The organism is Methylorubrum aminovorans (assembly GCF_022179725.1).
In the GTDB taxonomy this organism is placed as follows: Bacteria; Pseudomonadota; Alphaproteobacteria; order Rhizobiales; family Beijerinckiaceae; genus Methylobacterium; species Methylobacterium aminovorans.
Map to the genome: position 1 here is coordinate 1 of NZ_BPRC01000034.1, position 42,548 is coordinate 42,548.

41 protein-coding genes and 1 pseudogene are annotated in these 42,548 nt (G+C 65.2%); 13 read left to right on the plus strand and 29 right to left on the minus strand.

Translation table 11 applies throughout. The annotated features are described in order from the left end of the window. Positions 1-102: 102 nt before the first annotated feature. Together MFF24_RS25015 and MFF24_RS25020 are read left to right on the plus strand one after the other, a co-directional pair. Positions 103-873 (plus strand): cation efflux transmembrane domain-containing protein, encoded by a 771-nt coding sequence (locus MFF24_RS25015; protein ID WP_231347174.1) that lies wholly within the window; start codon positions 103-105, stop codon positions 871-873. A gap of 45 nt (positions 874-918) precedes the next feature. Continuing rightward, on the plus strand, positions 919-1,119 hold the full coding sequence (locus MFF24_RS25020; protein WP_231347175.1) for a hypothetical protein: 201 nt from the start codon (positions 919-921) through the stop codon (positions 1,117-1,119). A 100-nt stretch (positions 1,120-1,219) separates the two neighbouring features. Here the strand turns inward: MFF24_RS25020 and MFF24_RS25025 are convergent. From MFF24_RS25025 to MFF24_RS25105, 17 genes and pseudogenes are all read right to left on the minus strand, one after another. Next, positions 1,220-1,606 (minus strand): annotated as a pseudogene (locus MFF24_RS25025) (GNAT family N-acetyltransferase); the annotation flags it as partial. After that, positions 1,607-2,092, minus strand: coding sequence for a DUF411 domain-containing protein (locus tag MFF24_RS25030; RefSeq protein ID WP_238228715.1), 486 nt, complete (start codon positions 2,090-2,092; stop codon positions 1,607-1,609). Between the two features lie 71 nt (positions 2,093-2,163). Beyond that, a complete protein-coding gene (locus MFF24_RS25035; RefSeq protein ID WP_026105230.1) occupies positions 2,164-2,361 on the minus strand; it encodes a hypothetical protein in 198 nt (65 codons plus the stop codon). 114 nt (positions 2,362-2,475) lie between these two features. Next, a complete protein-coding gene (locus tag MFF24_RS25040; RefSeq protein WP_238228716.1) occupies positions 2,476-2,991 on the minus strand; it encodes a DUF305 domain-containing protein in 516 nt (171 codons plus the stop codon). A gap of 22 nt (positions 2,992-3,013) precedes the next feature. Next, positions 3,014-5,401 carry a heavy metal translocating P-type ATPase gene (locus MFF24_RS25045; RefSeq protein ID WP_274382953.1) on the minus strand — a complete coding sequence of 796 codons (2,388 nt, stop codon included), beginning with the start codon at positions 5,399-5,401 and terminating at the stop codon, positions 3,014-3,016. Positions 5,402-5,524: 123 nt separating this feature from the next. Beyond that, positions 5,525-5,758, minus strand: coding sequence for a hypothetical protein (locus MFF24_RS25050; protein ID WP_152277749.1), 234 nt, complete (start codon positions 5,756-5,758; stop codon positions 5,525-5,527). Positions 5,759-5,838: 80 nt separating this feature from the next. Beyond that, entirely contained in the window at positions 5,839-6,324 is a 486-nt protein-coding gene (locus MFF24_RS25055; RefSeq protein ID WP_017482520.1) for a DUF305 domain-containing protein, read from the minus strand. Positions 6,325-6,388: 64 nt separating this feature from the next. Continuing rightward, positions 6,389-6,721 carry a four-helix bundle copper-binding protein gene (locus tag MFF24_RS25060; RefSeq protein WP_017482519.1) on the minus strand — a complete coding sequence of 111 codons (333 nt, stop codon included), beginning with the start codon at positions 6,719-6,721 and terminating at the stop codon, positions 6,389-6,391. Positions 6,722-6,898: 177 nt separating this feature from the next. Next, a complete protein-coding gene (gene copM / locus MFF24_RS25065) occupies positions 6,899-7,288 on the minus strand; it encodes a CopM family metallochaperone (protein WP_238228717.1) in 390 nt (129 codons plus the stop codon). A 27-nt stretch (positions 7,289-7,315) separates the two neighbouring features. Then, the gene (locus MFF24_RS25070; protein ID WP_238228718.1) at positions 7,316-7,684 is read right to left on the minus strand and encodes a hypothetical protein; all 369 of its coding nucleotides are present in this window, start codon (positions 7,682-7,684) and stop codon (positions 7,316-7,318) included. Between the two features lie 42 nt (positions 7,685-7,726). Next, positions 7,727-10,873: an efflux RND transporter permease subunit gene (locus MFF24_RS25075; RefSeq protein ID WP_238228719.1), complete on the minus strand. Its 3,147-nt coding sequence runs from the start codon at positions 10,871-10,873 to the stop codon at positions 7,727-7,729. Between the two features lie 13 nt (positions 10,874-10,886). Next, positions 10,887-12,647, minus strand: a complete 1,761-nt coding sequence (locus tag MFF24_RS25080) for an efflux RND transporter periplasmic adaptor subunit (RefSeq protein WP_231347180.1) — start codon at positions 12,645-12,647, stop codon at positions 10,887-10,889. An 88-nt stretch (positions 12,648-12,735) separates the two neighbouring features. Further along, entirely contained in the window at positions 12,736-13,191 is a 456-nt protein-coding gene (locus MFF24_RS25085) for a hypothetical protein (protein ID WP_231347181.1), read from the minus strand. 188 nt (positions 13,192-13,379) lie between these two features. Beyond that, entirely contained in the window at positions 13,380-13,844 is a 465-nt protein-coding gene (locus tag MFF24_RS25090) for a DUF4411 family protein (protein ID WP_017482511.1), read from the minus strand. A 6-nt stretch (positions 13,845-13,850) separates the two neighbouring features. Continuing rightward, positions 13,851-15,020 carry an ImmA/IrrE family metallo-endopeptidase gene (locus tag MFF24_RS25095; protein WP_238228720.1) on the minus strand — a complete coding sequence of 390 codons (1,170 nt, stop codon included), beginning with the start codon at positions 15,018-15,020 and terminating at the stop codon, positions 13,851-13,853. 249 nt (positions 15,021-15,269) lie between these two features. Beyond that, positions 15,270-15,638 carry a hypothetical protein gene (locus MFF24_RS25100; RefSeq protein ID WP_238228721.1) on the minus strand — a complete coding sequence of 123 codons (369 nt, stop codon included), beginning with the start codon at positions 15,636-15,638 and terminating at the stop codon, positions 15,270-15,272. 58 nt (positions 15,639-15,696) lie between these two features. Beyond that, positions 15,697-16,215 (minus strand): hypothetical protein, encoded by a 519-nt coding sequence (locus MFF24_RS25105; RefSeq protein WP_238228722.1) that lies wholly within the window; start codon positions 16,213-16,215, stop codon positions 15,697-15,699. Positions 16,216-16,292: 77 nt separating this feature from the next. Between MFF24_RS25105 and MFF24_RS25110 the strand changes: the two genes are divergently transcribed. Continuing rightward, positions 16,293-17,063: a zincin-like metallopeptidase domain-containing protein gene (locus MFF24_RS25110; RefSeq protein ID WP_238228723.1), complete on the plus strand. Its 771-nt coding sequence runs from the start codon at positions 16,293-16,295 to the stop codon at positions 17,061-17,063. After that, a complete protein-coding gene (locus MFF24_RS25115) occupies positions 17,060-17,254 on the plus strand; it encodes a hypothetical protein (RefSeq protein WP_238228724.1) in 195 nt (64 codons plus the stop codon). Before MFF24_RS25110 ends, MFF24_RS25115 begins: the two co-directional genes overlap by 4 nt. A gap of 87 nt (positions 17,255-17,341) precedes the next feature. Here MFF24_RS25115 and MFF24_RS25120 read toward each other — a convergent pair whose 3' ends face one another. Further along, complete coding sequence (locus tag MFF24_RS25120; RefSeq protein WP_238228725.1) at positions 17,342-17,671, minus strand: DUF3768 domain-containing protein; 330 nt, start codon at positions 17,669-17,671, stop codon at positions 17,342-17,344. Between the two features lie 297 nt (positions 17,672-17,968). On the opposite strand from MFF24_RS25120, the gene MFF24_RS25125 reads away from it, so the two are divergent. The 3 genes from MFF24_RS25125 to MFF24_RS25135 all read left to right on the plus strand — a co-directional run bounded on the left by MFF24_RS25125 (position 17,969) and on the right by MFF24_RS25135 (position 20,633). Further along, on the plus strand, positions 17,969-18,220 hold the full coding sequence (locus tag MFF24_RS25125; protein ID WP_238228726.1) for a transcriptional regulator: 252 nt from the start codon (positions 17,969-17,971) through the stop codon (positions 18,218-18,220). 1,202 nt (positions 18,221-19,422) lie between these two features. Next, positions 19,423-20,310 carry a phage integrase N-terminal domain-containing protein gene (locus MFF24_RS25130; RefSeq protein ID WP_238228727.1) on the plus strand — a complete coding sequence of 296 codons (888 nt, stop codon included), beginning with the start codon at positions 19,423-19,425 and terminating at the stop codon, positions 20,308-20,310. Next, entirely contained in the window at positions 20,307-20,633 is a 327-nt protein-coding gene (locus tag MFF24_RS25135; protein ID WP_238228728.1) for a hypothetical protein, read from the plus strand. Before MFF24_RS25130 ends, MFF24_RS25135 begins: the two co-directional genes overlap by 4 nt. Positions 20,634-20,883: 250 nt before the next feature. On the opposite strand, the gene MFF24_RS25140 is transcribed toward MFF24_RS25135, so the two are convergent. Then, positions 20,884-21,777 carry a hypothetical protein gene (locus tag MFF24_RS25140; protein WP_238228729.1) on the minus strand — a complete coding sequence of 298 codons (894 nt, stop codon included), beginning with the start codon at positions 21,775-21,777 and terminating at the stop codon, positions 20,884-20,886. Positions 21,778-21,819: 42 nt separating this feature from the next. Between MFF24_RS25140 and MFF24_RS25145 the strand changes: the two genes are divergently transcribed. Together MFF24_RS25145 and MFF24_RS25150 are read left to right on the plus strand one after the other, a co-directional pair. Continuing rightward, entirely contained in the window at positions 21,820-24,201 is a 2,382-nt protein-coding gene (locus MFF24_RS25145; RefSeq protein ID WP_238228730.1) for a type IV secretory system conjugative DNA transfer family protein, read from the plus strand. A gap of 9 nt (positions 24,202-24,210) precedes the next feature. After that, positions 24,211-25,110, plus strand: coding sequence for a hypothetical protein (locus MFF24_RS25150; protein ID WP_137831821.1), 900 nt, complete (start codon positions 24,211-24,213; stop codon positions 25,108-25,110). A gap of 1,105 nt (positions 25,111-26,215) precedes the next feature. Here MFF24_RS25150 and MFF24_RS25155 read toward each other — a convergent pair. From MFF24_RS25155 to MFF24_RS25195, 9 genes are all read right to left on the minus strand, one after another. Beyond that, on the minus strand, positions 26,216-27,265 hold the full coding sequence (locus MFF24_RS25155; RefSeq protein ID WP_238228731.1) for a hypothetical protein: 1,050 nt from the start codon (positions 27,263-27,265) through the stop codon (positions 26,216-26,218). Positions 27,266-27,438: 173 nt separating this feature from the next. Continuing rightward, on the minus strand, positions 27,439-27,744 hold the full coding sequence (locus tag MFF24_RS25160) for a hypothetical protein (protein ID WP_137830740.1): 306 nt from the start codon (positions 27,742-27,744) through the stop codon (positions 27,439-27,441). After that, positions 27,741-28,418 carry a ParA family protein gene (locus MFF24_RS25165; protein ID WP_137830741.1) on the minus strand — a complete coding sequence of 226 codons (678 nt, stop codon included), beginning with the start codon at positions 28,416-28,418 and terminating at the stop codon, positions 27,741-27,743. The genes MFF24_RS25160 and MFF24_RS25165 overlap by 4 nt, the downstream gene beginning before the upstream one ends. A 267-nt stretch (positions 28,419-28,685) precedes the next feature. Next, positions 28,686-29,342, minus strand: coding sequence for a hypothetical protein (locus tag MFF24_RS25170; protein ID WP_238228732.1), 657 nt, complete (start codon positions 29,340-29,342; stop codon positions 28,686-28,688). A gap of 423 nt (positions 29,343-29,765) precedes the next feature. Then, positions 29,766-32,048 (minus strand): anti-phage 6A-MBL system cap2_3 protein, encoded by a 2,283-nt coding sequence (gene cap2-3 / locus MFF24_RS25175; protein ID WP_238228733.1) that lies wholly within the window; start codon positions 32,046-32,048, stop codon positions 29,766-29,768. A gap of 1 nt (position 32,049) precedes the next feature. Then, a complete protein-coding gene (mblB, locus tag MFF24_RS25180) occupies positions 32,050-33,276 on the minus strand; it encodes an anti-phage 6A-MBL system MBL-fold protein (RefSeq protein ID WP_238228734.1) in 1,227 nt (408 codons plus the stop codon). Continuing rightward, the gene (locus MFF24_RS25185; protein ID WP_238228735.1) at positions 33,257-34,441 is read right to left on the minus strand and encodes a patatin-like phospholipase family protein; all 1,185 of its coding nucleotides are present in this window, start codon (positions 34,439-34,441) and stop codon (positions 33,257-33,259) included. The genes mblB and MFF24_RS25185 overlap by 20 nt, the downstream gene beginning before the upstream one ends. Positions 34,442-34,531: 90 nt before the next feature. After that, positions 34,532-34,972: a hypothetical protein gene (locus MFF24_RS25190; protein ID WP_238228736.1), complete on the minus strand. Its 441-nt coding sequence runs from the start codon at positions 34,970-34,972 to the stop codon at positions 34,532-34,534. A gap of 4 nt (positions 34,973-34,976) precedes the next feature. Further along, positions 34,977-35,561 carry a recombinase family protein gene (locus MFF24_RS25195; protein WP_238228737.1) on the minus strand — a complete coding sequence of 195 codons (585 nt, stop codon included), beginning with the start codon at positions 35,559-35,561 and terminating at the stop codon, positions 34,977-34,979. A 295-nt stretch (positions 35,562-35,856) separates the two neighbouring features. Between MFF24_RS25195 and MFF24_RS25200 the strand changes: the two genes are divergently transcribed. Beyond that, on the plus strand, positions 35,857-36,276 hold the full coding sequence (locus MFF24_RS25200; RefSeq protein ID WP_137830747.1) for a hypothetical protein: 420 nt from the start codon (positions 35,857-35,859) through the stop codon (positions 36,274-36,276). 583 nt (positions 36,277-36,859) lie between these two features. On the opposite strand, the gene MFF24_RS25205 is transcribed toward MFF24_RS25200, so the two are convergent. Continuing rightward, positions 36,860-37,309, minus strand: coding sequence for a MerR family transcriptional regulator (locus tag MFF24_RS25205; protein WP_231347170.1), 450 nt, complete (start codon positions 37,307-37,309; stop codon positions 36,860-36,862). Between the two features lie 66 nt (positions 37,310-37,375). Here MFF24_RS25205 and MFF24_RS25210 point away from each other — a divergent pair, with 66 nt between their 5' ends. The 3 genes from MFF24_RS25210 to MFF24_RS25220 all read left to right on the plus strand — a co-directional run bounded on the left by MFF24_RS25210 (position 37,376) and on the right by MFF24_RS25220 (position 42,464). Then, entirely contained in the window at positions 37,376-37,732 is a 357-nt protein-coding gene (locus tag MFF24_RS25210) for a hypothetical protein (RefSeq protein WP_238228738.1), read from the plus strand. A 146-nt stretch (positions 37,733-37,878) separates the two neighbouring features. Continuing rightward, entirely contained in the window at positions 37,879-39,198 is a 1,320-nt protein-coding gene (locus tag MFF24_RS25215) for an efflux RND transporter periplasmic adaptor subunit (protein WP_238228739.1), read from the plus strand. Positions 39,199-39,209: 11 nt separating this feature from the next. Next, positions 39,210-42,464 carry an efflux RND transporter permease subunit gene (locus tag MFF24_RS25220; protein ID WP_238228740.1) on the plus strand — a complete coding sequence of 1,085 codons (3,255 nt, stop codon included), beginning with the start codon at positions 39,210-39,212 and terminating at the stop codon, positions 42,462-42,464. Positions 42,465-42,548: the final 84 nt, after the last annotated feature.

Sequence of the window (42,548 nt, forward strand, 5' to 3'; positions counted from 1 at the left end):
GTGCCCCTGCGACAGGCCGCCGAGTGAGGGGCTGCGGATTTTGCTTGAACCTGTAGCGACTACAGGTCGTAGGCTGCCGGTCAACTGACGAAAGGAGACACCATGGCGGACGCCTGCTGCGGCTCAAGCGCCGCTTCTCAAGCAAACTCCTGCTGCGGCACGCCCGCAGCTTTGACCCCCGTGCCGGAAGTCCCAAAGGCCGTACCGGCCGCCAGCTGCGGCACGGGCGCAGACAGCGCCTGCGGCTGCTCCGGCGGTGTGCCGGTCTTCGACGGCGTGGACCCGCGCTATAAGCGGGTGCTGTGGACCGTGATCGCCCTCAACGGGATCATGTTCGCGGTCGAGATGGTCATGGGCCACCTCGCCGGGTCACAAGCCCTGCAGGCGGACGCCCTGGATTTTCTGGGGGATACGGTCACCTACGGGCTGAGCCTGGCGGTGATCGGTGCCAGCCTGCGGGCGCGGGCCACGGCGGCCCTGTTCAAGGGCCTGTCGCTGTCGCTGATGGCGGTGTGGGTGCTGGGCTCGACGGTCTACCAGACCCTGATCCTGGGCGTGCCCCAGGCCGAGCTGATGGGCGGGATCGGCCTCCTGGCGCTGGCCACCAACCTGACCAGCGTGATCTTGCTGATGCGCTACAAGGACGGCGACGCCAACGTGCGCTCGGTCTGGCTGTGCTCGCGCAACGACGCGATCGGCAACGTGGTCGTGATGATCGCCGCGCTGGGTGTCTGGGGCACGGCGACGGCCTGGCCCGATCTGGCGGTGGCCGCGATCATGGCCGCGATCTTCCTCACGTCCTCGGTGCAGATCCTGCGGCAGGCGTGGGCGGAGTACCGCGAAGGCACCGCCCAGCCGGCGCCGGCCGAATAACGCAGGGAAGGGGGGCCGTGAGGCCCCCTTTTCGTGGAGGGGACTATGCGCGCGACTGAAAGCGTCTGGCATCGCGAGCCCGGGCGGCGGCGGAAGGTCCGGCCGCACATCCGCGCGGCGGCGCAGAAAACGATGCTGTGGGCGCTGCTCGGGGTGCTCCTGCTCGGCAGCTGCGCCGGCCTTTGCCTTACCACACTGGGACACCAGGCGGCTCTGGTCCCCTACGCGGCGCAATCCGCGCGCTGACCCAGCATCAGGCACAAGAGGCTACGCAGATGCCGGTACAGCGGCGTGCCACCTTGATTATGGTCGAACGGGTGCGTTCGACGCAGACCTGTTGTGAGCTTCAGCGCCGTCCGAGCCGCCGCCGGAGTTCGGCCCGGGCGCGCAGTTCAAGAGGAGCGAGGCGCACACGGCCCGTCACGGGAAGCAGGCGGCGGCTGGGCGGTACGGCCAGAACGTCGGCGATCGTTTCACGGTCGGGGTAGAGACTTTCCAGGGCCGAGCCGGGCAGGGTCGCCGCATCGAGCCGGTCGGCGAACGCGGTGGCGTGCAGGGCCTGCACGATTTCATCTTCAAGGATCAGGCCGGGCGCACAGCCCCGCAGGGTTTCGTCGTAGGCGGTTTTGAGCAGAGACGCTGTCCGGCCGGCAACCAGCGCGAGGCTGGCGGCGATGGCCCGCCCGTGGAGCCGAAGCACGTCGGCCCGGGCGGTCCCCGGTCCGGGGGCCGGTTACAGCGGCGTGCCGCCCTGATAGCGGGCGAACGGCCGCTGCAGCTCGGGACCGAACAGGATCACGTCGTAAGTGTCCGGCGGTACGCCGTCAGCCTCCATGCCCGGCGAGCCCACTGGCATGCCCGGAACGGCCAACCCAGTGCCCGGGGGCTTTTCTGCGAGCAGGCGCAGGATCGCCCCGGCGGGCACGTGCCCTTCGATCACGTAACCGCCAACCTGGGCGGTATGGCAGGACGCCAGGCTGCGCGGGACCCCAAGGCGGGCTTTGACGGGATTGACCGGCGCCTCAGTCACCTGGACTGGAAAGCCGGCCGCGCGGATGTGGGTGACCCAGGCTTCGCAGCAGCCGCAGCTGGGGTCCTTGGTTACCTGGATCTCCGGGAGCGGTTCGGCGGCGCGCAGGGGGGCGGCGAGCAGCAGGCCGCCCAGACCACTCAGGCCAGCCAGCACGCCACGGCGGCTCGGCAGCAGGTCCGCGTCCATCAGGGTCTCCTCAGATCAGCGTAGAGATGTGCGGTGCCCGGGCTGGCGGGTAGCCAGCCCGGGTAGGGGGCTCAGGCGCGGTGGCTCATGCGGCCGCCCATCTTGTCGCAGCAGCACCCGCCCTTCTTGCCCTTCATGTTCATCGCCATGGCGCCGCTCTTGGCGCACATGCCGGCCTTGCCCTTCCCACCACCGCAGCAGCTCATCGCCATGGCCGGCGCGGCGCTGAGCAGCATCACGGCACTGGCTGCAAGAACGAGACGCTTCATTGTTTCCTCCCATGAAAAGCCAGGCCGTGAGGCCCCGGCGGTACTCCGGCCGACAGGCCGAATGACAGGGCTGTCCCAGGCCTCTTGGGAGGCCTGCGGACGTCGGGCGCGTGACTACTGCAGCGGCGGCGGCGGGGCGCCGCGCTTGCGGTAGGACTGCAGGTCCGGGGCGTTGTCGGCTGGCGGCTTTGCCTCCAGGTCGGTGATCAGGGCTTTCATTTCGCCGATCTCTTTGACCTGCGCCTCAATGATCTTGTCGGCTAGCTCACGCACGCGGGGGTCTTTGATGTGCGCCCGCTCGCTGGTCATGATGGCGATCGAGTGGTGCGGGATCATCGCTTTCATGTAAGCCACGTCACCGACGGTTTCCTGGCTGCGGACCAGCCACAGCGCCCCGGCAAAGACCACGACGCTGCCGGCGAGGATCGCGATGTTGGCGGCCCGCACCTTGTACATCGCCCACATGAAGCCGAGCATGATGACCGCCATCGTCGCGCCCATGACGAGCGCCATCCACATGCGGGTCTGGCTGAAGAACACGTGCTCCAGCGCGTAGGTGTTCAGGTACATCAGGCCGAACATCACCACCGTGGAGGTGGCGATCATCGCGGCGAAGCGTGCGTAGCTCATGGGTCGGTCTCTTTAATGCGGGTCAGAGCGTGGTCGTGCGCAGGCGCAGCGCGTTGCCGATCACACTGACTGAGGAGAGGGCCATCGCCGCCGCTGCGATGACCGGCGAGAGCAGGATGCCGAGGAACGGGTAGAGCACCCCGGCCGCCACCGGCACGCCGGCGGCGTTGTAGATGAACGCGAAAAACAGGTTCTGGCGGATGTTGCCCATCGTGGCGCGCGACAGCCGCCGGGCACGCACGATCCCCATCAGGTCGCCCTTGAGCAGGGTCACGCCGGCGCTTTCGATCGCCACGTCGGTCCCGCTGCCCATGGCGATCCCGACGTCGGCGGCTGCCAGGGCCGGGGCGTCGTTGACCCCGTCACCGGCCATCGCCACCACCTGCCCGGCGGCTTGGTGGGCTTTGACAACGGCGCTCTTCTGATCGGGCAGCACCTCGGCCTCGACCTCATCGATGCCGAGCTTGCGAGCCACGGCCTGGGCCGTGGTGCGGTTGTCGCCGGTCAGCATGACCACGCGGATGCCCTCGGTGCGCAAGGCCTGCAGGGCCTCAGGCGTGGTGGCCTTAATCGGATCGGCGATCGCAATCACGCCGGCCACGCGGTCGTCCATGCTCATGAAAATCGCGGTGGCGCCGTCCTGGCGCAGCGCCTCCGCCGCCGGATCGAGCGCCGCGGTATCGATCCCGGCCTCGGCCAGGAATTTGGCGTTGCCGAGCCGCACGCGCCGCCCGTCCACGGTGCCCTCGGCCCCGCGGCCAGTCGGGCTGTCGAAGTCGCTGACCGGGGCCAGGGCAAGGCCCTGAGCCTCGGCTGCCGCCACAATCGCCAGGGCCAGGGGGTGCTCGCTGGCGCGCTCGACGCTGGCCGCCAGGCGCAGGAGTTCGGCCTCGTTGAACCCGTCCGCCGGCCGGATCGCGGTCACGGCCGGCTTGCCCTCGGTCAGGGTGCCGGTTTTATCGACCACCAGCGTGGAGACCTTTTCCAGCCGCTCCAGCGCCTCGGCGTTCTTGATCAGCACACCGGCCTGGGCGCCGCGACCGACGCCAACCATGATCGACATCGGCGTGGCCAGCCCCAGGGCACACGGGCAGGCGATGATCAGCACCGCCACCGCCGCCAGCAGGCCGTAGGTCAGCCGCGGTTCCGGGCCGACCGCGAACCAGGCCACGAACGCGAGCACGGCCACCGCGATCACCGCCGGCACAAACCAGCCGGCGACCTGGTCGGCCAGGCGCTGGATCGGCGCGCGGCTGCGCTGGGCATCGGCGACCAGCTGAACGATGCGCGCCAGCATGGTGTCGCGGCCGACCTTTTGCGCCTCGATCACCAGCGCTCCGCTCTGGTTGAGGCTGCCGCCGATCACGGCGGCGCCGACGTCCTTGCGCACCGGCATCGCCTCGCCGGTGACCAGGGCCTCATCGATCGAAGAACGGCCGTCGACCACGACGCCGTCGACCGGGACCTTTTCGCCGGGGCGCACGCGCAGGCGGTCACCGACCTGCACGGCATCGAGCTGGATTTCCTCGTCAGTGCCGTCGGCGCGCAGGCGGCGGGCGGTTTTCGGGGCAAGGTCCAGGAGCGCGCGCAGGGCGCCGCTGGTGCTCTCGCGGGCGCGCAGCTCCAGCACCTGGCCGAGGAGCACCAGCACGGTGATCACCGCGGCCGCCTCGAAATACGCCGGCACGGCACCGTCATGGCCGCGCAGCGCCGCCGGGAACACCCCCGGCAGGACGGTGGCGACCACGCTGTAAAGCCAGGCCACCCCGGTGCCCATGGCGACCAGGGTGAACATATTGAGGTTGCGGCTGGTCACGGAGTGCCAGGCGCGCACGAAGAACGGCGCACCGGCCCACAGCACCACGGGCGTGGCCAGCACCAGCTGCAGCCAGTTGCTGTTCTGCTGGCCGAGCCGTTCGGTCAGGCCGGTCAGGTGGCCGCCCATTTCCAGCACGAACACGGGCAGGGTCAGGACCAGGCCAACCCAGAACCGGCGGGTCATGTCGACCAGCTCGTCGCTTGGTCCGGTGTCGGCGCCGATCACCGCGGGCTCCAGCCCCATGCCGCAGATCGGGCAGGCGCCCGGGCCGACCTGGCGCACCTCCGGATGCATCGGGCAGGTGTAGATCGTCCCCTCCGGCACCGCCTCGGCCTTGGCCGCGGCGCTGGCCGGATCGAGGTAGCGGGCCGGGTCGGCCTCGAACTTGGTGCGGCAGCCGTTCGAGCAGAAATAATACGGGTGGCCGTTGTGCTCGGCCCGGTGCTTGGCGGTGTGCGGATCGACGCTCATCCCGCAGACCGGGTCCTTGACTGTCTGCGCGTCACCCCCGGCCTCCGCGGTGCCGTGGCTGCAGCCGCCGTGCGCCCCATGGGCATGGCCGTGGTGGTGGTCGTGCTCGGCGTTGCTCATGGGCGACCCCTCCTGTGTGTCGCGCCCGGCACCCTGCACCTTCCCATCATGGGAGGGTCAACAGGGTGCCGACCCGGGCCTGGAGGCACGGTGGCATCCCGGCCCGGGCGGTGATCCCGGGGCTTAGTGCTTGCTGCCATCCGAGTGCTGGTGCGGCTTGGCGCTGTGGCCCGACGCGGTGCTCTCGGGAGCGTTCTTGGCGTGATCGGCGCCGTGCGAGGGGCCGCCGGCGGTGTTGCCGCGGCTGGGCGTCGGCTGGGTTTGCTGCTCGGCGTTGGCGTTGCCCTGGTCGTCCGCCAGGGCGGGCAGGGCAGCAAAGGTCAGCAGGGCCGCAGCCGTCAGGGCCTTGAGGGTCATGATCGTAAATCCTGTGTGTTGGAGAGCGGTCAACCCGCCATCGTGCGGCAGGTTTTGAGACAGCGGCGGCAGCGGACGGCCTACTGCTGGCCTTCCTTCTTGGCGTTCTTATCGAGCCAGGCAGTGAGCTCCTTGATGCTCTGCTCCTGCTCCTTGATGGTCTTCTCGGCCAGGCGCTTGCTCTCGGGATTATCGGCGCCCTTGAGGCCGGCGCGGGCCATGTCGATCGCCCCTTGGTGGTGCGGAATCATCGCGCAGATCCAGGCCACATCCGGATCGCCAGCCATCATGCCCTGCATCATCGGGCCGTTCATGCTCATCATGGCCTGCTGCAGACCCTTCTGGGTCTCGGACATCTGACCGCTGCCCATGCTCTGCATGGCCTGAGACATGTGGCTCTGCATGTCCTTCATCCCACCGTCCTTGCCGCTGACGGCAGCCTTGCAGGCCTCCGGCAGCTTGACGGCCGAGCCGGCCATGCTGCCGTGGTCGTGATCGCCAGCCAGGGCGGTTCCGGTCAGGCCGAGGGCCAGCGGCAGGGCGAGAGCGAGAGTTCTCAAGGTCATCGGGTTTTCCTCCTTCGGTTCAGCAAAAGGGCGGACCGTGAGGACCACGGTCTGCCCTGGGGTCTCAGCCGGCCATCTTGCGGCAGGTCTCGGCACAGCGGCGGCACTGGTCGACACAGTCCTGCATGTCGCCGACCTGCTCACAGCTCTTGGCGCAGGCCTCACACACCTCGGCGCAGGCGCGGCAGGTGTGTTTGTGCGCAGGGGTGCCGAGCAGCATGAAATGCGCGCTGGTCCGGCAGATTTCGGCACAGGCCAGCATCAGCCGGAAGTGCTCCGGCTCGGTGTGCTTGCCGCCGGCTGGCAGGCAGTGGTTGGACGCCATGCCCAGGCAGGTCTGGTAGCAGCGCAGGCACTCATCGATGCAGCTCTGCATCTCAGCGGACATCTGGTGCATAGAATTTCTCCTGTTTTGTTCAGGTTCTTCGGACGCAGCTGGAGAACAGATGCAGTGTATACCGCAACTGACCCGACATCGCCTCAATCATCAACGGGCTGATCCCGGCCCGGTTCAGATTTTTTTACTCAAGAACCCGTTATAAAGAGCAGGATCGCGCTGCCCAGACCAAGCCAATTACTTGGCCGCGCCCTTGCCCTTGAGGAACGCCTGCATCTGGCTGATCTCGACCTCCTGGGCCTTGATGATTTCCTCGGCGAGCTTGCGGATCTCGGGATCCTTCGAGTGCTGCAGGGCCACCTTGGCCATGCCGATCGCGCCCTGATGGTGAGGGATCATGCCGCGCACGAAATCGACGTCGACGTCGTTCGTGTAGCGAATGTCCATGTCGCGGTGCATGTCGGCGTTGACGTCCCGAAACGCCTTGGTCGCCGGGCTGTCCGTCTTGGCGGTCGCGCTCGCGGCGCCATGACCGGCATGGTCGTTGTGGTTCATGTCATGGGCCTGGGCCACGGCGGTGCCGCTGAGCAGGAGGGCCAGCGCGCAGGCGGAGAAGGTGAGTTTCATAGGATTTTTCCCTTTTATTGCTTATGGTTAGTTGAACTTCCCGCTGGCGGTCGCGCCATCGGGAGCTGTCAGCTGCACGGCGCCCTTGGGCGCGGCGTTCAGCGGAACCGGGGCCTGGCCGGTCAGGCGGTTGGCGTCGGCCGGCGCCAAGGCGACGCGTGCGGGCTTGCCGTCGACCACGAGGATCGCGGTGGCCTTGAACCCGGCGGCGGGCACCGGCTTCTCGCTGCCGTCGAGCAGGTAGACGTCGACGGTCTGGCCCTTGGTGACGAGTTCGACGTGGTAGGGGCCGGCGTCGCTAACGCGGCCGCCGTACTTGCCGGCGGTTTCGTGGGCGCACACGGGCGCGGCCAGCAGCATCAGGCTGCTGAACAGGGCGGCGCGGAATGGGATCATCGGGGTCTCCTGGGTTTTGGGTTGATTGGTGGGGAAGGGGGCTCAGAACGCCTCGCGCGGTGGCGCCGCGGCCCCGGCCGGGTGGGCCGCATGGGCGGCGTCCTGCGCCGCCTGCAGCCGGGCCAGAGGCTTCTGGCCGAAGCGCAGGAACAGGATCGGCGTCAGGAACGTGTCGAGCAGCGTGGCGCTGATCAGGCCGCCGAAGATCGTCACCGCGACCGGGTGCAGGATCTCCTTGCCCGGGCTCGCCGCGTCGTAGAGCAGCGGCACCAGCGCCACGCCGGCGGCGAGCGCCGTCATCAGCACCGGGGTCAGCCGCTCCAGGCTGCCGCGGATCACCAGATCGCGCCCGAACGGCACGCCCTCGTGAAGCGACAGGTTGAGGTAGTGGCTGATCTTCAGGATGCCGTTGCGCGCGGCGATGCCGGTCAGCGTGATGAACCCGATCATCGACGCCACCGACAACGGCTGCCCGGTCAGCCACAGGGCCACCACGCTGCCGATCAGCGCCAGGGGCACGTTGCCCATGATGATCAGCGCCAGCGCCGGCGAGCGGTAGCGGCTCACCAGGATCGCGAAGATCAACGCCAGCGACAGCGCCGACAGGATGCCGATCGTCCGCGCGGCCTCTTCCTGAGCCTGGAACGTGCCCTCCAGGCTGGTGAAGTAGCCCGGTGGCAGCTTTTCCTGGGCGATCGCCGCGCGCATGGCCGCCACGATGGTGGCCATGTCGCTCTCGCCGTTGGTGTTGGCCTGGACCACCAGGCGCCGGCGCGAGTTCTCGCGCAGGATCTGGTTGGGGCCGTCGGTTTCCCGCACGTCGGCCACCTGCCGGGCTGGCACCCAGCCGGTCGGGGTTTCCAGCAGCAGGTCGCCCAGGCCCTTGGTGGTGCGCTGGTCCTCGGCCAAGCGGATCAGCACGTCGAACCGGCGGTAGCCATCGACCACGGTGGAGACCACGCGGCCGTTGCTCAGGCGGCTGATCTGCTCGACCACCGCGGCCGGCTGCACGCCGTAGAGCGCGGCACGGGCATAATCGACGCGCACCTCCAGCTGCGGGATGCGCACCTGCTTTTCGATCTGCAGGTCGGCCAGGCCTGGGATTTTCTGGAACCGCTCCTGCAGGCCGTTGGCGATCCGGCGCAGCTGGTCCAGGTCCTCGCCGAAGATCTTCAGCGCGATCTCGGCGCGCACGCCCGACAGCATGTGATCGAGGCGGTGGGAGATCGGCTGGCCGACGTTGACCGATACCGGCAGCTGCCGGAGGCGCTGGCGGATATCGGCGACCAGGGCCTCCTTGGGCCGGCCCTCGCCGTCCTTCAGCTCGACCTCGATCTCGGACGAGTGGACGCCTTCGGCATGCTCGTCCAGCTCGGCGCGCCCGGTGCGGCGGCCGACCGCCGCCACCTCGGGCACCTGCAGCAGCAGTTTTTCCGCGATCAGCCCGACCCGGTTGCTCTCGGCCAGCGAGATCCCCGGGTTGAACGTCATGTTGACGGTGAAACTGCCCTCGTTGAACGGCGGCAGGAACGCCCGCGGCAGATGCCAGGCGGCGACGCCGGCGGCGAGCACCGCCAGCGCCACCGCGCCGACCAACAGGCGCTGATGCCGGAACGCCACCTGCAGCAGCCGGGCGTTGCCGCGCTTGAGCAGCTTGAGGAACCGGCTGTCGTGCTCTTCGAGGTTCTTCAGCCCCGGCAACAGCCAGGAGGCCAGCACCGGGGTCAGCGTGATCGAGGTGACCAAGCTGGCCAGGATCGAGATGATGTAGGCCTGCCCCAAGGGCGCAAACAGCCGCCCCTCGATGCCGGAGAGTGCGAACAGCGGCACGAACACCAGGATGATGATCAGCGTCGCGTAGACGATGCCGGAGCGCACCTCGTTGGAGGCCTCCACCACCACCTGGAACACGCTTTTGGGGTTGCCGGCCTTCCGGTTTTCGCCGAGGCGCCGGAAGATGTTCTCGACGTCGACCACGGCGTCATCGACCAGCTCGCCGATCGCGATGGCGAGGCCGCCCAGGGTCATCGTATTGATCGACAGGCCGAGAAGGTGGAACACCACCGCCGTGGTCAGGATCGACACCGGGATCGCCAGCAGCGAGATCGCCGTGGTGCGCACGTTCAACAGGAACAGGAACAGCACCGCGGCGACCACCACCATCGCCTCCAGCAGAACGCGTTCGACGTTGCTGATCGAGGTCTCGATGAAGTCGGCCTGGCGGAACAGGATCTGGTCCGCCTTGATCCCGTTCGGCAGGCTGGCGGTGATCTCCGTCAGCGCCTGCTCAATGTCGCGGGTGAGTTTGACCGTGTCGACGTCGGGCTGCTTCTCAACCGAGACGATCACCGACGGCTTGCCCATGTAGCCGCCGTCGCCGCGCTTGACCTTGGCACCGAACGAGACGTCGGCGATCTGGCGCAGATACACCGGCGCGCCGCCGACCGTGGCGACGACCACGCTGCGCAGGTCGTCCAGGCTCATCGTGCGGGCGATGTTCCGGATCAGGTACTCGCGGGCGTACTGGTCGGTGAACCCGCCGCCGGCGTTGGTGCCGAACTGGGCCAGGGCGGTTTCCAGCTGGGCGTTGCTCACGCCCAGTGCGCGCATCGCCGCCGGGTTGGGGCTGACACGGAACTGGCGTACCTCGCCGCCGATCGGGATGACCTGGGCGACGCCGGGAATGGTCAGCAGGCGCGGCCGGATCACGAAGTCGGCCGCCTCACGCACCTGCATTGGGTCGGCGGTTTCGCTGGTCACCGCGACCAGCAGGATCTGCCCCATGATCGAGGAGATCGGCCCCATCTGCGGGGTCACCGTCGGCGGCAGCTGGTCCCTGACCAGGGCCAGCCGCTCAGCGACCTGCTGGCGGTTGCGGTAGAGGTCGGTGCCCCAGTCGAACTCGACGTAGACGATCGACAGGCCGACGCCGGACACCGAGCGCACGCGCGTGACGCCGGGCAGGCCGTTGAGGCGGGTTTCGATCGGGAACGAAACCAGCTGCTCAACCTCCTGGGGCGCGTAGCCCTCGGCCTCGGTCATGATCGTGACCGTGGGCTTGTTGAGGTCGGGAAAGACGTCCACGGGCAGCTTGGTGACCGTGAACGCGCCGTAGAGGATCAGCACGCCGGCGATCGCGAGGACGATCAGGCGGTTCTTCAGCGACTGGCTGACGAGGAAGGTGAACATCGGGCGGCCCTCCTCAGCGCACTTGGTCGAGGAGTTCGGCGCCCTGCACGACCACGCGCTTGCCGGGGCCGATGCCGCCGCCGATCAGTACGCGGTTGCCGTCCAGGGGCTCGATGCGCACCTGCCGGGCCTCGTAGCGCTCGGCGGTGGTGTGCTCGTAGACCACGTCCTGGCCGTTGCTGGTCCGCACCACCGCGGCCCGCGGCAGGGCCAGGCCGGACAGCTGGCCGTCGGTGATCGCGAGCACGGTCAGGAACTGGCCGACGCGCAGGCCGGAGGCATCGCCCTCGATCGCGAACTGGACTGGAATGGCTTGGTTGCGGTCGGCGAGGCCTGAGCCCTGATAGGTCAGCTCAAAGGTGCGGCCGTCGGGCAGGCGGGCGGTGGCGTGCTGCCCGGCGGTCAGGGCGTCGAAGCTCAAGGCCTCGACCCAGAGGTTTTTGGGGTCGACGATCTGAAAGATCATCTGGCCGGCGTTGGCCATCTGGCCGGCCGTGGCGGACGCCTCAGCGACCACGCCGTCGACCGGCGCGATCAGCGGCTCGGGCTCGCTGCGGATCCTGTCGAGGGCAGTGCGGCGGTCGCGCAGACCCTTGAGTTCGTCCTGGGCCTCGTCCAGCTGCACCTGGGCGACGGCGCCGGAGGTGGCCAGCTTGGAAAACCGCTCAACGCGGCGCTGCACGATCGCGATCTGCTGATCGAGCTCGCCCTGGCGCTGGCGCATGTCGGAGACGTCGACCCGGGCCACCGGCGGCGTCACGTAGGCGAGCACGTCGCCCTTCTTCACCGGGGTGCCGAGCCGCGGAAACAGCCCGGAGGTGGGCGGCGACAGGCGGCCGCCGACACTGGACTGGACCACGCCGCTGGCGTTGGGGTTGGGAATGACGCGGCCGGGCAGGCCGATCGTGCGGCTGAACGTGCCGGCCTCGGTCATCGCCGTGCGCAGCTCCAGCAGGCGCTGGGTCGGCTTGGGCACGAACACGGTGCCGTCGGCCAGGCGCTGGGCCAGGTCGGTTGGCGCGGCTCCGCCGGGGGCGCGCTCGATCAGTGCGGCGCCTTGGATGGGCTTTTGTTCTGCGCCGTGATCCTCGTCGCCGTGGGCAAAGGCGGTTGCGCTCAGCAGCACCGTGGCCGTGATCGCCAGCACAGCGATCACCGGCACGCGCCGGCGACCGCGGGCGACCAGCATCAGCAGAATGCCGAGCAGGAAGCTGCCAGCCGCCACGGTCAGCAGCACCGGGTCCTGTTTGGCCAGGCGCTCACGCAGGCCGTGGGTGATCTCCGGCACAGCCGCGCGCACGCTGTCGCTGACCGTCTGCACCGCACCGACGGTCGCCGGAGCAGCGGCCGCGGCGGCTGGCGCCGGCAGATCCAGGCTGACCGGCATGACGTCGACCACATCGCCGGCGGTCACGGTGACCAAGAGGTCGTAGTGGCCGGGCTTGCTCAGCCAGGGCGCCGGCAGCGCATAGCTGCGCTCGGCGGTCGCCTGGGCGGTTTTCGAGCCGTCGGGGGTGTCCACCTCCACGGTAGCGCCGGTGACGGGCTCGCCGGTGCGGAAGCGGTCCAGGTAGAGCTGGAGCGTGCCATCGCGCGGCACCGCGACCAGCTCGAACGCCTCGGACACGGCCTCGCCGCGCGGCGCAATGGTTTTGGAGACCGGCGGCGGCGGGGCGCCGTGGTCATGCCCTTCGTGGGCCGACGCCTGGCCTGCACCAAGCAGGGCCAGCGTCACGGCCAGCGCACGCAGCGCGGCCGCAATCGGGGACTTCATGGATCAATTCTTTCGCCGGTGGACGCAAGGCGTCCGCGCACGCGCAGCGGCTCATTAGAGCGGCGTCAGACGCGTGGGAACGCCGGGTTCAGGCGAAAGATCGAGGGGGCTTGGGCAGCGCCTCGGGCGCGAGGCTCGGGCGGGCATCCTGCTGGGCAGCCGGCAGCACGGTCGCAAGCCGCAGGGCCGGCACAGCGGCCTGCAGCAGTGGCGTCAGTGCCGAGTGGCAGCAGCTCAGGCTCGTGCCGCAGCACAGGCCATTGCAGCCGCCCGCATCCGAGGTGTTGGCCGCAGAGGCCGCAGCCACAGCAAACACCGTGGTGGCGGTGGTGGGCGTCTCGGTCAGCGCCGCCAACTGCAGGGCGGGCGTGGCCGCCGGGGCCAGGGCCACCGGTGCAGGCTGTACCGGCGTGGCCTCGACCGCGGCCGGCGCATGGTGATGGGCATGGCCCTCATGCGCCTGCGCCACCGACACGCCAAAGGTCGCGGCGATCATCACGATCACCACGGCCAGCAGGCGCGCGAGTTGGCGGTCCAGGTTCATTACGTCCAACCTAACACAGCCCCCGGGATTAAGAAACGCGGTTGTGCGTTGTCTGAAAGCCCGCAGGCCGGCAGGTGGTTGCATGGTTGGGAGTTGGCAAGGGTCCGGCTCAGTTTGAACGCTTATGAGCCCGTCTGCACGGGCCTCCTGACAGGAGCGTCCAGTCTCGACCTGGGGCAAGGCGCGTGTCAGCCGAGTGTCCAGTCCTCGGTATCGAACAGGTCGATGAGATTGCACCACGGCACCTGCAGGTCATTGCAGACACCAGGGATCTTCCGGAGGCTGGTGGGGCCAACCTCTTCGGTCACAACACGGTAGCCGTGCACCTCGGCGGTCGCGATCACGAACGGGTCCGCCGCAAACTTCTCTTTGCCGGCCATCACCAGGCCCTTGTAGGTGTTGATGATATGGGCGCTGCGCAGCTGCACATCCTGGTCCGGCGCCAGGAACATGGCCTCGCGCTCCAGCAGCCATTCATGCAGCTCCGGTGAGCGCTTCTGGCACTCGGCCAGCACCAGGGCTGAGGAGACCAGGCGCCCTTCCGTCACCAGCTGATCGAACTGGTCCCACAGCTTCGGGAACCGCTTCGGCTTGTAGCGCTCATACCAGGCGGCGATCAGCGCGCTGGTGTCGATGCAGTAGATGTCGGCCACCCCGGACTAGCCTTTCAGTCCGAAGGTGGCCTGCTCCATCGCGGGAACCGACTTGACCTGCATGTTGAGGTAGTTGGAGACGTCGCGGAGCGTCAGGCGGCGGTCGTAGTAGCCCTGGAACACCAGCTGCGCATAAGAGCGGCCCAGCTGGCTCAGCACCACCAGGTGGCGCGGCGGGCCGCCGGTGGATTTTTTGCTGTCGAGGTCGTCGTATTCTTTTTGGAACGCCGGCCGGCGGCTGTCATAGAACGCCTTGGTGGTGCGCCCGAGGGTCAACAGACGGCGCAGGACCACCTCGCGGCTGACGCCGAACCGGACCGCCAGCGCGGCCAGCTCGTCATCCGCCCAGGTCTTTTCGCTGCCTTTGCGAGCCACCAGGGTTTCGCTCAGCAGCCAGTCTTTGGGGACCAGCGCAGCCGCGGCCACGGCGTTGCAGAATTGCTCGACCCGGGCCGCATCGGCGCGCCGCTCGTCCGTACCAAACCCGCTGACCCCGCTCGCCCGCACGGCGAGGTGGCAGAACTCGTGCAGCAGGGTGAAGGTGCGCCCGTTGGTGCGATCCTTGGAATTGATCAGGATCAGCGGCAGCCGGCTTTCGGCGATGGCGACGCCGCGCATTTCGGTGAGCGGTAGCCCGGGGATCAGGAACACCAGCACGTCGCGAGCTTCGATCTTGGCGCGCCAGTGGTCGAAGGCCTTAGCCCGCCAGGCTTGCTGGTCGGTGGCGGTGACGTCCAGGAAGCTGCGGATGCGCTCGCCCAGGGCTTCCTCGTCATCGTTCAGCGTGGCGCTGAACGTGAACTCGGCGGCCGGCTCCCCCAGGTCGTCGTGCAGGTCCAGGGCCAGGTCCCGGCGCTCCTGCGCCTGCCGGATCACTGCGGTCAGATCCGGCGTGAACGCCCCGGGCTCGGCCTCCGCGAGCTTGCGGAAGTCCTGGATCGGCTGGAACCCGGCCGGCGGCTCGTTGAGGTAAAACAGGCTGGGGGCCCGCTTGTAGACGTTAGCAGCGGCCAGGAACTGCGGGAAGGTCAGCTGGGCGTCACCGTTCTCGGCGGCCAGCAGCTTCTCCACGCTGATGGCAATAGCCTTCGCCGCCGCCTCCGGAGAGAGACGGGCTTGGTCCCGGGCCCATGCGAGCATGGCCGGGTTGATGAAGGCAGGTACACTCTTGGCCATGGTTACGCTTGCACCATACCACGTCCGTCAAGAGTGGCAGGGGTCCTGTGCAGAACGGCAGAGGCACACTGTTGTTGCCGCCACAGGAGCATAAGCGTTCGCTCTTCGTTCACCTACGCAGGAAACGCATCGCTGCCGCTACACGTGCAGTAGCTTACCCCCACCGCGCCATGCCGCTGCAGGCGAAGCGCACCCGTTCCGGCGTATCCGGCCGGATGAACGGTGCGGAAAACCGGTGATGAGACACCCTCACCGATAGCCGCTGTTGATCCGGCGCTGCATCTCCTGCTGGTCGGCCCGCCGGTCGAGTTCGCGCAGTCCGCCGTAGAGCTGGGGCAGGCCGTAGTAGCAGCCTGCCCACACCAGCAGAAGCACGAGGTTACGCCGGCTCGTATTGCCGGACCAGACGACGAACCGCACCACCATGATAATCAATAAAACCCATGCGAGCAGCGCAAAAGCCCCAGCTGTTGGTGGGCAAGTGCGGTTACGCTCGCACCAGATGTTGTCGCTGTTCCAAAGCGACACGGGCGGATAAATCAAAAACCAGAAGACTGTTTTGAGAAAATTCGCAGCGCTTGTCAGAAAGTCGGCAACAACCGCCCCGTCGTTGTCCACGGCTGATCCCCTGAAACGGCCAAGCTAACCGCATCCTATCGGGGACGAGGCACCGCGCCTAGGCAAGCCTCACAGCGTCAAGAAAAGCGTCGTGGAAGCTTTTGCGCATTGAAACGGGCAGGGCGTCCTCGGCTGGGATGGCGAGGGTCAGGGAAGCGCCCCGGCGCGCCACGGTGAGGTTGTCGAACTGGTCGAGCCGTATCCAGTAGCTTTCCGGGCTGCCGTCCGGGTCCAGACAGGCGAAATACACGGTCCAGTGAAAGAACCGGGCGAAGGTCCGCATCCGGCGGATCTCGTTCAACTCAAAGATAAAGTGGCCGTTGTAGAGGGATTTGACCTTCACATCGAACGCGACGGCACCGACACCAGGCACGCCTACCACGTAATCCGGGCGTTTCATCTCGCCGCGCAAATGGTCGGGGACGCTCATGGGCGTCTGGTCGAGATAAACATGCGGCAGGCGGCTGGCGTCGAGCCAGTTTTGGAAGCGGCGCTCGCCCTTGTCACCCTTCGCCTGGTCGGCCGGGTGAATGGGTCGGGTGGTGATACGAGGCGCGTTGTACCGGCTCTTTTGCATGTGCCCTTATGGGCGGCCTTGGCATCCGGAGCTGACGGCGGTTAACACTACATCGCCATTGGCCGGAGCAGGCAGGGGTGGGCGACTTCTACCAGGTCATCAAGACCATCAAGGGCCGACCCTACCGTTACAAACAGCGCACGTTTCGCGCGGGCGGCAAGGTTTGCACGGAAAGCCATTACCTGGGACCGGCTTCAGACGCGGAGGCGACACGCATCCGGGCTGAGATGGCTCTGCGCAAAGGCGGGCCGTCACGTCCTGCCGTGCGCCGTGCGATCGCCCGTCTCGCTGATCCTGCAGCAGCGGGAACCCGGTGGAAAAAGCCCTGGGACAACTCAAGTCCGAGACGGCAAAAAGTTTATCGGATTGAGGCGTTTCAGCGGGTCATTACGACCTGCAGGGCTGTCATCAATGAAGCCGACGCAGCCTATTACGATTGGAGAAATGACCGGCTAGGGCTCCCGCCACAGGCTCGTTTCCATCGAATAGATGGGGGCGATGCCGATCGAGAGTTCTATCATGTTGTCCTTCATGAGCTAGCGCACTGGACCGGACACCATACGCGCTTGAACCGGACTGTTCCAAGGTCGAGTATGACTGACTATGAAACCATCTACGCCCAAGAGGAAATGATTGCAGAGGCCACGGCGGTTATCATTGCGGAACAACTTGGCTTCGCAAGTCAAACAAACGGGCTGCATGAGCATTATTTCCAGCATTATCTAGGCGAAATGCCTGATCGTGCAGCCGCCTTGGCAAAAACCGAGCGCGAAGCTCACCGAGCGGCGTGTTATATCATGGGCCAGGTTAACACTACGCTTGCATCGCATGATACGGTGTCACCATGAGCCAGTTATCCGAAGACCACATTGAAATGATCCGCATTATGGCCGAAAAAGGCTATTCTGTAGAAAAAATATCCTTCCTCATGCGTGCCGATGAATGGATTATCGAAGCGGTCTTGCGCGGAGAAAATCCAGATACAAAGTCAAAAGATGCGCCTGACAACCCAATATTCCAAGGATACAAAGGAAAATAACGGACTTCAGGACCCGATCGAAGGGTCCGATGGAGCGGTTAACACTACAACAGATCGCGAATAAACCGCCCTTTTGGGCGGTTCCGGTTAGTATTCCGAGGCTAGCATCAGGGTTAGCACCCGCCTGGTGACAAAGGCATTGGCAGGGTCAGGCGAGTGATACTTCATCGCCCGGTCGTAGTAGTCGATTTTCCAAAACAGCTTTTCCCCGTTGACATCAAAAGCGCCGAAATCGTGCTCGCCATGCGGATCGTTATCCGGTGTAAAATCGGAAAATTCCGTGAGTTTGATCAAGGCAGCAGTGCGGAACACCGGCTCCAGCTCCTGAATGCCCGTCGTCATAACGAACATTCCGCCGGTCAGGGTCGTCCTGAAATCATCATTTAACTTGCGTATTTGTTCAACATTGTGGTTCACTTGTTTATCAGTCTTTGATTTTCGTGGTTTTAGATTGATAGGGCCTCCGGCTAAGAGGCCCACTTCCTAGACGTACAGCGCAACTTTAATTGCGATGTAGATCATCAGCCCTTGCAGGGCTAACCAGAGCAGTTCTTCGAGGGCAGCTCTGGTTTTTTTCAGTCCGTTCATAGTCATTCACCTCCTTTCCGTTAAGAAGAATATGTAGTAAAGCTTCATTTATGACAAGTAAAAATTGAAGTAATACTACATTTTTGTTTACTGGACGGAGCTTACTTGCTATGTTGAAAATGAGAGATGAGCCATATTCAGGACGCCCTATCAAACTTCAGCCCGGAACAGTGCCGGGCCGCTCGCGCCATTCTAAAAATGACCTATCTGGACACCTGCCAAGCAGCCGATCTGTCACAAGTGACCCTCAGCAAGTTTGAAGCGGGCGGCGAGGTGCGGGCCTCGGTTGTGGAGCGGCTTCGCGCTGCGTTCGAGGCGCGGGGCGTCACCTTCGCACCCGATGGCCTCGGGCTGACGTGGCAGCGGCCTGCCGGTTAACCCTACGCCCCATGGATGAGGGGGAGGTTGGAACTGGCGCGGCGAAGCCTGCGCAAGGAGGCGGCTTGCCGCCTATGGAAGCCCACCGCCGGGCGGCTGGGTCGGGGTCAAGGCCCTTGCGGCCTTGAGGCCGAGCCGGACGGCTGGCCCACCCGGTTAACACTACGCCCCATGGGGCGACGGCATCGCGCGTCAGTGATCGTCACCCGGAGGGCCGAAACCGCCCCGGGCGGGTTCGGGAAGCCGCCGCAGGCGGCGCGTAGAGCACGGCCCGCAGGGGACGCCCGGCAATACCTGTCGCGATCCTGGACGCTGTTGCAGCAGCTGCAGGGGGCAGGATTTCATCTGCGCGACAGGGGCACCGGTTAACACTACGCACCACGACAGCCCGGGGCCGTCCAGGCCCGGCTAACCGTGGCGCACCGCGCTTCGTCGGTTCGTACGAACGTATGTCGGTACGAACCGACGGACGACAGCTGGCGCTGCCAGCAGCCAGGGGTGTGGGGCAGGCAGGACCCCACCAGCCGCCCGCGGGCGGCTTGGGATGGTGTGGAAGGGTTCCCCTTCCGCCTTCGGCAGGCGTGGCCTGCCGAACACGGCACCGCAGGAGCCGCCGTCACTTCAAGGCGAAGTCCGGGAAGTGACGGCGGCGGCGCGTGGGCGCACCACCGCAGAGCAAAGCACCAGCCACGGCCGATGATGGGCAGCCGGTCCCTGTTAGGCGCGACTGTCAGCAACGAGTGAGGGCGAGTGACAGAAGGAAACGTCTGCCGCTTGTCTGCGCGGCAGACCGGCCACAGTCCGGCGGGGCGCGTCTAGCCCTGCAAACCGCGTCACCCCAGGCCCTCGGGCCACGTCCTTTTCAGGATGAACGACAGGCCACCCGACAGGCCACAAGCGAGCAGGGCGTTACCCTGCGAACCTACCGCGACAGAACCACCCCACGGGCACGGATGCTGGTAGCTCCCATGATGGAGACCGAATTGAGCGAGAAACCAAACAGAGGCGGCATGGCTGACATGGCACAGCGGCCCACCCGCCCGGTGGACGCAACGGCGACTTAGAGGAGAGGTGAAAGAGACCCAGACTTAGACGGTTATGGTTTGATTATCCCGACCTTTACCGCAGAAATGCGGGCTGACCGACAGGCTATATGCCCCGGCGGCGGTCAAAAGCACTAAACGAAAGAAAGTATCTTAGGCGTGGATCATCTCGCCCAAGACTTGAAGCAGATGGGCTTGAACAGCGGGGGCGGAGCAATCCGCACCCGCGTTCAGCGCACCCGAGGTTTACAACTGATCGCCCGCGAGCTGCGGGCGCTGGGGCACGTCCTGCCCTCGGCACGATCGATCAAGGACATTCACATTCAGAAGCTGGTGGCCAAGTGGACCGATGACGGCCTGGCCACCGGCACAATCAAGAACCGAGTGAGCTGGATGCGCACCTGGTCGCGCAATGTCCGCAAGGGCAGCGTGATCCCGAAAAGCAACGCGGATCTTGGGATCGAGCTGCGGGCGACGTTCAAGGGCAACCGGGCGGAAGCGACGAGGCTGGCGCAGTACGCCAGCCTGAACGAGCGCGATCAGCTCGCCGTCCGCCTGCAAATGGCCTTCGGGATGCGGGTCGAGGAAAGCATCCTTTTCGAGCCGGAAACCGCCGTACAGGGCGACGCCCTGCACATGAAAGCGAGTTGGTGCAAGGGCGGCCGGGCGCGGGTCATTCCGATCACGCACCAGCGGCAGCGGGAATTGCTGGACGAGCTGCGCACCGTCGTGGGCAAGGGCTGCCTTGTCCCCCAGGGGGTCAAAAGCGTCGTCTACCGTCGCCAGCTTGACCGCCGCACCTGGGCGGCGGGCATCCGCGATAAGCACAAGCACAGACATTGGTACGCCCAATGGCGCTACCGCACGTTGACCGGACAGGAGTGCACGGCGGCCGGGGGCAGGCCGTTCGAGCAGATGACGGCAGCGGAGCGCCGGGCCGATTACCGGGCGCGGCAGACCATCACCCGCGAGCTGGGGCACGAGCGCCGCCAGATCACCGACGCGTACCTTGGCTATCGGTTCGCCCGCCGGAAGGGGGCCGCATGAAGCCCCGCCTAAACTCTCTGGTGGCGGACCTGCGGGCGACCACAGCCGAAAACCGCGCAGCCCTGGCGGCGACCTTGTACGCCCTGGAAGGGCTGCGGGAGAGAATGCAGGCGGCAGCTAAGGCTGGGTTCGATCACCTGACCGTTCCGGGGCCGGATGGGCTGGACCTACGCGAGACCGAAGCCGCCGCCGCTGCCTTGGCGTGGCTGAAGGCCGAGAAGATCGGCCACCGATGGACCGCACGCGGCGGCGGCGATACCGCCGCCGGGACTGCTCAAGACCTGGTAGTGGACTGGCGCACGGCCGAGGTCGGCGGGGTCTGACCGACGGGGGAGGGGGAGACCCTGCCCGACCGGGCAAGAGCCGCTGGATCGTCGCCACGGCGACGAGGGAGGGGGGGCCGCGCGAGTGGGGGGAGGGAGAGCTTGGCCCCGGGCCCCGCAGGAATAGCGGCACGGAGTGACGAGGAGCGAGAGAGGGAATGCGGCAGGGGCCGCAGTCCGGAACGAGCGACGAGAAACAAAGTGTGATGCAGGCGAAATGGCTGTTAAACTATTTCAGTAATGTGAGTTTTCAGTTTAGCAAGCCAGTCCTGATTTCAGGGGGGTAGGGCGGGGCCTCGGGCAACCATTTGCCGTCGCCGATGACCCGCCGGATGGCGTTGTCGATCACTTCCGGATCGCGGAGCAGGCCCCAGTGCGGCGGCTTCGGCTCTGTCCGTTTCATGCTCTCACGAACGCGCAGATAGGGGGCTTCGGGGTCGTCATCGCCCGTCCGGAGGGCGTCCACACGAGCGCGGGCAATATCGACTTGGACGGCGTGTTCGACCCGCGCCCGCGCCTCGGCCCGCTGCCGGAGGTATTCGCGGGCGTTGGCAATCGCCTGCTGCTTCGCCTTTTCCTGCGCGGCTAGCTCTGCCTGTCTGGCTCGCTCTGCCGCCTCCCTGTGGTCGTCGGCGACGCGCAGCTGACGGGCAAGCCCGGCCTCGTAGTCGCGGCGGATCTGCTGGCGTTCCTTTTCGGCTGCTGCCCGCCGCTCGCTACGCTCCCGGAAATGCCTTGGCACGGCCTCTTTCAGAATTGCATAGGCCCGCAGGGACACCCATGGAATGTAAAGGATCAAGAACCACTGCCAGTGGCTTAGAACGGCGCCGATCCAACCTAAGACCGCACGCAGAAACTCGGCGTCGCTGCCGTTGGTCGTCCGTAGCCATGTCGGCGTCATCGGCCGGAATGGCCCGATGAAGCCGACGACCGGGTGAAAGGCCAACAGGAACGCGAGGATCAGCCAGCACCAGACGAAGGCCTTGGCCGCGCTGGCGATGAGTTCCGGCCAGAACCGGCCCTTGCTCGCCCCGGTGAAGTAGCCCTCCAAACCATCGCCAACCCGTTCGGACAACGAGGGTTCGCGCTTCTGGAAGGCGCGGCGATAATTCGGGTCATCGGGAACAAGCTGATTGCCCGGCACGGCGGCCTCGGTAAGCTGGGCCGCCAGTGGAGCGGCGGGCCGATGTTGCCGACATACAGACAAGCTGCAAGCCCTGCCCCGTCCGGAGCTGATGACCGGATCGAACTGGGCACGGCGCTGCCGGATGCCGCCACCCTGGACAGGCTGGTGGCCAAGTGGACCGAAGCGGTTTCAGATCCGTACCTGCCTGCGGCGGAGCGGCTGGCACTCACGCCGCTGGGGTTCGAGGCTTACTGTTACGCCGTCGAAGGGCGGGACAAGATCGCCCGCGAGACCCGCCGCCGCGAAGCGCTGACCTGGCAGATCGAGGACACCGGGAAGGGGGTCGGCACCCTCCATGTCCTGGGCGAGGAAAGCCCGGAGGTGCTGGCGTTCCTTCGCTTTGATCGGCAGAGCGACGACACTCCGGATCTCGCCGGCTGGCTGCGCTACCTCCGCCGGAAAATCCCCGTCGAGAAGCTGATGGAGCGTTGGCCGGAGTTCCGGCCGGTGGCGGCCTTTCCAGAGGCCAGCCGGCGAATGCACACCCTCGTCGTCGCCGCGACGGGGCACGGTAAGTCGGAGGTGCTGAAGGCCCTCCTGCACCCCTACGCCCAACGCCGGCGGGCGGGCGTTCTCCTCATCGATCCCGGCCGGACCCTAGCGGTGGACGTCGCCCGCTGGCCCGAACTGCACCGGGACAATCGGATCATCTACGTAGAGCCGGAACTGCGCGCCGGTCTGACAGTCGGGTTCAACCCGTTCGACCGCGCCCACCTGCTCGATGTCCGCGAAAAGAGCCACCTGGCGGAGACCATCGGCACGGCGATCAGCGAAATGACCGCCAACCTGACCGACAACATGGAAACGCTGGTCACCAACTGCGCGCGGGTGCTGTTGGACCAACCCGACGCCACCATGGAGGATCTGGGCCGGATGGTGGTCGAGCCGCCGGACCCGAAGAAATCGCCGTTCGGAGGGTTCATCGACCGTCGCCGGGAGCGATTGTTACAGGCGGCCTACCACCACCCTGACCGGCATGTGCGCGACTTTTTCCGTTTCCGCTTTGGGGCCGGGTCCTACGCCTTGAACCGGGATTTTCTCGGCAATCGCGTAGACCGGATTACCGGCATGGTGGACGTGCGCAACGCCCTGTTCGGTCCCTCCACCATCGACCTGGAGCGCGAGCTGGACGCCGGAAAGTTCGTCGTCGTGAACCTCGCCAAATACGGCAAGCGCAAGCAGCGGGCCGCGATCGGGCGGCTGCTGGTGACGATGGCCGCCGCGATCGGCTCCCGGCGGATGCAGCGCGAGGGACCGTACACGCCCCTGCACTTGGTCGTGGACGAGGTTTCCGCGATGACCAGCCCGCAGATGATCGAGGTGCTGAACGAACAACGGAAAGTCGGCGTGCACGCTACGTTTGCACAGCAAACGGAGGGCGAGGGGTTCAGCAAAGAGCAGGCGATGGCCCTTGTCGGCAACACGCGGTGCCGCCTTGCCGCCCTTGATGATCCAAGGCGCGGGGCGGAGCTGCTGGCCTACCGGGGCAAGGCCGACGAGCTGCCGCCGCTGCAGCGCGGACAGTTCTGGGTGCATTGGGAGGGGGTGCCAGGCGTCCACACCGTGCAGGTCCGCAGCGATCTCGTCGTCCGCGATACGGAGGGCAAGCTACGAGCAGATGTAAGCCCGGATCGATGGCTGCCGGAGGCGGCCTGGCAGGCTTACGTTGCGGGACTGACGCGGCCGGGCGGGTACTATCGCCGCTCAGAGGTGGCGCTGCCGGACGAGGTCGAGCCGATCCCACCAGCCCGCAACCCGCCTGTGCCGGAGGCACCGCCACGGCCTGTACCGCGTACCGCGGAGCCTCCTGCAGAACGTGCTGGTGCCGCAGCGCAGACCGTCCCGGAGCGGCCCGCCACGAGCCGGCCTCAAGAAGCGCTGAGGCCGGCCGCAAAGCCGGCTGCAGCTGCCAGCCCTCCTATAAACGTACAATCGTACGAGCGTACGAACGTACAGAACGAGGCCCGTACACCGGAAGCGCCGGCGAACGCTCCGCCTCGGCGCGGGCGCACCGCCAGCGCGCCGATCCTGGTGACGACAAAACCCGAGAAGCCCGCCGCGCCTTCAACCCAGAGCCCCAGTGAGGGTAATGACGTGCTCAAGAAGCCCGAGCTTCCCATAGGGGAGCCATCGCAGCCGCCGGCCGCTTCGACGGTGAAGCGTACGGATGCCAGTGGGCAAGCTGGCGATACATCGACAATGCCCCCCCTGCGCTCAGCCGAACTGGGCCTGAAGAAGCCGCTACGTCCCGGTGAGCAACCACCACCTCAGGAGAAAGCATCATCCGCTGCCGGCAAGCTTGTTCGCCCAAAGATTGACACGCAAGGCCCTGGTCAGGATCGCAAACTGCCCTCTATCAATCGGGGTCACGAACCGGACTAGGACACCGCCATGCCGCGTGAGGTGCCCGTTTCACCCTTGCAGCTGCGCTTGCTCAAGGCACTGCATGTCTACCGGCTGCTGACCTACGACATGATGCGCCGGGTGGGCGTGGGCCGGGATCCAGGCGCCCTCGCGGGCGCGGCCCGCTATCTCCATGCACGAGGTCTAGTGGGCCGGCATGAGGGTGTGCTGGTCAGCCGGGTCACGTCGCTGCCGCTGATCTACTGGCTGACGCCCCGGGGCGCCGGCGCGCTGTTTCAGCACGACGGCACCGACGCGGTGGGCTCGGAACGCACCTTTGGTGATCTGCACGAGGTGCTGCACCGCCTGGGGATTGTGGACATCCATATTGCTCTTAGGGCCTGGGCGGAGGCAGCCGGCGTGGAGCTGCTGCAGTACGTCACCGACTTTGAACCGGGCTCACGCGGCCGGCACAAGGCCACCAAAATCGACGGCCCCGGTCTGACGTTCGTGCCGGATGCATTGGCTTGGCTGCGCCTGCCTGGCGAGAGCGAGGCCGACCTGCTTGTGATCGAGCTGGAGCGTGGCGGCGAACGGGGCGACCTGACCCGGTTCTTCAGCGGCAGTCAGAACCGGGGCAAACTGACGTTCCTCCGCACCGTCAGTGCCGGGTGCTACATCGAGAACGCCCTTGGCACGCCAGCGCGGCCCCTGGCTCGTCCACGCTTCCTCGTCGTTTTCAAGGACGACGCTCTCCGGGAAAAGGCCCTGGCGCGCTGGAACGCGGCGCGGTTTGAGCCCAACCACGACGATTGGAGCTGGTTTTTCATCAAAAGCCTGCCCGAGGTCGCCGCAGATCCTGGCGGCGGCTGGCATCAGCCTGGTGACCGGGCGCAACGGCCTCTGTTCCGCAAGCTTGGCCAGACGCTGGAACCAACGCCGGCTTGAACGTGCGTGTGAGCATCCCGCGGGGCCTACTCGCCTGTCGTCCGCTCAAATCTGGGGCGAGGGTCCAACCAGCGCTCGCCGGGTCAACGCTTCGTCAGCACTCCAAAATCAACGGATCTTATCGTTTACTTTCAATGACTTACAAGCTGTCCTGATCCCCAGACAACGCTGTGCCTGCAGCTGCACCTTAAATCTGGGGCGAGGGTCTGAGCGGCGGCAGGCAATTGTTTCAGGCGCGGCGCGGGGCAAGTTCATCCTCACCAAGCCACAGGGTCAACCTTGGCAGAACGGGCGCGGCGCGCCCGTCAGTCGACGACCCGCGCAGCGGGTTCAACGGTGCAGGCGCTAGGAGGGCCACAGGCGGCGGTTTTAGGCCGCTTTGGCGCCTTCGTCGCTCTAACTCCCGTTCGGCTGCCACAACGCATCCTAGAGGGCGCACAGGCCGCCAACACCACGACCCCTCGAAAGCCCAACTTGGCCGCCCGACAGGGCGGCCTCCTATCAAAGCTAGCCGCCGTAGGCGGCTTCCGGTTTGGGTGGGGGAGCGGGTGGCGCGTTAGCGCCAGGGGCGGGGGTTGAGCTGCAGATGACCTGGGAGGAGACACTGCAGCTCCGGTGTCGTTTGTGGTCAGGTCGATTTCGGGGTTGTGGAAAGGCTGGGGACGTCTTTGTTAAGTCTTTAAATATATCTAATAGAAAAGGTCTTTAGAGAAATTCCGCTGCTCGCGCCTGGGGTTACGCCCTAAATCTGGGGCGAGGTTTTATTAAACTGGGGCGAGGGACGACAAATCTGGGGCGAGGGGTTCCAAATTCTGGGGCGAGGGTCTGATTTTGAGGGGGGTCGGCAGGCAAATCTGGGGCGAGGGTCTGAAATCGACCTTCTGCGGCGGAAATCTGGGGCGAGGGATCGGCGGGCCAGAGGTTTAGCGCCCAATTCTGGGGCGAGGGTCTGAAACGGCCCTGAATGGGTGTGTCTGACCGGGATCGCCACGGGTCGAAGTGCCTGAAAACGGCCTTTTGGGCCAATTCTGGGGCGAGGTTTCCCGCTAAAGCCACGGTTAACAAAGGGTTTCCGCCAAAAACTGGGGCGAGGTTTCCCGCCTGATCATGCCGCGTCGGGCGAAAGAGCCTCGGGATCTGTGCCTGTGGTCTGCTCAGCCAGCTCATTGGCCTTGCTGACCAAAAGCTCCATCTCGCCCTGGGTCGGCAGAGCATGGACGTAGTGCCAGCGGCGGCCCTTGTGCCAGCCGGATCCGGTGACCTCCTCGCGGTAGCTCGCCAATCCCTTGGCAGCGACCATGTCCTTGAAGGCCTCGCGGCATTCCTTGCGGAACTGGCTGCGCTTGGCCGCCGTCGCCCCCTCGCCCCAGAGTTGGCGCCCGGCGAGATGCGCCAGGCGCTCCTCATCGATCCAGGTATGGTTCGGCTGACTGTCGATGAACGGCCAAAACACCTTGGCGTGGTCGGACTTTAGGCGGAACTGCACCTCGGCGTTGACGCTGACCAGGGCAGCCTTCTGGATCATGTTCACGACGGTTTGCCCGTAACGCACGACCACCTCGCTATCGAGCTGGGCGCCGGACCAGGACAGTTTCGTGATCATCGGCTCGGAGGAGCCCGCAGTATCTGCCAGGCGGCTTTGGCTCCGGCTCTTGAAGATCTTTTCCATGTCTTCCAGGGAGCGCCCCTGGTGGATGATCAGGCTAACCTGCTGGATCTCCTGAAACACGGTCATCAGCGTGAGCAGATTATTGACGTGCTCGGTCTTGTTGAGGGCCTTGAGCAAGGCCCGCCACGTGGTTTTCGTCTCGCAAACCGAGAGCAGCGGTGGAATGAAGGTGCCGCTGCGATAGGCCGGATTGTTCTCGTAAACCGTGGTCGGCTTCATCCGGAACAGCGCGTAAATCGCGTCGCGGTGCTGGCTGCCGAGTTCCCGGCCTTTCACCTCGATTACGGAGTAGCCCGGGACCACGTAAGTCTGCGAGAAGTTGCTGTCTGTGATCAGCCCCTGCCGCCGCGGGGCGAAGGCGGACGTGCGTGCCAAACGGTCCGGCAGCATCGACGGGTTCTTGCGGCCGCGCTTGTTCTGCATCGTGCGCTTCTTGCGCTCGATGCGGGCGATTTCGGCCGGCGTGAGGTTGAACAGGTCGGTCATGGCAGGAGGCAACGCTACCGCGGAACGGGAAACCTCGCACCAGATTTGCAACACTCCATGCCCAAAACGGCAGCACTCTTAGTGAGATAGCCGGCGCATGTCGTGACGCTGCAACAGCGTGAGGCCAGCCGACGACCGTACGGGCGTACGAACGTACGTTCGTCGGTTGGTATCTAGGAGTGATTAGCCCGGTACTCTTCCCAGATGCGCAGGAACAGCTCGCTGTTGGTCATATCGCGCTCGGCGGCATAGGCTTTGAACTGCCGGCGAACCTCGGCAGGCACCTGGAACGGCATCTGCACCGAAGCGGTCGCCGCGGCGCGGCGCAGGACGGGCTCGGCATTGGTTTCAGCCGGCGGCTTGCCTTTGCTTGGCAGCGGCTTGGGCAGGCGCTTACCGGGCTCAGGCGCAGCTGCAGCCTCAGGTGCGAGGTCGGGCTTGGGTGGGCGCGGTAGCGAGGTCACGGTGGCGCTGCTCATGCGGCGTTCTCTTTCTTCGATGCGGGTTCAGCCTGGGTCAGGCGCTCAATAAGTTCAACAAACACCTGCCGGGCGCGATCGGCCAAGCCCTTGTGCTTCACCTCCGTCAGGGTCTGCCCAACGTCGAGGGCGCGGCGGTAAAGTGTGGCGTCTTTGAGGGTGGTGTTGGCCACGTAGTAGCCAGCCTCTTCAAAGTAATCGCGGGCCTGCTGGATCTCGACGGCGCTGTCGCCCACCTTGGTCAGCAGCACGACAATCCGCTGTTTCTCCACGCCACCCTTTTTCAGGTCGTGAAGCACGCGCACGGTGGGCTCCAGATCGTCCGTGCCGATGCCACTTGGCACCACCACCAGCTTGCTCGCCGTGGCAGCCTGCAGCGTGTCCCTGGTCGCAAACCCTGGGCAGTCGAGGATCATCACGTGGAAGAACCGGGCATCCTTGAGCGCCTTATCGAGGGTCATGGTCTCCACCCGGATCGCCGGTGTGTACCCGTTGGCCGCCCGGCGGCGCATCCAGTTCCATGACGTGCTTTGCGCCACGTCCAGGTCAGCGATCTTCACCTCCCAACCGCCATCGTCCATGCGGGCGAACTGCTCGCCCAGCATGCGGGCGATGGTGCTTTTGCCAACGCCACCTTTCTGCCCGAGCACGCTGATGATGTAAGGGTCTGCCATGATTTGCCTTTTCCTTTCTCGACGCTCCTACGGTCGTATGTTCGTACGTACGTATGGGTGTATGAGCCGCGTTCTGTAGGGTCGTACATACCGCGCTTCGGTGGTTCGTACGGTTTCACACTTCACGGCTGCGGTGAAGTCATAGCGATGCAGCAGCACCGTCGATGAGACCACTTCACGGACCCACTGTGCTCAGAAAGATACGAACCGCGGGATGTACATACCTACTTTTGTAGGTTCGTACGTACGTACGCCGGTACGACGGCGCTACAGGATCGCCGTCAGCGCCGGATCGACCTGGTTGTTGACGATGATCATCTGCGGTGGGCAGACGGCCAGGAAGCGGCTGTGTGTTGCCGTCCAAAGCGCAGCCTGGGGTGACAGCCACTGCGTCAGGGTCTCGATCTCCTGATAGGCGTTCAGGAGGTTGAGCTGCACAATCGGCTCGTAATGCGCGATCCGGTTCCGCAGACCGCGCACGTCATCGAGCTGACCGGACACGCTGCGGCGGTGGATGCCACGGGCCCCCACGAAGATCGGCCGCAGATGCTGCCAGAGGTGATGCTGGTGGCGGTTAAACATGCCGGTCCAGAAGCCCAGGCTGAGTTCGGCCACCACGTGTCCCCGGGTCAGACCCGTACCGAGCGAAGCAAGCTTGCGGTGGGCATCCTGGACCTTGCGCTGCAGGGGCACATGGCGGACCACCGCGGGATCGTTGAACCAGTTCGAGGTGAACTGGGCACTCAGCGCATCGTCCACGCGGTTGCGCAGCACGATCTCCAGGGTGTGCAAGGGTGTGTAGAAAGCCTCGGCCAGAGCGACGTTGCGGGCATAGAGCCGGTGGGCCAACGCGGCATCGTTGTTGGCCCAAGCCAGATAGCGGGCGAAGCGGGCCGGCGCGACCGTATCAACGAACGTGCTCATCCCCTCAAACAACCCCCTTGAACTTTTTGGCCAGTTGACCCATTATATTTGGGTAAGCCCCGGTTGGTCCCTGCTCTGCATACCTCCGGGGTAAGCTTTTTCTATCGTTTAAGCAAATATTCTTCTGCAGTTAGCTGTTTTAGGCTGACACCTTCTTACGAAAAAGCCGCCTGATAAGGGCGGCTTTTGTTTGCGCTTTGCAGGCTGGGCCCAGTCCCTGTGGCCGCCTGCACTGTCCATCGTTGTCATACAGTATCGCTTACTGCTCTTGGGCTTACGAACGCAGGTGCCATACGGGTCGTGTACGTTCGTATGTTCGTATGTTTCTAGGTACGTACAAGCTGGTGTGGGGTGTGCAATACACCATACAGACTTCAGACGGGTGCCAAGCAGAGGTCATGCTGCCCCTGCAGCGACAAACGCTCAGGCGGGAGCAAAGCCGTCCACCAGAGCTTCCGCATAATGGTCCGCTTCGTCCTTGAGTACGAGGCGCGCACCGTCGTCACCCACGATCAGAATTAGGGCCGGTGCGTCCGACCAACGTAGCGCATCGTGGATCCACCAGAGCAGCCTTTCATCATCGCGGCTTGGTTGAGTGCCATAGCCCACGGGGTGGGTATGCCACTCGCCGATGTATGTAAGGTTGTCTGCCGTTTTGGCATGAATATCGACAATTGTTTCGTAGACGCCAACCGTGCCGCGAATGAACCCTGTTGGCTCATGGATACTGTCGGGCGGCGGATCGTAGTGATTGACGACGTAGGCAATCTTGCGGTCGCGATCCCATGTCCCAACCAAAATTCCGCCCGTCTCAAGCTTGCCGGCCCGCTGACGCGCCTCGGCCATCTCGCCCAACAGGCCGCGACGAACCCAGACGGTCCACTCGCCAACCTGGGCCTGCTCGTAGGGCTCACCGTCGAAGGCATGGTACGTGATCCCGGTCAGGCCCTCCCCAGAACGCCAGACATAAATCCCGCCGGTGTCCGGCCAGGACCGGCGGCACAGCGCTTCGACAACACAGCCGGTTAGGGCTGCAACCTGGGTCTGGGGGATCTTCACGCTCGGATTGCGGCAGCCTCCGACGTACAGGGCCACCTCTCCCGGCGACAGGTGGCCAGCAAGCCCAGCGTCGCCAACCAAGTGCCGGTAGTAGCTCATCTCAAGATGATCGAGACGCGGCGATCGCCCTGAACCCTCGATGAGAACCACAGCGTCGCGCCCGGACGGGTTCAGGAAGCAGGATGCCGCTTGGGCCTCACGGACCGCATCACAGGCCAGCCAGCGCGCCACAGGAACCGATGCAGACGCGTCGATGACCCGCCGCATCTCACCAAGGGCCGCCGGCCAGCGACCTCCTTCGGATGGGTAGAGGATATCGTCGTGAATGGCCTCGGCCGTTCCGTCGCCCAAAAGGTAGTTGAGCTCCCGGCCGACAGCCACGGCCTTGCTCCACGCAACATACTCCGGGCCAAGAGCGTGCCGGGCGAGGTTGTGCGGCAGCAGATAGTCATTATCGACGATGATCCTGAAACCGTAGCCCCCGCGACCGGCGAAGAAAGCAATCTGCGAGCCCAGCGCACCTGCACCCAGCAGCGCCGTCGGAACCGCTTCGTTGACAGGAGAACCGGACGCGAGCTGTGCTCGGGCCCGGTCAAATGGCTCGTGGATGTCCGCCGGGATCAAGCTAACGGCAGCGAGGTCCTGAACCTCGGGCTGCATCAGGAGAGGACGCCCCCACAGGCCCTTCTCCTTGAGAAGAATGCCCAGTTTGATGGCGAGATCACCGGACGTGACGTCTTGGGTGATGAAGGCCCTGACCGTCTTAGCCTCCACACCACCGCCAGCGCGCATAAGCGGCGTTGCGATGATCAGGATCAACGGTTGATCAAGCAGGAACTTGGCGTGCGTGGAGTTGTAGATTGCGAGCAGCGCAGCCTTGAGTGCGTCAGAGATGTCCGCACCGATGTCCTGATAGACGCCGACGAGGTGCGCCATATCGAAAGGGATGTCGCGGACACGTCCATGCTCCACCGGCTGGCTCCGCAGGAATATCACTGCGTGCAGGCCCTTCTCGTCCTGCAGCCGAGGTACGTTTTCCTGAGTAACCTCGACAAGCCGAACGGGGCTGTTCAAGCGGTCACTCACCCGGGTTGCAACGCAAAGCGTGCCAGGCTCGATGTCGCCGGGAGGGAGGATCAGGGTCAGGCCAGCCTGCTGAAACAGAGGATCCAGCGGTTGGGCATCGCCATGCAACCGGCCATAGGCGGTTTCGGCCAGCCACCAACGGATACGTTCGACAAACCCGATGGCGGTGTACGTGCGCCGCACTTCGTCGGCCGGTGTTTCGTACAGGCAGAGCGAGCGTGGTTGGCCCGGCAAAGCAACATTGAAATGGGGGACATGGGCCGGGAAGTCCGGTCGCAGCGGGTAAGCGTGCGGCAGGAGATCATCGCGCCCGATCAGCACAGCCATCGGCTCGTCCGGCTCGATGGTGTTGACCAACGCGCGCTGGCCCAACGGCACCAGGACCTTGAGGATCAGGACCTCGTGGCCGCTGTCAGGTTCGCGACGGCACTCCAGCAGCAGAGCGCCATCGTAGCCGCCGGTGGTTATGAGGGCCGCGAGCTGTCGAGCCCGCGGCTTGGTAAGTCCATCGGGAGAGATGGTTTCTGTGAACCGTTCGGCAAACCATGCCTGGGCGTCCATGCTAACCGGCCCGTGGAGCAGTGGGGCTAACCACCGACGCGACGGTTGCTGCAGCAATCGTCTTCTTGGTGGCGCCATCCCGTCCGATCTCAATTACCACCGGCTTGGGGTTCGCCTCGTTGGGCTCTGCCATGGTGACCAGCAACCGCTCGGGCCGGATAACATCCTGCTTGTAATAGTTCGCGGCCTCCCGGTGCGGGGGCTGCACATCCCGGTCCTCATCCGAGTTTTTGACCGGCAGCGGCTTGCTGGGTGACACGATGTACCCGAGCTTTTCACCCTGGGTTTCGCAGAGCCATTTTACCTGCGGGTTCGGCTCAGTCTTGTCTTCACCCTTCTCAGGGCCGATCGCCGTGTAGGAACAGTGATGCGGAAGCTTGTACACGTTCCAATGGAGGCGATCCTCATTCTTATGGTACTTGGTAATATCAACAATTTCCGCCAACACCTCATGGTTGACGTCAGCAGCAAACAGCACGTCGGTGTTGACGCCACCCTCTTGGAACCGCGCCTGAAACACGAGACTGTCACCGTTGCGATCGATGATTTTGTTCTCGTTAGTCCGCGTCGCGTGCGGTGAGTGAGCGAAGAACTCAACACCGTCGGCGCCGAGCGTGAACCCCGGCACCAGCTTGCCGGCATCAACAAAGAAATCCTTGCGCGACGCGACCGTCAATCCCTGACTGGCCAGCCACTCTTGCACGCGCTCCGGGCGCGAAAATACGACAATGCCGTATCCTTCGATCAGGCGATGGCGCGCTTCTTTTTGGATGATTTTTCCATCATCTTTCAGCTTGGTTTCATAGAGCACGCACGCCGGCACCCAGAGCGTGCCAATCTTCTTTCGATCCTTGCCCTGTCGGGTCTTATCATGATCGAACCAGAAGAATTCTCCTGCCCCCTGAGTATGATCATCATCCAGGTGCGTGAACGCAACAACCTTGTATGTATCAGTTTTCGCTAATGCCAGATCGTCTTTCAGCAGCTTCGGCAGATCGGAGCGCTTGTCAAACCTGTCCGTGCGGCACAGGCGGTCCGCATAGTCGATCAGCATACGCTGTTCGTCTCTGAGATTGATGCGGCAGGTATCCGCATTATCCAAATTAAAAAATGTTAGGCTGACCATATCCACCACCCTCAAGCTGCCCAGAACATATCGGGTACAGATAGGGCGAGCAAGGCTGCCAGCTGGAGACTGCTGCGCACCGTTAGGCTTGTGGTCGAACATATCCCAGGTTCTGCGCGGCCAATAGGAGCGTGAGCTGCTCGCCTCGGCGGCTCAGCCGGTCGATCCAGTCCTGAGGCATGGCGTTGAAGTTAGTTGGATAGATATGGGCGGCCTCGCGCGGCACAAGGTCAGCTGGCGGATCCACCAGTTGTCCATCTCGCTGACCGAGATACGGCAGGATAAAATTAGCGATCTTACCCGCCTCTTTAAGTTCATATAGCCGGGCAATTGACGCGTTCTGTGCCCGATCGAAAGTAACATTGATCGCACTGACCATCCGAGCGAGCAAAAATTGGGACGGGGGGTCCTGTCGGAGGCCGTAGCCGGCCGAACAACAGATGATCGTATCGATTTTGGTCACGTTCAGACTGACGTCTGCAGAACGGCCAGGCCAGAAATTTGATAGGCCGAGATTATCGTAGACGCCGCCGTCTGTCAGGTTGATACGCTGACTGGACGTGGCTCCCTGTTTCTCGAAGGTATGAACTTCATCGAATGCCGGCAGGAACAGTGGGTAGGCAGCCGAGGCAGCGACCGCATGGGCAAGCGTCACATCATTGTTCACAAGTCTGCCGAGACGCCAGCTGCCGCTCTCGCGTCGCGCGAACCGAAATGCACTGCCTGTCCGCAGCTCGGTTGCGTTGACCACCAGGTCTGGTCCTGCAGCCGACAATTCCTGAAGCCGCACGCCACGAAAGATGAGCGTGTTTAACGCCTGTTCCAACAGTGATGTCCGACTGGCAAACCGCAAAACTGGCGAGCGGATTTCCCGTAATCTATTCAGTACCTTGATCTCGATCGGCACCAGCCATGAGACAACCGTCACAACCATACGGATAGCTGCCAACACCAAGGCCAGTGTGCTGGTAATCAGCCAAGCTCCGATGATCCTCAAACCCAGCAGTCCGAATAATTGCCTTGCCATGGCTTTGGATAAGCCTCTTCTAAGCAGCTGCTGGATTGTTGCGTCGAATTCCTCGAAAGATCCTTGGTGAGCCTTGTAGGCAGCACCGATAACACTACCGCCGGAAATCGTTGAAATGACAGCGACCCGCTCCAGCAAGCCGAGTTGATGCAGTGCGCGTAAGCATCCGAGATGAAAGGCAATGGCGCGCGATCCGCCTCCGGACAACGCCAACCCGATAATACCGAGATCTTTCTGCATGCTCTTCACCTTACCGAGGGCGGCATTACTAGCAATAGAGAATGCGCGTCATTCAGATTGCTGAACTACAAACCAATGTTGTCATTGAATTCAGTATCTGAACGGGTAGGGACCGAGGAACAGGTCGCCTAGCGCCTTCCTGTTCCGGTAGGTGAACCAGCGCTGGCGCAGGTGCTCGGCCCGGTCGTGCAGGATGTGGCAGCGCTGGCAGAGCGCTTTGAGGTTCTTCGGGTCATTGTTGCCGGGATCGTGGTCGAGGTGGGCGCAGGCGAGATAGACCTGCGTGGTCTCGATCACCGTGCCGGCGGGCAGGCATTCCAGCGGCGCCAGCTTAAGGGGCCGGCCCCGGCTGCTGCGCCAAGTCTGCGCCGCCGCATCCCACCAGCGGCCATCCCCCAGATGGAACACCAGCTGCCCGTGCGGCCGGCCACAGCCCTCGCAACAGCCCTTGGCCCGGCCGAAGCGGATCACGTTGGACAGCTGCGCCCAGTCGATGGGGTAAAAGAAGCGGTTCTCCGGGCGGATCGGCATCGCGTCAGCCCTCCGGGCGCGCCTGGCTGCGCGCGCGTGCCTGCGGGAAGTAGGTGTAGAAGGTCCGCGCAGAGACGCCGAGGCGCTTGGCGATCTCGGCGATCGGGATGGTGCCGGCGTCGATCATCGCCCGGCCGGCGGCCAGGTCGGCGTCAGACAGCCGGCGCGGGCGTCCGCCCTTGCGGCCGCGGGCCAGGGCGGCCTTGAGGCCGGCGTGGGTCCGCTCGCGGTTCAGATCCAGGAAATACTCGGCGATGGTGCCGAGGAAGTTGAACATCATCCGGCCGGTGGCGGTCTCGGTGTCCACCTGCTCGGTGAGGGAGCGCAGCTTCACGCCGCGCTCCTGCAGCATGTGCGCGGTGTCGAGCATTTCGCGCAGGGAGCGGCCGAGGCGGTCGATCTTCCAGACTACCAGCTGGTCCTCGGTGCGCAGGAAGTCCAACGCACCCTCGAGGGCCGGGCGCTTCGTGCCGGCGCGCCCGCTCTCCTTCTCCTCAAAAATCCGGGTGCAGCCGGCGGCCTTCAGGGCATCGCGCTGCAGATCCAGGTTCTGGTCCTCGGTCGAAACGCGCGCGTAGCCGATCAGCATGTGAAGATTGTACGAAAATACCGTTTTTCGCACAATAGTTTTCTTCACATATTTTCTTCACGCAAACGGGGCTGTTTCGAGTGCCAGGGGAGGGCGCTCGCCTCTATATGCAGAAAACGGTCGTTTTTTGCACATGGACCGTAGAAGCATCGGTCAAGGGGTTACGGCTTAGCTCGGGCTTTGATCCACAATTTTTTGTGGGCCAACGCCTAACCGACCCGTTACGGGCGTTGCTCCGCTTACTGCTTTAACTTATCCAACTCCGGCTAACGATCTCACCGCCGCCGGTCCCCCAATGCAGCTCCGTATCAATATTCCTGGACGGATGCAGGACGCTTTGAAGCGGCTGCTGGTCGAGCATTACAAGGGTCAGGATCCACGACTGGTCTGGTCCCAGCTGGTGGCCACACACTCGCCGACCATTTTGGCCTCCGGCTTTCAGTCGATCACGTCGCAGATCCAGGATCCGGATTTCTATCAGGACAACTACCAGGACGATTTCACCGTCAACGACGAGCACGAAGGGTTCTTCAGGACGGCCAAAGGCCTGAAGATCACGCGGGCGGCCAAGAAGGCCGAGGGGAAGAACGGGCATACCGTCAGGAACAACAACGGCGCCGTGATGCGCGAGGTGCTGTTTCTGGAACTGATCCGCTGCAACTTTATGCGCCTGAACGACGACGGCAGCGTTACCATAAATATTCCAAATAAATAAGCAAGCTATACAACAGATTGTATTTGACGCGGTGCTCCGCGAAGCGCTGAATGCTCTTGGAACCTTTTTCTTTCAACCTCGGTGGTTGAAAGGTTCCGTTTCAGCGTGGCTGTCGGGCCACGAATGAGGAGGGCCACCCGCAAGGGTGGCCCTCTGCCTTATTAGCTGTTCCGCCGCCGCCGCCGCGCGGTGAGCCACAGCTGCACGCCGGCGATCGTGCACGAACCGCCGGCGATCGCGACGCCGGCGAGGTTGATCCAGTCGCTAACTTCCATGGTCTCCTCGGTGGTTGCCCTGAGCGGTGTCGGCCGCCCGCGCCTAACGCACCAATAGAGATAAGCTACGCGGAACCAGATAAAAGAGATCGTTTCAGACTTTATCACCGAATACATCGTTGCAAGGCTGAACTATAGCTGGATTTTCGGCGGTTTATTCAGGAGGCCCGCCAGATCAGCTTTCCTCGGCAAGATTGGTGTTGCAACTCAGGCTGCTCCGCTTACTAAGCCCACCTCGGGACGGGTGGCTCGGTTGCCGTCGCAGTGCCAGGGGCGACGCCATCCTGCGCCTACCCCTGATCGGTGGATCAAGACGCGGCGGCGCAGGATGGTGAACACGGCTCGGCTGTGGCCGGCGACAGGGCCGTGGGCTCCGCCAGCGCCTCGATGATCCGGCAGGCGCCGACGCTGCCGCCCGCACAGGTGTCGATCATCCGGGTCAGTTCGCCCCTGAGCGCCGTTAGCTGCGCAATCCGCGCATCCACGGCGACCAGCTGCTGGCGGGCCAGCGCATCCACGGTGCCGCAGGAGGCGTCCGGCTGCTCCTGCAGGGCGAGCATGGTGCGGATGGCGTCCAGCTCGAACCCGAGCTGGCGGGCATGGCGGATGAACGTCAGCCGCCGCACGTCTGCGTCGCCATACAGGCGGCGCCCGCTCTCGCTGCGCTGTGCTTCCGGCAGCACACCGGACCGCTCATAGAAGCGGATAGTTTCAATGTGGACGCCGGTACGCCGCGACAGCTCGCCGATCGGGATCAAAATGCGCTTGCTCCTGTAGTGGCTACAGGATGTAACGTCGAGAGCAATGAGACAAGGATTTTGAGAATGGCTGCCGCCCCCCGGCAGAGAACGCGCCGCGCCTGGCACTGGACCGCACTGGTCCAGGCGCTGGTGTTTGCGTTCGTGCTGGCGGTGGTCGGCCCGGTCCCTGTTGAGGCGGCCCACCAGTCCCATCCGGCGGCCGTCGCCACTCTCAGCCTGAGCGCTGACCAGCCCGCCGCGGCCGGGGAGGGCGATGTCTGCCTGCTCTGCCACCACCACTGCGGCTGTCACCAGGCCGCCTGCCCGGTCACCCCGGTTTCCTTCATGCCGCCGGCACCCGTCCGGGTGACCTACCGGCCGACCGCGCAGCAGGTGGTTTCGATCAGCACCGAAGGCCTGCTGCGTCCGCCACGCGCCTGAGCTGACCACGCCATGCGGCGTGGCGCCGGCGCAGAGCCTGTTGAGGCCTGCGCGGCCCTGTTCTGATCCGCTCACCACAAGGGAACGGTCCAACCCCTCGGCGCCCCAGGGCGTCCCGGGCTGGCGTCCCGCAAGACACATCCTCCATGCGCGCTCTTCTCCTTCTTCCTGTTCTGGCCGCCGGCATCGCGATCGGTGGTGCGGTGCCGGGCATCGCCACGCACACTCAAGGCGCGCTCGCCCGCCTCGGCCTCGGGCCGGCTCCGGCGGCTCCGTCCACGCCGGCCGCCAAACCCGACGACGACGACCACGACCAGCCGGCCAAGCCCGCCGCGCACGGCCACACCGGCGAGGAAGGGGAGGGCAAGGAACACGGCGAGGCCGGTGAGATCCACATGACCGCCGAGCAGATCACCAGCCAGGAGATCGGCACGGCGTCCGTCGCTGGCGGCACCCTGTCCCGGCACCTGGTGGTGCCCGGCACGGTCACCCCAGATGCCGACCGCCTGGTGCGCGTGCCGGCGCGGGTGGTCGGCACCGTCGCCGAGATGCGCAAGCGCCTGGGCGACAAGGTGCAGAAGGGCGATGTGGTCGCCGTGCTCGACAGCCGCGAGGTGGCGGACGCCAAAAGCGACTTCCTGACCGCCGGCGTGCAGGCCGAGCTGCAGAAGATCAACTTCGAGCGGCAGCAGAAGCTGATCAGCAGCCAGGCCACCGCGCAGGTGTCGTTCGACCAGGCGCGGGCGACCTACCAGGAAAGCCAGCTGCGCCTCGATCTGGCCCGCCAGAAACTCTCGGCCCTTGGCCTCAACGCCGCCGAGGTGGCCGCGGCGGCCAAGCGGGACGAAGCCACGCCCAACCAGTCGAGCCTGCGGCTGTTTCCGCTGCGCGCGCCGATGGACGGGCGGATTGTTGAGCGCAAGGTTGATGTCGGCACCAAGGTCGGCAGCGAAGGCGACCCGGCTGACGTCTACACCATCGCCGACCTGTCCACGGTCTGGGTTGAGCTGGCGGTGCCGACCACCGCGCTGCTCAATGTGGCCGAGGGCGCCAAGGTGCTCATCGGCACCGGCACCGACGAAAAAACCCTGCGCGCCGAGGGGCAGGTGGTCTTCATCAGCCCGTTCCTGAACGCGGACACGCGCAGCGCCCGCGTGATCGTCGCGCTGCCCAATCCGGACCAGACCTGGCGGCCGGGCACCTTCGTGACCGCCGCGGTGGCCATCGCCGAGGAAACGGTGCCGGTGCGCGTCCCGCGCACCGCCCTGCAGACGGTCGAGGGCAAGCTGGTCGCCTTCGTGCGCACCGACGAGGGCTTTGAACGGCGCGCGGTCAAGGTCGGCCGATCCGACGACGATGCGTTCGAGGTCACCGAGGGCCTGGCCGCCGGCGACGAGATCGCCGTGGCCAACACCTTTTTGCTCAAGGCGGAACTCGGCAAGGCCGAGGCCGACCACGACGACTGAGGGTGCAGCCGATGATCTCCCGCGTCCTTGATTTCTCCGTGCACCAGCGCTGGCTGGTGGTGCTGCTGTCGCTGCTGGCCGCGGCGCTGGGCGTCTATTCGCTCAGCCGCCTGCCGATCGACGCGGTGCCCGACATCACCAACAACCAGGTGCAGATCAACACCACGGCGCCCGCGCTGTCGCCGTTCGATATCGAGAAGCAGGTCACCTACCCGATCGAAAACGCCCTCGCGGGCATCCGGGGCCTGGAATACACGCGCTCGCTGTCGCGCAACGGGTTCTCGCAGGTCACCGCGGTCTTTTCGGAAAAAACCGACATCTACTTTGCGCGCCAGCAGGTCGGCGAACGCCTGCAGGAGGCCGAGCGGGCGATGCCGCCGGGCGCTGAACCGCGCCTGGGGCCGATCACCACCGGCCTCGGCGAGATCTACATGTGGACCGTGCGCTACGCGACGCCGGCCGAGCGGTCGCCGGTGCGGCCCGGCCAGCCGGGCTGGCAGCCGGACGGCAGCTATCTGACCCCGGAAGGCCAGCGCCTGGGCACCGAGGTCGAGCGGGCCAGCTACCTGCGCACCGTGCAGGAATGGATCATCCGCCCGCAGATCAAGACCGTGCGCGGCGTCGCCGGGGTGGACGGCATCGGCGGCTTTGAAAAGCAGTACCACGTCCAGCCGGACCCGGCGAAGCTGACCGCGCTCGACCTGTCGTTCAGCGACGTGGTGCGGGCGCTGGAAGCCAACAACGCCAACCAGGGCGCCCGCTACCTCGAGGACAACGGCGAAGGCTACGTGGTCCGCGCCGCCGGCCGCCTGGAAAGCATGGACGAGATCGGCAGCGTGGTGGTGACCACCCGCGGCGGCGTGCCGGTGCGGATCAGCGATGTGGCGGAGGTGCGCATCGGGCGCGATCTGCGTACCGGCTCGGCGAGCGAGGACGGCCGCGAGGTCGTGGTCGGCACCGCACTGATGCTGATCGGCGAGAACAGCCGCACGGTCGCCGCGGCCGTCGATGCGCGCATGACCGAGATCCGGCGCTCGCTGCCGCCGGGGATCGTCGTGCAGACGGTGCTCGACCGGACCCAGCTGGTCGAGGCGACGGTGCACACCGTCGCAAAAAACCTGCTGGAAGGCGCCGGCCTGGTGATCCTGATCCTGTTCCTGCTGCTGGGGAATTTCCGGGCGGCGGTGATCACCGCGCTGGTCATCCCGGTGGCGATGCTGCTGACCATGACCGGCATGGTGCAGGCCAAGATCTCGGCCAACCTGATGAGCCTGGGCGCGCTGGATTTCGGGCTGATCGTGGATGGCGCGGTGATCATCGCCGAGAACAGCCTGCGCCACCTGGCGGAGCGCCAGCAGGCGCTCGGCCGCGGGCTGACGCTGGAGGAACGCCTGGCGACGGTGCGCGCCTCGGCCGAGGAAATGATCAAGCCGTCCCTCTACGGGCAGGCGATCATCATTCTGGTCTACGTGCCGCTGCTGACGTTCACCGGCGTCGAGGGCAAGATGTTCGAGCCGATGGCGCTGACAGTGATCCTCGCTCTGGTCGCCGCGTTCGTGCTGTCGCTGACGTTCGTGCCGGCGCTGATCGCGATCGCGCTGACCGGCCGCGTGCAAGAGCACGACAACCGGCTCGTGCGCGGCCTCAAGCGGCTTTACCGGCCGGTGCTGGCCGGGGCGGTGCGGGCGCCGCTGGTGTTTGTGGTGGGCGCGCTGGTGCTGCTGGCCGGCGCCGGGGGGCTGTTCACCCGGCTGGGGCAGGAGTTCATCCCGACGCTGGATGAGAAGAACATCGCCCTCAACGCCACGCGCATTCCGTCTACGTCGCTAAGCCAGTCGCAGGCGATGCAGGCGCGGATCGAGCAGGTGGTCAGCCGCTTCCCGCAGGTCGCCTACGTGTTCTCAAAAACCGGCACGGCGGAGGTCGCGACCGATCCGATGCCACCCAACTCGTCCGACGCCTTTGTGATCCTCAAACCCCAGGACCAGTGGCCCGACCCGTCGCTGTCCAAGGCCGAGCTGCAGGAGCAGATCGAGGCCGCGGTCGGCAAGCTGGCCGGCAACGTCTACGAGTTCTCGCAGCCGATCCAGCTGCGCTTTAATGAGCTGCTGGCCGGCGCCCGTGGTGACCTGGCGATCAAGGTGTTTGGCGACGAGTTCGCGCCGATGACCAGGGCCGCGGCGCAGATCGCCGCGATCCTGCAGGGCACGCCCGGGGCCGAGGACGTCAAGGTTGAGCAGACGTCCGGCCTGCCGTTCCTGGAAATCCGGATCAACAAGACCGAGGCCGCCCGCCTGGGGCTGAGCACGGCGACCATTCAGGAGGTGATCGGCGCCGCCATCGGCGGCCGGGAAGCCGGGATGGTCTTTGAGGGGGACCGGCGCTTTCCGATCGTCGTACGCCTGAACGACCAGGTGCGCGAGAACCGCGAGGCGCTGGAAAACATCCCGGTGCCGCTGCCGCCCGGCCCGACCGGGCGGGGCACCTCGGTGCTGCTCAAGCAGGTCGCCAGCTTTTCGGTGACCGAGGGGCCGAACCAGATCTCGCGCGAGAACGGCAAGCGCCGGGTAGTGGTCACCGCCAACGTGCGCGAGCGGGACATCGGCTCGCTGGTCGCGGACGTGCAGGCGCGGGTGGCCAAGGAGGTCCAGCTGCCGCCGGGCTACTACGTCAGCTGGGGCGGCCAGTTCGAGAACCTGGCCTCGGCCCGTCAGCGCCTGCTGATCGTGGTGCCCGGCTGCTTCGTGCTGATCTTCCTGCTGCTCTACTCGGCGCTCGGTTCGCCGCGGGATGCGCTGCTGGTGTTTTCCGCGGTGCCGCTGGCGCTGACCGGCGGGATCGTGGCGCTGTGGCTGCGCGGGATGCCGTTTTCGGTGCCGGCGGCGGTGGGGTTCATCGCCCTGTCCGGCGTCGCGGTGCTCAACGGCCTGGTCATGCTGACGTCGATCAAGCAGCTGGTTGCCGCGGGCAAACCCCGCCGGGAGGCCATTCTGGAAGGCGCGATGGTGCGCCTGCGCCCGGTGGCGATGACCGCCCTGGTGGCCTCGCTCGGGTTCGTGCCGATGGCCCTGGCCACCGGCACCGGCGCCGAGGTCCAGAAACCCCTCGCCACCGTGGTGATCGGCGGCCTGATCAGCGCGACCCTGCTGACGCTGGTGGTGCTGCCGGCGCTTTACGCCCGCTTCGGCGGGCCGGCCCCGCAGCAGCCGGCCAAGCCGCTGGCGCCCGAGCAACCGCACGTGCCCCTGCGACAGGCCGCCGAGTGAGGGGCTGCGGATTTTGCTTGAACCTGTAGCGACTACAGGTCGTAGGCTGCCGGTCAACTGACGAAAGGAGACACCATGGCGGAC

Coding starts and splice junctions, on each gene's coding strand:
- MFF24_RS25015 (WP_231347174.1), top strand. CDS start 103: ATGGCGGACGCCTGCTGCGGCTCAAGCGCCGCTTCTCAAGCAAACTCC.
- MFF24_RS25020 (WP_231347175.1), top strand. CDS start 919: ATGCGCGCGACTGAAAGCGTCTGGCATCGCGAGCCCGGGCGGCGGCGG.
- MFF24_RS25030 (WP_238228715.1), bottom strand. CDS start 2,092: ATGGACGCGGACCTGCTGCCGAGCCGCCGTGGCGTGCTGGCTGGCCTG.
- MFF24_RS25035 (WP_026105230.1), bottom strand. CDS start 2,361: ATGAAGCGTCTCGTTCTTGCAGCCAGTGCCGTGATGCTGCTCAGCGCC.
- MFF24_RS25040 (WP_238228716.1), bottom strand. CDS start 2,991: ATGAGCTACGCACGCTTCGCCGCGATGATCGCCACCTCCACGGTGGTG.
- MFF24_RS25045 (WP_274382953.1), bottom strand. CDS start 5,401: ATGAGCAACGCCGAGCACGACCACCACCACGGCCATGCCCATGGGGCG.
- MFF24_RS25050 (WP_152277749.1), bottom strand. CDS start 5,758: ATGACCCTCAAGGCCCTGACGGCTGCGGCCCTGCTGACCTTTGCTGCC.
- MFF24_RS25055 (WP_017482520.1), bottom strand. CDS start 6,324: ATGACCTTGAGAACTCTCGCTCTCGCCCTGCCGCTGGCCCTCGGCCTG.
- MFF24_RS25060 (WP_017482519.1), bottom strand. CDS start 6,721: ATGCACCAGATGTCCGCTGAGATGCAGAGCTGCATCGATGAGTGCCTG.
- copM (WP_238228717.1), bottom strand. CDS start 7,288: ATGAAACTCACCTTCTCCGCCTGCGCGCTGGCCCTCCTGCTCAGCGGC.
- MFF24_RS25070 (WP_238228718.1), bottom strand. CDS start 7,684: ATGATCCCATTCCGCGCCGCCCTGTTCAGCAGCCTGATGCTGCTGGCC.
- MFF24_RS25075 (WP_238228719.1), bottom strand. CDS start 10,873: ATGTTCACCTTCCTCGTCAGCCAGTCGCTGAAGAACCGCCTGATCGTC.
- MFF24_RS25080 (WP_231347180.1), bottom strand. CDS start 12,647: ATGAAGTCCCCGATTGCGGCCGCGCTGCGTGCGCTGGCCGTGACGCTG.
- MFF24_RS25085 (WP_231347181.1), bottom strand. CDS start 13,191: ATGAACCTGGACCGCCAACTCGCGCGCCTGCTGGCCGTGGTGATCGTG.
- MFF24_RS25095 (WP_238228720.1), bottom strand. CDS start 15,020: ATGGCCAAGAGTGTACCTGCCTTCATCAACCCGGCCATGCTCGCATGG.
- MFF24_RS25105 (WP_238228722.1), bottom strand. CDS start 16,215: ATGCAAAAGAGCCGGTACAACGCGCCTCGTATCACCACCCGACCCATT.
- MFF24_RS25115 (WP_238228724.1), top strand. CDS start 17,060: ATGAGCCAGTTATCCGAAGACCACATTGAAATGATCCGCATTATGGCC.
- MFF24_RS25125 (WP_238228726.1), top strand. CDS start 17,969: ATGAGCCATATTCAGGACGCCCTATCAAACTTCAGCCCGGAACAGTGC.
- MFF24_RS25135 (WP_238228728.1), top strand. CDS start 20,307: ATGAAGCCCCGCCTAAACTCTCTGGTGGCGGACCTGCGGGCGACCACA.
- MFF24_RS25145 (WP_238228730.1), top strand. CDS start 21,820: ATGTTGCCGACATACAGACAAGCTGCAAGCCCTGCCCCGTCCGGAGCT.
- MFF24_RS25150 (WP_137831821.1), top strand. CDS start 24,211: ATGCCGCGTGAGGTGCCCGTTTCACCCTTGCAGCTGCGCTTGCTCAAG.
- MFF24_RS25155 (WP_238228731.1), bottom strand. CDS start 27,265: ATGACCGACCTGTTCAACCTCACGCCGGCCGAAATCGCCCGCATCGAG.
- MFF24_RS25160 (WP_137830740.1), bottom strand. CDS start 27,744: ATGAGCAGCGCCACCGTGACCTCGCTACCGCGCCCACCCAAGCCCGAC.
- MFF24_RS25165 (WP_137830741.1), bottom strand. CDS start 28,418: ATGGCAGACCCTTACATCATCAGCGTGCTCGGGCAGAAAGGTGGCGTT.
- MFF24_RS25170 (WP_238228732.1), bottom strand. CDS start 29,342: ATGAGCACGTTCGTTGATACGGTCGCGCCGGCCCGCTTCGCCCGCTAT.
- cap2-3 (WP_238228733.1), bottom strand. CDS start 32,048: ATGGACGCCCAGGCATGGTTTGCCGAACGGTTCACAGAAACCATCTCT.
- mblB (WP_238228734.1), bottom strand. CDS start 33,276: ATGTTCGACCACAAGCCTAACGGTGCGCAGCAGTCTCCAGCTGGCAGC.
- MFF24_RS25185 (WP_238228735.1), bottom strand. CDS start 34,441: ATGCAGAAAGATCTCGGTATTATCGGGTTGGCGTTGTCCGGAGGCGGA.
- MFF24_RS25190 (WP_238228736.1), bottom strand. CDS start 34,972: ATGCCGATCCGCCCGGAGAACCGCTTCTTTTACCCCATCGACTGGGCG.
- MFF24_RS25195 (WP_238228737.1), bottom strand. CDS start 35,561: ATGCTGATCGGCTACGCGCGCGTTTCGACCGAGGACCAGAACCTGGAT.
- MFF24_RS25200 (WP_137830747.1), top strand. CDS start 35,857: ATGCAGCTCCGTATCAATATTCCTGGACGGATGCAGGACGCTTTGAAG.
- MFF24_RS25210 (WP_238228738.1), top strand. CDS start 37,376: ATGGCTGCCGCCCCCCGGCAGAGAACGCGCCGCGCCTGGCACTGGACC.
- MFF24_RS25215 (WP_238228739.1), top strand. CDS start 37,879: ATGCGCGCTCTTCTCCTTCTTCCTGTTCTGGCCGCCGGCATCGCGATC.
- MFF24_RS25220 (WP_238228740.1), top strand. CDS start 39,210: ATGATCTCCCGCGTCCTTGATTTCTCCGTGCACCAGCGCTGGCTGGTG.